We start from the raw sequence: 57,671 nt of genomic DNA, 5'->3' as shown, positions 1-57,671 counted from the left end.
GTCATGGCCGTTTACAAATTAGTATGCGAACACAGCCTGTGGGAAGGGACAAGGTGTCCTCGACGACGGGTCGGCACGGATCGGTGTCGTCGAGGGACACCGTTGCCCGTTCACAGCAGTCCCGCAGAGCCGCGGAAGAGGGAGAGCCCGATGTCAGCAGCCGAGGGTCCGCTCGTCGTCGGCGTGGACAGTTCCACCCAGTCCACGAAAGCGCTGGTCGTCGACGCATCCACCGGAGAGGTCGTGGCGAGCGGCCAGGCGCCGCACACCGTGTCGTCCGGTGCCGCCCGGGAGAGTGATCCGCGCCAGTGGTGGGACGCCCTGTGCGAGGCACTGCACCAGTGCGGTGACGCGGCGCACGAGGCGGCCGCGGTTTCGATCGGTGGCCAGCAGCACGGCCTGGTCACGCTGGACGAGCGGGGCGAGCCGGTACGTCCGGCCCTGCTGTGGAACGACATCCGCTCGGCGCCGCAGGCGCGCCGGCTCGTCGAGGAGCTGGGCGGGCCGAAGGCCTGGGCCGAGCGCACCGGCAGTGTGCCCGGCGCGTCGTTCACAGTGACGAAGTGGGCCTGGCTGGCCGAGCACGAGCCGGACGCGGTCCGGGCCACCCGGGCCGTACGGCTCCCCCACGACTACCTGACCGGGCACCTCACCGGCGAGGGCACCACGGACCGCGGCGACGCCTCGGGCACCGGCTGGTGGGCGTCCGGCACGGAGACGTACGACGAGGAGACCCTGGCGCACATCGGCCTCGATCCGGCGCTGCTGCCCCGTGTGGTGCGGCCCGGCGAGATGGCCGGCACCGTACGCGACAGCCACGACCTGCCGTTCTCCAAGGGCACCCTGGTGGCGCCGGGCACCGGCGACAACGCGGCCGCCGCTCTCGGCCTCGGTCTGCGTCCGGGCACCCCGGTGCTGAGCCTCGGCACGTCCGGGACGGTGTACGCCGTCTCCCGGCACCGCCCCACCGATCCGACCGGCACCGTGGCCGGTTTCGCCGACGCGCACAGCGACTGGCTGCCGCTGGCCTGCACCCTGAACTGCACGCTCGCCGTGGACCGCGTCGCCGCCCTGCTGGGCCTGGACCGAGAGGCCGTCGAACCCGGCACATCCGTCACCCTGCTGCCGTACCTGGACGGCGAGCGCACGCCGAACCTGCCGCACGCCTCGGGACTGCTGCACGGGCTGCGCCACGACACGACCGCCGGCCAGCTGCTGCAGGCGGCCTACGACGGCGCGGTCCACTCGCTGCTCCGCGCGCTCGACCTCGTCCTCGACGAGGATGCGGACCGCAGCACCCCGCTGCTGCTGATCGGCGGGGGCGCCCGCGGAACGGCCTGGCAGCAGACGGTACGGCGGCTTTCGGGGCGGCCCGTCCAGGTGCCCGAGGCACGGGAACTGGTCGCCCTCGGTGCCGCGGCACAGGCGGCGGGCCTGCTGACCGGCGAGGACCCGGCCGCGGTGGCCCGCCGCTGGAACACGGCCGCGGGACCGGTGCTGGAGGCTGTCGAACGGGACGAGCAGACGCTGAACCGGATCACCGGGGTACTCTCCGACGCGGCCCCACTGCTGGAGCGGGGGACGGAGTCCAGCTGAACCCGGCCGCGGACGGGAGGGACGGAGGGCCGGGCCCGCTCGGGGACGCGTGCCCTGACACCCCGGACCGGATTCGGCCGCCCACACGAGGATTGACGGAGGCATGACCGCACCGCTGCACGAGACCCGCCCGCCCGGGACCGGGCGCGCCCTGCCGGACACCCAGCAGGGCATGCGCCGGCGCAACCTGGCACGGGTCCTGCATGCCGTCAGGGCGGAGGGTCCGCTGTCGCGGGCGGCGGTCGCGTCGCACATCGGCCTGACACGGGCAGCGGTGTCGACTCTCGTGGACGAGCTGGTCCGTCAGGGTCTGCTGGAGGAACTGGGCCCCGGGCGGCCGGGCCGGGTGGGGCGGCCCGGATCGGCGCTCACGCTGAGCGGCCGCGGGCCCGCCGGTATCGGCGCGGAGGTCGGCGTCGACCACCTCGCCGTGTGCGCGGTCGATCTGCGCGGCGCGGTCCGCGCACGGGCGGTGCGGCACGTCGCGAACCGGGGCCGCACCCCCGAACCGGTGATCGAGGAGCTGACGGCCCTGGTCCGCCGGGTCGTGGCCGAGGCGGAGCCGGAGGGGCTGTGGCCCGCCGGGCTCGCGGTCGCCGTGCCGGGTCTGGTTGCCCGGGACGGCCGTACGGTCGTACGCGCGCCGAACCTCGGCTGGAACGACACTGACCTCGGCGCCCTGCTGCCCGAGGGACTGCCGCTGACCGTGGACAACGAGGCCAACTTCGGTGCTCTGGCCGAACTCTGGCTCGGCACCGGCACACCGCGCGACTTCCTGCACGTGTCGGCGGAGATCGGCATCGGTGCCGCGGTCATCGTGGACGGACGGTTGCTGCGCGGCACCCGGGGGTTCGCCGGCGAGCTGGGCCATGTGCCCGTCCGGCCCGACGGGCCTTCCTGCGGGTGCGGCGGACGGGGATGCCTGGAGCAGTACGCGGGCGAGGAAGCAGTGCTGCGCGCGGCCGGGCTCGAGACGGAAGAGGACGTGGTCGGGCTGCTCGCGCAGCGGGCCGAGGCGGGCGACGAGGCAGTACGGCGTGCCCTGCACGACGCCGGGACCGCACTCGGTATCGCCCTGACCGGGGCGGTGAATCTGCTCGATCCCGAGACGGTCCTGCTGGGCGGGGCTCTGGCAGGCCTCGCCCCGTGGCTGTTGCCTTCCCTGGAAGCCGAGTTGACCGGCCGTACGGCGGGGCCCGCCTGTCCGGTGGCGGTGTCCGGGCTGGGCCCGGAGGGTCCGCTGCTGGGTGCCGCGCACTCGGTCGTCCGGGCCGTCCTCGACGATCCTGCGTCGGTGGCGGAACGACCCTGAAGGGGCGGCGGGCCGACGGGCCGGCCCGCCCGGTCCGAGGCTCGGCATCAGTGCTCGCCCCCGCTCCCAGGTCCGGCCCTGTGCCCGGGGACCGGTCAGGTCCGCTCCCGGCTCCGGAACCGGGACCAGGACCGGGGCCGGGGCCGGGGCCGGGGGCCGGGGCGGGGTCCCCGAGGGTGTCCCGGTGAGTTTCCCCGCATGCGGCAACAAGTCCGTCGCTCGATCGAGTGACCGAGTTGCCCACAGCCCGCGCGTTGTCCACGGAAGCGTGGCACGCCCTTCTGCCCAACTCTCCCGGGCCGTACCGTGATTGAGGCGAGACGCGGTCGCTGTTCTTTCGCGGTGGAGCGCTCTCGGCACAAGAACGTGCGCACGTCGAGCAATGGCAGGCTGACACGTATCGGGGGATACACATGCACGGGGAGACGACCGGGACCCTACGGCGCGACGCCATCGGGCTGCGCGAGGTCCTGTTCCAGAGCATCACGGCGATGGCGCCGGCCGCCGCGGTTGCCGCGTCGATTCCGTCGGGCGCGGCCTTCGCGGGCGGCAGTCTGCCGCTGGCGGTCCTGGTCGCCCTGGTGGCGTGCCTGTTCACCGCCTCCTGCGCGGCCGACCTGGCACGTGAGTTACCCGCGGCCGGGTCGGTGGCCAGTGGCCGCCCGCGCGGGAGACGTACCGCGGCCTGCACCAGCGGCTTCGCGAGACCGCCCGGACACTGAGCCTGTGACGCCTCGCCACTGCCCGTGCATGTGACGCCTTCGCCCCCACGCACCGAAAAGGCACCCGACGATGGAACAGAACCGGTCCCGGCCAGGCCTCAGCAGGCGACGCATCCTTAAGGGCACGGCGCTCGCCGCCGTTCCTTACGCGCTGCTTCCCGACCCGCGTGCGGACGCGCAGGCGGCCGTCGACTACCCCTCGGGCGAGTGGCAGCGGGCGAGCACCGGCAACTTCACCTCCTCCGACCGCCCCTGGGCGTACACCATCGACCGGGTGATCATCCACGTCACACAGACGACCTACGCGACCACGCTGGCCGTCTTCAAGAACCCGAAGAAGAACGTGTCCGCGCACTACGTGGTCCGTTCGGCGGACGGGCATGTCGCCCAGTGCGTGCGGGAGACCGACATCGCCTAGCACGCGGGCAACTGGGACTACAACACCCGCAGCGTCGGCATCGAGCACGAGGGCTGGGTGGACCGTCCCGGCTACTTCACCGACGCCCTCTACGAACGGTCCGCGAAGCTGACGGCGGCCATCTGCGCCAAATACGGCATCCCCCGGGACAGGGAGCACATCATCGGCCACTACCAGGTGCCCGGCAGCGACCACACCGATCCGGGACCGAACTGGAACTGGCCCCGGTACATCAGACTGGTCAATTTCGTCTAGGCGGACGTCGAACCGGTTGTCCGCAGGAACACCGCGCGTGACGATGGTCCCAGCAGATTCACCGTCCGGGGAGGCCGAATTGACCGATCCGTGGGTGGCCCTCGAGCCGGGGGCCGACCCCGCCGAGCGGGTCCAGGTGCTGCGCCGGGCGCACGAGACGTTCGCCACGGCGGGCATGGTGCCCCAGCCTGTGCGGTCGGTGGTGGCGGAGTCGTGGCGGCGCAGTGCGCGGGCCGGTGTGGGGCCGGACGGCGCGGCGAGCGTGGAGCTGACCGACGGCGACCTCGGCGCCTACCGGGCCGAGCATCCGCTGGCCCGGGTGATGCCGCTGTTCCGGGAGTTGATGGGCACGTTCGCGGCGGACGGCGAGCATCTGCTTGCGGTGTGCGACGTGCACGGCAGGCTGCTGTGGGTGGAGGGACATCCGGCGACCCGGCGCAGAGCGGACGGGATGAACTTCGTGCCGGGGGCGCGCTGGTCGGAGACCGCGGTCGGCACCAACGCGCCCGGCACGGCGGTGGCCGTGGACCGACCCGTGCAGGTCTTCGCGGCGGAGCACTTCATCCGGCGGGTGCAGCCGTGGACGTGCGCGGCCGCGCCGGTGCACGATCCGCGCACCGGGCGGGTGCTCGGTGCCGTCGACATCACGGGCGGGGACCGGCTGGCGCACCCGCACAGCCTGGGTTTCGTGCAGGCGGTGGCGCGGGCCGCAGAGTCGCATCTGGCACTGCTGGCGCCGCCCCCGCGGACCGAGGGCACTCCGCTGCTGAGCGTGCTGGGCCGCGACGAGGCCGAGCTCCGCCTGGACGACGGGCGGCGGATCAGGCTCAGCCGCCGGCACAGCGAGATCCTCATCCTCCTCTCCCGACATCCCGAGGGCATGAGCGGCGACGAGCTGCAGTGTGCGCTGTACGCGGACGAATCGGTGACGCCGGTGACGTTGCGCGCCGAACTCGCCCGGTTGAGACGGTTGTTGGGGCCGGGGTTGCTGGCCTCGCGGCCGTACCGGCTGACGGCGGCGGTCGAGTCCGACGCCACCGTGGTGGAACGGCGGCTGGAGGCGGGCGCGCTCACGGCGGCGGTCGGGGGGTACCGGGGCCCGCTGCTGCCGGGTTCGCAGGCGCCCGCGGTCGTACGGCTGCGGCGGCGGCTCGCCGACTCCCTGCGGACGGCGCTGATCTCGCATCGCGACCCGGACCTGCTGACGGACTGGGCGCACGCGCCCTGGGGTGAGGCCGATCTGGAGGTGTGGCGGGCGCTCGCGGCAATGCGGCCGACGGCTCCGGTGCGCGCGCGGCTCGCGGCGCTGGAGGCCGAACTGTCCGTGCCCGCGGTGCCGGGCCGCCGGGCACCGGCCGGCCGGGGAGCCGTGCCGACGCGCGGCGCAACGTACGTGCAACGTCGGCCTGTCTAGCCTCGCGCCGAGAGCTGCCCAACGGCGGGCAGCGCTTCTCCGGGAGGCAGACCAGCATGACCCGTTACGCGGCGCCCGGCACCGAGGGCGCGATCGTCTCCTACCAGCCGCGCTACGACCACTTCATCGGCGGTGCGTACGTGCCGCCGGCCCGTGGGCAGTACTTCGAGAATCCGTCGCCGGTCAACGGGCAGCCGTTCACCGAGGTAGCGCGCGGCACCGCGGAGGACGTCGAGCGTGCGCTGGACGCGGCGCACGAGGCGGCGCCCGGGTGGGGGCGTACGTCGGTGACGGAGCGCTCCGACATCCTGCTGAAGATCGCCGACCGCATGGAGGCCAACCTCGAACCCCTCGCGGTCGCCGAGAGCTGGGAGAACGGCAAGCCGGTGCGCGAGACGCTGGCGGCCGACATTCCGCTGGCCATCGACCACTTCCGCTACTTCGCGGGCGCGATCCGCGCGCAGGAGGGGTCGCTGGGCGAGGTCGACGACGACACGGTGGCGTACCACTTCCACGAGCCGCTCGGGGTCGTCGCGCAGATCATCCCGTGGAACTTCCCGATCCTGATGGCGACCTGGAAGCTCGCGCCGGCGCTCGCCGCGGGCAACGCGGTCGTCCTCAAGCCGGCCGAGCAGACCCCGGCGTCCATCCACTACTGGATGAGCCTGGTCGCGGATCTGCTGCCGCCGGGCGTGTTGAACATCGTCAACGGCTTCGGGGTGGAGGCGGGAAAGCCGCTGGCCTCCAGTCCGCGGGTGGCCAAGGTGGCGTTCACCGGGGAGACCACGACCGGGCGGCTGATCATGCAGTACGCCTCGGAGAACATCAAGCCGGTCACGCTGGAACTGGGCGGCAAGTCGCCGAACATCTTCTTCGACGACGTGTGGGCGCAGGACGACGACTTCCGCGACAAGGCCCTCGAGGGCTTCACCATGTTCGCGCTCAACCAAGGCGAGGTGTGCACCTGCCCGTCCCGGGCGCTCGTCCAGCGCGGTCACTACGCCGAGTTCATCGAGGCGGCCGTCGAACGCACCCGGCAGATCAAGCCGGGGCACCCCCTGGACACCGACACGATGATCGGCGCCCAGGCCTCCAACGACCAGTTGGAGAAGATCCTCTCCTATCTGGACATCGGCCGGCAGGAGGGCGCGAAGGTCCTCACGGGCGGCGAACGCATCGAACACGACGGTGAGTTGAAGGGTGGCTACTACGTCCAGCCGACCATCTTCGAGGGCGACAACCGCATGCGGATCTTCCAGGAGGAGATCTTCGGCCCGGTCGTCTCGGTGACCTCGTTCGACGACTTCGACGACGCCATCAAGATCGCCAACGACACGCTGTACGGCCTCGGTGCCGGCGTGTGGACCCGCGACATCAACACCGCGTACCGCGCCGGCCGCGCCATCCAGGCGGGCCGGGTCTGGACCAACTGCTACCACGCCTATCCCGCCCACGCGGCGTTCGGCGGCTACAAGCAGTCCGGGATCGGGCGGGAGACGCACAAGATGATGCTGGACCACTACCAGCAGACGAAGAACATTCTTTGTTCTTACAGCCCTCGGAAACTTGGCTTCTTCTAGGGCGTGTATCGAACGTGGGCCTTGGGCCAAGGGCGACCAGATCGACGATCCGGGAGGTATACGGCGCGGCAGCCGGTTGCTGAGCCCCGTACGACTGCGGCCCCGCCTATCACAGCCCTCCACTCCGTCACCGGCTGTTCATACAGGCTCGAAAGACGGACCAGACACGGCCGGTGCCACGGAGCAGGGGCGGAAACCGGGATCGATAGGGACTCGGTACAGGAACTCCGTGGCGGACATCTCGTAACGGTTCCACTCCTGGGTGTCCACCTGCATGGCGAGGACCGGCCATGCGTCCACAGCGCCGTCGTCGTGACCTGCCAGAGGAATCTGTCGGCCGAACGCGTGATCCCCATGGGATCCGGCCACCGGTTCCGGGCTCGTGGACCCGGTAAGGCGCCCACGGGCCGACCGAATCGTCGTCGCTCTCCAGCAGGTCACGCCACCAAATCAGCAAGTACCCCGCGCGGGTCCAGCCGGCGTGGCCCGCTGAGCACCGCACCACCGCTCACCACGAACGCACCATATCGAGCGGGGAACAGCGGGGACTCACGGCGAAGGAACCAAGCCCGACGAGGGTTCGCCCCTGCCATACAGCAAGGTCGAATCCCCAACTAGCCTCCGAATGCCGCAGCTTGCCAAGCCGGGGTCCCCCCGAACGGCCGCCCCATGCACCGGTGCACAGGCGACACCGGCAACTACACGACTGCCACCACGGACATGCCGTCCACCCTGATCCGCGGGCGCCGGCGAGCGGCTCAGGAACGTGCCCGCTGCCCCTTGTCCCACTGTGCCCGCGACAGGGCGGTGGGCCGCGGGAGCAGGACGCCGTCCAGGTACAGGTCGACGTGCTCGTTGTAGAAGGCGACCATCCCCGCGATCGCGGCGCACGACACGGTCGGAAAATCGTACGCCCAGGCGAGATCGTCGTGCACGACGGCTCCGCGCACGAACGACCAGTACCCGCTGGTCCTGCCCTTGTACGGGCACGCCGTCACCGTGTCCGAGGGACGCAGCAGGGTCCAGTCGACGTAGGAACGCTCCACGTAGTAACGGGTCGGCAGGCCGGTTTCGAAGAGCTTCACCGAGGACGGCGCGTCCGCCAGGACCGTGCCGTCCACCTCCACGCGCACGCCGCTGGACGAGCGCAGCGCGTCCACCCGGGTGTACGGGCTCCGCGGGTGCACGAAGACCTGCTCTTCCTCCTCGTACCACGCGTCGACCGCGTCCCACCGGAAACGGGCGGTGCCGATGAGTGCCTCCGGGGCTCCCTCGCCCCAGACCCACGCCGCACCTTCACGGACCTCGGAACCGACCCGCAGCGAGTGCCGCCGCGCGGGGCCGGGGCCCAGCCGGCCGGCGCGGCCGTCGTCGCTGAGGACGCCCTCGGCCAGATCCCGCAGCGGAATGCTGTACTGCGGATAGCCGGGCCACTCCCACACGTACAACGCACGCCGGGTGTCGAACACGCACCGGCCACCGACCTGCGCACGGATTCGCCGCGGCACCGGCTCCACATGCCCGACCGGGACGACATGGCCCGGGTAGTCCACGCTTTCGTCCGCCATTCGCGATCACCTCAGTCCGCTCGGCCGCTTCGGCACGTCCAGCTTTTCCGGCAGACGCGCGAACGGCCACTTCTGCCGTCATCCGCCAAGCACAGTGCCGACTGAGGGACGACGACAGCGACGGCGCCATGCCCGACGCGCGCCGCGCCCTGGAGTACATCAAGGCCAGCACACCTTCGGGGGAAGGAAGAGAGAGGATCACGGCTCGTCAGGGTTCGCCGGCCTGTAGTACCGCGGGATCCAACGGCCCACCAGGTATCCGGTGGGCGAACACGATCGGGTGACCGACGCGTGACTGCATGCCCGCGTCCGAGCGTCCATGGCCACGGCCGACGCGCCAAGCGGGATCTCGGTGACCATCGCGATTCCACGGATCGGCCTGTCCGATACGGAAGGACGGGCGCGTGCCCAGCGCACGGGCCACGACGCCCCACTCGATGGCGGTGGGGGGCGGCGCCCATGAACGCCGGTGCGGCCGGCCCGAGGGCGACCGGATACAGTGCGCCAGACGGCAGCCTGGTCAGGGAGGGGAAGCGTGACCGACACCAGCAACACCCGGCCCGCCGAGGGTGAAGCGCAAGCTCCGGGGCGGAGCCGACTGCACCGCCTGATGCGCTACATCCCCCTGATCGCCCCCGTCCTGCTGTGGGCCGTGCCCTGCTGGGTGCTCCTGCACACCGGCCAGCACTGGCCGCTGCCCGTCACGCTGGTCGGCACCGCCCTGTTCGTCCTCGGCCTCATCGGCATGCCGCTCGCGATGACCCGCGGCCACGGCCGGCGTCAGCAGGACTGGGCGGCGGTCATGGGTGACACCCTGCTGGGCAGCAGCTGGGTTCTGTTCACCTGGTCCGTTCTGCTCGGCGTCCTCTTGCGGCTCGCCCTGACCGTGGTCGGCGTCGGCGAGAGCCAGGACCGGGCCCGTATCGTCACGTGGGCCGTCCTCGGCACAACCGCCGTCCTGCTCGCCTGGGGATACGCCGAGGCCCGCCGCGTACCACGCGTACGCCGACTCGACGTACAACTCCCGCGAATGGGTGCCGGGTTGGACGGACTCCGCGTCGTCCTCATCACCGACACCCACTACGGCCCCCTCGATCGCACTCACTGGTCGGCACGGGTGTGCGAGACGGTGAACACCCTGGAAGCCGACCTGGTCTGCCACACCGGCGACATCGCGGACGGCACGGCCGAACGCCGCCGCGCCCAGGCCGTCCCACTCGGCACCGTGCGGGCCACCAGGGCCCGTGTCTACGTCACCGGAAACCACGAGTACTACAGCGAGGCCCAGGGCTGGGTCGACCTGATGGACGAGCTGGGCTGGGAACCGCTGCGCAACCGCCATCTGCTCCTCGAACGCGGAGGCGACACCCTCGTGGTCGCCGGCGTCGACGACGTCACCGCCGAGTCCTCCGGCCTGGCCGGCCACCGCGCCCACCTCGCCGGAGCCCTAAGCGGCGCCGACCCCGACCTGCCCGTCCTGCTCCTGGCACACCAGCCCAAGTTCATCGACCGCGCGGCAGCCGAAGGCATCGACCTCCAACTCTCCGGCCACACCCACGGCGGCCAGATCTGGCCCTTCCACCACCTGGTCCGCATCGACCAGCCCGCCCTCGCCGGACTCAGCCACCACGGCACCCGCACCCTCCTCTACACCAGCCGCGGCACCGGCTTCTGGGGCCCGCCGTTCCGCGTCTTCGCCCCCAGCGAGATCACCCTGCTCGTGCTCCGCTCCCCACACCCGCCCACCTCGCCGTAGCACGGGACGGGCCAACACATCCGCTTGGAGCTGCCCACGAGGCCCGGTGCCTCCTGGCGCCACGGCGGCGGGCGGTCCGCCGTTCGGCGCGGGTTTTCATCGGGCACGGGGGTCGTGTCATTCCAGGAACCGAAACGGTCGCGGACCAGGACACCGCGAACGTCCGCCTTTGCCATCAATTTTCCCGGACACAGGAAGAGGACGCCTGACCAGGGCAGATGCCCGGCAGGCGCCCTTGTCGGACTCGCCTTGGGCCACGAGTCGACATTCGGCCCTGCGTCAGGCGACGTTGACCGCGCTCCAGGCGCCGGCCACGGTGGCGTACTCGGGGCTGGTGGCGCCGTAGAGGTCCTTTGCGGCGTTCAGCGTCGCGGTGCGGGCGCCCTTGTAGTCCGTGGTGGAGGTCATGTAGACGTTCAGCGCCCGGTACCAGATGGCGGAGGCCTTCTGGTTGCCGATGCCCGTGACGGTGGAGCCGTTGCAGGTGGGGCTGTTGTAGGAGACGCCGTTGATGGTCTTGGCGCCGCTGCCCTCGCTCGCGAGGTAGAACCAGTGGTTGCCGACGCCCGAGGAGTAGTGCACGTCGAGCCGACCGACCGACTTCGACCAGCAGTCGGCGGAGCGGCCGTCCAGGGACGGCTTGTCGAAGCGGCGCAGCCACGGCGGGGTGGACTGGTCGCTGAAGAGGTAGTCGGGGGTGTCGACCGGGTTGTTGGCGTACCACTCGACCATGGTGCCGAGGATGTCGCTGGTGGCCTCGTTCAGACCGCCGGACTCACCGCTGTAGCGCAGGTTGGCGGTGGCCGAGGTGACGCCGTGGGTCATCTCGTGACCCATGGTGTCGAGGTCGACCTGCTCGGGGTCGGTGGTGCCGTTGCCGTCGCCGGTCAGCATGCAGAAGCAGGTGTCCGACCACTGGGCGTTGTCCCAGTTGGTGCCGACGTGGACGAAGACGGTGGCGCCGCGGCCGTCGTTCTTGATGCCGTTGCGGCCGAAGGTCGCCTTGTAGTAGTCGAACGTCTTCGCTGTGTTGGCGTGCGCGTCGACGGCGGCGGTGGCGCGGTCGGTGGAGAACTTCGTGCCGTCGCCCCAGATGTCGTCGGCGTCGGTGAACAGGGTGCCGGAGGAGCTCTTCACCGACGAGGACGAGAGGTTGTGCGCGTCCTTGGTGATGTGGCCGCGTACCGGGTCGATCAGGGCGAAGGTGCCGTCGGCCTGCTGGGTGGTGTCGACGGTGACGTCACCGGTGTACTCGGAGTGGCCGGTGCCGGTCGCCTCACGCTCGGCGTCGTAGTTCTCGATCGCCGCGCCGGTGGTGGCGTCGGTGACGAAGACCTCGCCGTGCGGCTGGCCCTTGTCGCCCAGGCCCTGCACGGTGGTGCGCCAGGCCAGACGGGGGGTGCCGTCGGCGGCCCACACGATCAGCTGGGGGGAGGACTTGGCGTCGCGCACCAACCCGTGCGAGCGCCTCAGCGCGCCGGCCGAGGCGCCCTTGGCGTCGACCGCGGGAGTGACGGACTTGAGCGCCACCTTGTGGGCCCTGGCGCGGGTGGATCCCTTGAGCGAGCCGTCGGCCTTCTGGTGGACGACGAAGTCGCCGCCGACGACGGGGAGGCCGTGGTAGGTCCGTTCGAAGCGGACGTGCCGGGTGCCGTCGGCGTCGATCACGACGTCCTTGACGTGGAGTCTCTGGCCCGTGCCGAAACCGAAGGTGTCGGCGTTGCGGGTCACGTTCGACTTGGCCTGGGATATCGCCGTGTCGCGGACGGAGGTTCCGTGCTGCACCGCGTTGGTCTGCGAGTGCGCTGGTACGGCCATCGCACCCGTCGTGATGAGGCCGGCGGCGACCATCGCGGAAAGGGCGTGAAGAGGTCGGGGCATGACGGGGTGATTCCTTCGCTCGTCGTGGGGTGACGGCGTCCGTGGACGCTGACGCGAAGTGTGCACCTGATGACATGTTCCTGACGTGATCCCATCTGGGCTATAACCTCGGAGCTATAGGGCATGGGGAACCGCGGCTCGGCCGGTCACGTGCCGTCGCCGAGGGCGAACTCCTCGCCGCCGTCCTCCCACCAGGCCAGGTACTGCGGCCGCTGCCGAACCAGCGACAGATAGGCGGCCAGCAGACGCTCGCACGCGGCGTGGGCGAGCTCGGGCGGAACCGATTCCGTGTTCCAAGCCAGCAGAAGCCGCCGGTGGAACGGGACGTCCACGAGCGGCCGTTGCACGGTGCCCTGGGCGGAGACATCGGCGGTCGGCCATACGCCGCAGACGGCACGCCGGCCGGCGACCAGGATCTGCGCCACGGACAGGTCCGGGGTCACATGGGCGATGCGCGGTGTGAATCCCGCCGACTGGCACGTGAGATGGAGATACGCGTGCACACCGCTCTCGTCGGCCTCCGGCATGACCCATTCCTCGCCCGCCAGTTCATGGAGGCTGACCGTCTCCTGGCGCGCCAGCGGGTGGTCCTCGGCGAGCAGGACGAAGACCGGCTCGCGCAGCAGTGTGCGCGTCGCCACCGACTCGCCGACGGGAAGGGGGAAGCCCGGGAACTCGCCGAACACCGCGATGTCGCATTTCGACAGGCTCAGCGATCTCACCAGGGTGTGCACGGAACGGCGGGCATCGATGGTGAGCCGGCGTTCCGGGACGAGTTCGAAGAGGGCGGAGATCAGGAGGGACACCAGGGGGCCGGCGGTTCCGCCCGCCCTCAGCGGGGCGGCGACCTCTCTGTCCGTCTGAGCGGCCGATCGCGCGTGCTCGCGCATGCGGTCGAAGCCGACGACGAGGTCACGTGCGCAGCGCAGGACGTACTGACCGTTCTCGTTCGGCTTCACCCCGTCGGCGCCGCGGATGAAGAGCGGGCCGCCCAGCTCGTGTTCGATCCGCCTCAACTGAGCACTCGTGGCCGGTTGAGAGAGCTGCAGCCGTGCTGCGGCCTTGCGGATGCTGCCGGCCTCGGCGACGGTGAGCAGGACACGCAGATGCCGGAACTCAAGGTGCATGCTCATCCCCCGCGCAGGCGCGGGGGACCCATGCACCCCCTGACCAGCAGAACCAGTTGCCCCACGGCATGGTGAACCAGAATCTGCCCGGCCCGTGGGGGCGGCAACCACGGGACGGCAAAACCTACGTGCGAACGCGGCGGCGTTGCACCGGCATCACGGTCCCAGTCTGCATATATCGGCATGATTCGCCGGACTTCCCTTGTCCCTGACAGGCCATCGGGCCGGATGGAACCTGTAGGCGTCGGAGGGGCCGTGCCAGTGGTCGCGCCGGCCGCCGCAGCGCTCCGTCCGCGATCCCACGGCCCGATGTGCGTGGGAAACAGCGCACCCCGGATGCTGTCGGTCAAGTCCGGATGGGCGCCGGGTTCGATCAGGTTCAGCACCTCGTGGGTGTCGGCGGACAAGGCGGTTCCGGTGGGCCAGGAGCCGGAAAGACGCGGTGGTACGCCGGCACATGGCTGACCCGATTCCCGCCGGTCAAGGAGCGATCGGCCGCTGGACGTCGGTGTTCATCGTGAAATCCGGGCTCCCATCGGGCCAATCGTTGGCGCACCAGGGAGCCAGGCCCGCCGTCAGCCCGGCCGCGCGGTCCGAGGTCGCCCCTGTCGCGACCCCCGCGCCCCTTGACGCGGGCGCGGGGCACGGACGATCGCGCGGGCCAACGTCGTTTCGCCGGAGTCGGCCGGGCCACGATTCGCACCAGGACGCATAGAGATCCTTCGTGGGCGTCCGTGCGGGGCGTGCGGCCGCTCCACATTCGCCCCCAAGCAGTCCTCAGACACCGCCTCGGCAGGACCGTGCGCCGGTACGCCTGGGCTTTCTCGCCGACGTCGTCCTGGTCACCCGGTCCTCCTGGCCGGCGAAGTGAGGGCCATCCTCAGGCAGGCGCTCCATAGAGGATCACCTCCGCGATACCCGCGACGGTCTGCGCGCCCCCGCCGCTCACCTGGGTGACAGTGATGCGGATCAGGCGCACGTCCGGCGCTGCGAAGAGTTCGGGGAGGGTGTACTGGCCGCTTCTGGTCAGGCCGGAGAGTGCCGTGTCCCAGGTGCTGCCGTCTGTCGACGTCTGCAGGTCGAAGGTGTACCAGCTGCTGTCCTTGCCCCAGTGGATGCGCACTCCGGCGAGGTCGTGGGCTGCGGCAAGTTCGGCGGTGAGCGTCTGGGGGACCGCCGGGGAGGCGGCGTTCCAGCCGGTACCGAAGGTGATGTCGCCGTCGAAGGCCTTGTCGGGTCCGAAGCCGGTGGCGGCGCTGGACGCCGTGACCGTCTTGATCTGGTCGCGGGCGATCTTCGGCCCGGGGTCGGCCGGGGGCACACCGCCGCTGCCGCCGGGCGGGACCGCGCGGAACTCGCGGATCGAGGGCCACCAGTCACCGGCACCGAGGATGTCGACGCGTACGTGACGCGTCGTGACCTGTACATGATGGACGGCGGTGGTGACCGCCGTGACGTTGTCATGCGCGTCGACGGTCGTCGTCCACGTGGCGCCGTCGTCGGACGTCAGGATCCGGTACCGGTACGCGGTCTCGCCGGTCTCCCAGAGGATCTGGAACTGCTCGACCTCGACGGACGCCCCGAGGTCGACCTGCCACCAGGCCGGATCGGGGCCGTCCCCCACCCACTTGGACTCCGCCGCGTCGTCCACCGCGTCGGCCGGTGCGTGTCCTGACTGGGCGGTGGAGGCGGTCGCCATCTTGAACAGGGCCAGGTTCTGGGCGCCTTGGCTCTCCAGCGTGGAGATGTTCTTCCAGATGGGGTGGGTGCCGTCGGCCACATGCGTTCCGGTGTACGGCTCGGTCCGCACGGTGTACTCGCCACTGGTCAGGCCGGCCGAGGTCGCGGTGAGCCTGAGGGAGCCACTTGCGGTGCCGGTGGCGATCAGGGCGTAGCCGATGCCGCCCTGTGCCTTCTGCGTCTGGACCGCGATCCGCGGTATGTCCGCGCCGACCAGTGTGCCGGCTCCGGTCACCTCGATGTCGAGTGTGGCCGAGGAGTCGACGACGAGGGTGTCGTGGGCGTCAACAACCTTGATGTACACGGGAATCAGGTCGGACCCGTCTGCTACGGGCCGGATCCGGTCGAGCAGCCCGGCGATCGCGCGCAGACCCGCGGCCTCCATCGCCGACAGGGCACGTCCGCGCTTCTCACCGGCCAGGTCGATGAGCGCCTCCACCTTGCCGGGCTCGACCTCGTCCAGCAGCTTGCGGGCGGCCTTCTTCCCGTCCCGCGCGCTGTCACCCAGGGCGAGGGCCAGCAGGTCGGTGAGTGCGTCCCGGCCGCCCGCGTCGTCGGCGACGACCTTCAAATGGTGTGCAGCGCCAGGGGTGTCGACGCGGTGGGTCGCGACGAGCTCGTCGTCCAGGTAGCCCTCTGCGGTGAGCTCTCCGGCGGCGAACTCCGGCAGGACGAAGGTGTAGTACGGGCTGCCGCCCTTGGCCGCCACGTTCGGTGCAGACGCGGCGTTGCCCGCGCGGGTCTGCTCGCCGACGAGGCGGCCGTTCTGGTGGAGCCGGACCCGGTCGGTGTTGCTGAAGACCCGCACTTCCCTTGCGGAGTCGGCGGTGTGGGCGCTGGCGACGAAGACCATCGGGCCGCCGTGGTTCGGATTGGCTGCAGGCTGCATGGACCTGAGCCAGTGGTAGCAGTACTTGGGGTACCGGTCTATGTCGACGGCGCCGGACTTCTGGTAGGTGTCGTTGGTGCCATAGTCCTCGAAGACCCACAGGAAGTAGCCGCCGATCCGGCTGTTGGCGTCGAGTCCGCCCCAGTCCCAGTACCCGTCGCCGTTCAAGTAGCGCTGACGGGTGACGACTTGGTCCACCATCGCGCTCTCGCCGACGGCACGGTCGGTGCGGCTGGGGTCTTCCCAGTCGCCCCACTCGCGGGTGAGGAAGGGCACTTTGGGCGCGGGATCCGAGCCGTCGGTGTTGACGACCTTGTAGTCGACGTCGTACTCGCCGCCCCAGATCCCGTAGTCCGCCGAGGTGAACATCTGGTCGCCCGGCATCTCGGCGTGCGCGACGGTGTCGGCCTCTTTCGCCCACCACTGCGGGTACGCGGTCTCGTTGAGGGAGGTCTCCCAGAGGATCACCGAGGGCCGGTTGCGGTCGCGCCGGATCATCGTGGCGATGTCGCGGTAGGTGCGGGAGACGAAGGTCTGGTCGCCGTTCCAGTTCTGCCAGCCCGGCTCACAGGCCACGACGAGGAGGCCGAGTTCGTCGCAGGCGTCGAGGAAGGCCACATCGTGCGGGTAGTGCGCGGCCCGTACGGAGTTGAACCCGCCGAGCTTCAGGCGCAGCGCCTCGCGGTACTTCATCGAGGCCGGGGCGGCGTCGCCGATGTAGGCGTAGTTCTGGTGGCAGTTGGCGCCGCGCAGGTAGAGCCGCTCGCCGTTCAGGTAGAACCCGTCCGCCTTGAAGTCGATCCGTCGCACTCCGGTCCGCGTGGTGACCGTGTCGACGAGGCGGTCGCCGACGAAGACCTGGCTGACCAGCCGGTACAGATACGGGGAGTCGGGGTGCCACAGGTGCGGCCGGGCCACGCCCATCGACTGGGTGAACGCGTGCCCGTCCTTCCCGGAGATCGTCGCGGCGTCCGTGGCCCGGGCGACGGCCGTACCCTGGGCGTCGTACAGGACCGTGGTGAGTCGGATCCGGGCGGCGTCGGCCGCCTCGTTCACCACGTGCGTCCTGACCTGGGCCGTCGCCCGGAGTGTGGTCGCTTTCGGGTAGGAGACGAAGACGCCGCCCCCGGCGACCAGGTCCTCCTGCAGCGGGTCGGAGATGTGGACCGGGTCCGTCACCCGGAGCGTGACGCCCCGGTAGATGCCCCCGAAGGTGAGGAAGCCGAGCTGGGTTCGGGGTTTGCCGGGCGGGGTGAGTGGGTCGTCGAGGTTCGACACCCGCACGGCGAGGACGTTGTCGCCGTCGAAGTGGACCTTGTCGGTGATGTCCACGACGAAGCCCATGTAGCCGCCTTGGTGCTCGGCGACCTTCTCCCCGTTCACGTAGACGGAGCAGTCGGTCTGGACACCGTCGAACACCACGGTCAGCCGCCGTCCTTCGTGCTGCGGAGCCACCCGGAAGTACCGCCGGTACCAGCCGATCCCCGCGAATACGTCGTACGCCGAGGGATGTTTGCGCTCCAGCCGCATCGTGTGCGGCAGCGACACCGCGGCCCACTGCGCGTCGTCGAATCCGGGCTGCTGGGCACCGGAGACGTCCTCGCGCCAGAACGCCCAGCCCGTGTTGAAGTTCAACACCCGACGCGCGCCCTGCCCAGCGCCGTCGGGCACGGACACAGGCCCGGCCCCGCCGCCCGGCGCGGCGGCGGCCCGCCCGCCGGGTACCAGCGCGGCGCCGACACCGGCCAGGCCGGCGGTGAGCACGCCCCGGCGTCTCACACCATCCACATGGTCGTTCACAGGTCTGCTCCTTCGATGCGTGGGGGTCGGCAATGGGTGACGTGTGGTGCGACGACGGCCGGACCGCATGTGTCGTCGCCGTCGTCGCACCACAGCGATCAGGTCAGGCACGGGCGCCAGCGCACGCCGTGCACCTCTACGACAGGGTCCAGCGCTGATTCGCCGCCGTGCCGTCGCAGTCCTGGATCACCAGCTGCCTCGTCGTGTCGGACCCGGGCACCGCAAGGCACCGCCCGGACTGCTGCCCCTGAAGAGTGCCGTCGACCTGGGGCACCCACTGCTGGTTGCCGCCGCCGTTGCACGCCCACAGTTCGACCAGGGAACCGTTCTCGGTGCCACCGCCGGTGACGTCCAGGCACTTGCCAGCCGAACTGCCCAGCCGCAGCTGTCCGTTGCCCCACCACCACTGCTGCCCGGGACTGCCGTCGCAGTCACCGGCCAGGGCCCGGCTGCCGTCGGCGTCGGCGCCGTTCTCCGCTTCGAGGCAGGCTCCCGCCAGGCCGGAGGTGACGGCGCCGAGGTGCTGCGGCGACGGTGCGCCCGGGGTGAGGACGAAGTTGTCGAACTGCTGGGTCTGATAACCCGTCACCCCGAGCCCGGCCTGGCCGCTGCTGAGCGAGTAGTCGGTCACACTGCCGAGCTCCTTGCCGTCGACGGAGGCGGTCAGCTTCGTGTCCTGCAGGGTGAAGGCGACGGTGTGCCACTTCTTCAGTCCGAGGGTGTCGGTCCGTCCCCCGGTGAGCCGGGTGAACTTCCACGTGGTGTCGCTCTTGTCGATCGACCAGGTGCCCTTGTCGCTCACGCGGAGGTGGTACGCGTTCAGGCCGTTGTTGTTGCGGCCCTGCTGACCTACCCGGCCGAGGAGTTCCACCGTGCCCTTCTCACTGAACAGGACGTCAGCGGTGACGGTGTAGTTGGTCCAGGACCCGTCGCCCGTGATCGAGTACGGGGCGTTGTAGGGCTCGTCGGTCCACCGGATCGGGCTGGTCGGCGCCATCTGCCGCAGACAGGTGCCGGAGCGGCCTCCGGCGCACGCCGTGGTTTCGAAGGCGCCGTTCATGTCGGTGAAGTACCGGGGGCTCTTCGATGCGGCGCGCTTGTCGAAGTCGTCGGAGTACGGCAGTTGCAGAGCGGTCTTCTCCGGGGACGTCGCGGTGCCCTTGCCCTGGCCGGTGGTCGTCGTGAGGGTGTAGACGTGGCCGGGCTTGAGGGTCAGCGTGTACGAGCCGTCCGAGGGCGTGATGTCCGCGCCCTGCACGAAGTCGTCGTCCGTACCGGCCGAGGCGACGTCGGTGGACCAGACATGAACCGTTCCGGTCGACAGCCCGCCCCGGACGGTGAGGTTGACGGTCTGCTCCGCGGTGGCGTCCATCGTCTCGATCACGGTGGAGTAGTCGGAGCCGTCGGGCGACTTCAGGGACACGTAGCTGCCGTTGGAACGGTCTGCGCCCAGATAGCCGCTCGCCGAGTCGATGTAGCTCCAGCCGGGCCGGGTGAACTGGGCGGTCTGTGCGGTCACCCAGGTCGTCGCGCCGATGTGGTACGCGCCGGACCAGGGCTGGTTGGCGATCGACATGCCGTCCGTGGAGAAGGAGAGGTTCGGGTAGAGCGCGGCGATCACCGGCCAGTTGACGAACGCCGTCATCCTGCCGTCGATGTAGTCGCGGTTGATCGCGCGGGCCACGGCCTTGGCTCCGCCGTCGGTGTCGAGGGACCCGTTCTCGCTGGCCCACAGTGGCTTGCCCATGGACTGGGCCACGTCGCTGGAGGGGCATGAGGTGAAGGCGCTCTGGTAGCCGCAGGGGTAGTGCGAGCCGATGACATCGACGACGTCCTTGAACTCACTGTCCTTGGCCATCGCGTCGGCGACGTCCCAGCCGAAGCTCTCGGCCGCGACGACCTTGGTGCGGTAACCCTTCGCCACGAGCGTCGACTTGAGCTTCTTGAACCAGTCGGCGTCCCAGCCCCGCTCGTTCCAGCCGCCCACGTAGTCGATGGTCAGTCCATGCTGCTTGGCGCAACCGAACCAGGACATCAGGTAATCGATCATGTCCCGCGACCAGAAGTTCCCGTTGCCGATCCATCCCGGCGCTCCCCAGGACAGCGCCTGCAGCTTGATGCCGGGATTGCGGGCCTTGGCCTGTTCGGCGAGCCACCACTCGTAGCCGCTGTCGCAGTCCATCTTGTCGCGGGTGTGCATATGGCTGGGTTCGGCGCCGTCGGTGGAGTTGGTGTCGCCGCCCACTTCCAGCTTCAGGAACTGCAGGGACGCGCCGTAGCCGGGCTTGAAGAGGTAGTCGAGGATCCGGCTGCGCTGGGGCTCCGGGTAGTCGATCAGGAGCCGTGAATTTCCGCCGCCGCCGCTGATCGCGCCGATGCCGTCGAAGGTGCGGCCGGGCTGGGTGCCGTCGACGGTGACGGCCGTACTGGTGGCCGCATGGGCACGCGGTGCGCCCCAGGCGGTCGCGGCGCCGAAGAGCAGTGCAAAGAGCGCGGCGAACAGCACCGGTCTCCACTTGCTTGTCCAGGTCATGTCGACTCCGAGGTGGAAGGGGAGTGCGTGATCGTTCCGACAGACACCGACTGCGATGTTCGGTTGTGGTGGATTACTGGAGGCACGGACGACACATCCGCACCCGCGTCAAGCCACGAATCATCGGAGCTCGACCCCGTCGAGTTCACTCCCTGCGACTCAGGTGAGGCCATGGACGAATGTCGAACGGCCTTGGACTTCTGTCCACCGCGTCGCCAACTCACCAAAAAGCAAGGGCACTTGAGAAAGCGCTTACCGTTGAGGTAGCCGACCGGCCGGACGGCCGCAAGGCGAAACGAAATCGACCCATCCGCCCTCCCGCGCCGCCCGCGCGCCGACAAAGCCGCACCAGAACCCCTGACGCCCGACCACCCGGGCGGCCCTCGTGGGTGCTACTGTTGGATCATGTTTCCTTCTGAGTGAAGGGTGGACCCTCGACGGCGCGATCACCCTTCCCTCCGCCTTCAGGAGCCGTCACGAGACTCCCGCCAGCCCTCGCCTCCGCCCACGGCCTCGGGCGCCGCACCATCGTGCGCGGACTGTCGTAGCAGAAGCAGACGAAGAACCTCCTGGTGCCGTACCCGCCGAAGAACCCGGGCTTCTTCCAGGCACAGAAAAGGGCGCCTGAACAGGCAAGATGTCCGTCAGGCGCCCTTCGCAGCGCACGGCTGAGCGGTAAGTCGAGATGCGCCCTTACTTCCGATGGCTGGAATGGCGAAAGCGGCCGAATTGGCGGGTGCGGCACACCTGATGCTCGTGGACGGGATCTCGTACCTGGACCCCGAGCCGGCTGTGTTCGAGGCCATGCCGGAGGGGTGGACCCGCTGTTCTGCGAGTACCTCACCGACCCTCGCTACGGCTGGATGTCTGTCTGCCAGGAGCGCCTCGGTGAGGTGCCGGTCCAGATCCCGCATGAGGGGAACACCGTTACCCATGTCAGTGAGGATTTCTCAACGAAGTGATCTCGTGAGGTGACTCGGCCCGGGGATCCCGCGAGCCGCGATGAGTCCCGCGGCGTCCGGCGGTCGTACTGTCGAACCCGTTACCGAGGAGGACTTCTGATGCGCAGCGTGACCTATTCGATGAACGTCTCACTTGACGGCTACATCGTCGGGCCGGACGGCGACTTCGACTGGACGGCGCCCGACGAGGAGGTCTTTCGCTCCTGGATCGACGAGATTCGAAACGTCGACGTCCACCTGTTGGGACGACGGCTGTACGAGACGATGCTGTACTGGGAAACCGCCGACCAGGATCCATCGCTCGACGACTCCATGCTCGAGTGGGCCGCGCTCTGGAAGCCGCTCCCCAAGGTGGTGTTCTCCACCACGCTGTCGGCGGTGCAGGGCCATGCCCGCCTGGCTTCGGGCGGCCTGGCAGAGGAGATCGAGCGGTTGCGAGCCGAGCCGGGCGAGGGCGACATCGCGATCGGCGGCGCGACTCTCGCCGCCGAGGCCGCCGCGTCGGGTCTGATCGACGAGTACCGGGCCAGGGTCTATCCGGTGCTGGTCGGCGGTGGCATTCCGTTCTTTCCCCAGCGCGAGCGCCGGGTGGATCTCGAACTCGTCGAGACCCGCACCTTCAGCTCGAGAGTCGTCTGCCTCCGCTACCGCGTGGCGCGTTAGCACCGAGCAACTGGTGACGTCGCCGATCACCGTGCGTACCGAGTCGCCGAGTTCGGCCCTGAGTTTGCCGAGCTTCTCCTCCGACCGGTCGAGGGCGACGACGCTCGCGCCCTCGGCGGTGAAGCGGTCGACGATGACGCGGCCGAGCCCGGAGCCGGCCCCGGTGACCACCACGGACGCGTTGTCGGGTCGAGCCATGGTCATCCCCCCCTTCACGAGGTGGTTCGAAGGGAGAGCGACGAACACGACGCCGCCGACGCTCGACACCGGATGGGTGGCCAAGGGCACGGTGGCCGGCGGCGAAGGGACAGAAACAGAAGAAGCGCGGGATGAACGTGCGGGTCGAGGGGCAGCGCGCTGTCAACGTCCCGGGCCAGGAACCGCGTTCAGATGTCACCCGATCGTGCAGCAGACCCTTTTTTTGCGAAGCTGTTTTTGGCACTGCTCGTATGTCTCCGTACGCCAAGATGATAGATCTGGCTTCGGGGACGCTACGAAACAGGGGGCTCGCGTTGGATCGCCTGGCAGGAGCGGAACTGGAAGTCGGCCTGGCCCAGTTCGTGCTTGACGGGTTCATCATCTTGCCCGATCCGGCCGCGCAGCCCGTGCAGGTGGACGATCCCCGCCATGTCGGCGGGCGGCAGTGGGCCGTTCTTGCGGGGCACGACCGCCGTCGGCACGGCGGCGGCGTCATCCCGCGACGCCTGACGCTGCGCACGGCAGGCACGAAGGTCAAGGTCACTACCGCGGGTCGACCGGAAGCGGTGGGCGTGTGACCGGCCGGCCGGCGCACGCGGCGCTGCCCCCGTCGCTGCGCGTGTGGCTCGGGCCGATCGCGGCCCTAGCCGTGCTGGTGGTCGTCGCGCTCGGAGTCCTGTACGCCGGCCACAGCGAGCCCGGCAGGGTGGACAGGTGGATCATCCGGCCGACGGCGGACAGTGTGCGGCCGCCGTGGCGGCACGCCGCTCTGGCCATGGACTTCCTGGGGGAGCCCACCGGAGCGGCCACGCTGGTCGCGGCCATCGTCACGGCCTGCCTTCTGCTGCGGCGTCCTCGCACAGCGGTGCTCGTCGTTGCCGGGGCCGGCGTGACCGTGGGCACGACGACACTGCTCAAGTCCCTGGTGGGACGCACCATCCACGGCGGGCACCTGTCCTACCCGAGCGGGCACACCGCCTTCGCCACCGCGCTCGCCCTCGTGGTGGCGCTGCTCGCGACCGGCCGGCTCGGCCTCGGAAGGACGGCCGGCACGTCACTCGTGCTCGCCGCGGCCCTGGTTGCCGGCGCCGCGATGGGGTGGGCGCAGGTCGCTCTGGGCGCGCACTACCCGACCGACGTCCTCGGCGGCTGGTGCACCGCGCTGGCGGTTGTTCCCGCGACCGCGTGGCTGGTCGACCGGATCGCCGACCGGATCAACGATCGGATCGACGACCGGAGGGCCGACGTCGGTCGGCGGGTACGACGCTGACGTCGCGTCACGTACGTCGCGTCACCTCACGTCACGCCAAGCGGCGGAACACGGGCTTCACCGGTCGCCCGGCCAGCCAAGGGGTGGGGTCGCCGGCGTCCAGCGCCTTTCGGTACACCGCACATGCCTGGGCCACCACGTCGACGGTGCGGTCGATGTCGGCGTCGTCAAGTGCGCTGCTCACCACGAACGACGGGGCCAGCACTCCGCCCGCGAGGAGGCGGCGCAGGAACAGGGTGCGGTACTCCTGCGACGGCTGCCGGTTCTCGTCGAGGGTGGCGAAGACCAGGTTGCTGGCCCGGCCCCGGACGACGACGTGATCGCCGACGCCCATGTCGGCCGCGGCATTCCGGACACCGGCGGCCAGCCGCTCGCCGAGGGCGTGCAGCCGCGCGGTGATGCCCTCCTCGACGTAGGTGGCCTGCACGGCCATCGCGGCTGCCAGGGAGTGCGTCTCCGCACCGTGCGTGGTGGACAGAAGGAACACCCGGTCGCCGGGGTGACGCAGCCCGCCCCGCTCCATCAGCTCGCGGCGCCCGGCCAGCGCGGAGACGGCGCATCCGTTGCCCAGCGCCTTGCCGAACGTGGAGAGGTCGGGGACGACGCCGTACAGACCCTGGGCGCCCGCCTCTGACCAGCGGAAGCCGGTGATCATCTCGTCGAAGATCAGTACGCTGCCGTGCCGGTCGGCCAGCTCGCGCAGGCCGGCGAGGTAGCCGGGCGGTGGCTCGGTGTGGCCGGCGGGTTCGAGGATCAGGCAGGCGACCTCGTCCTGGTACCGGGTGAGCAGCTCCTCCGTGGCGGCCAGGTCCCCGTACGGGAACGCCACGGTGAGCTCGGTGGTCGCCGCAGGAACACCGGCGGACATCGGAGTGGTGCCGATGAACCAGTCGTCGACGGAGAAGAACGGATGGTCGCCGCAGACGGCCACCCGCGGACGCCCGGTGACGGCGCGGGCGAGGCGCACCGCGGCGGTGGTGACGTCGGAGCCGTTCTTCGCGAACTTCACCATTTCCGCGGTCGGCACCGTGGCCAGGAAGCGTTCCGCGGCCTCGACCTCCACGATGGACGGCCGGACGAAGTTGCCGCCGCGGTCGAGTTCCCGCCGCACCGCCTCGATCACGCGTGGATGGGCGTGGCCGAGGCTGACCGACCGCAGGCCGGAGCCGTACTCGATGTAGCGGTTGCCGTCGATGTCCCACACATGGGCACCGCGTCCGTGGCTGATGACCGGGGCCAGGTTGTCGGGGTACTGGTCGTCGCCCTTGGCGTAGGTGTGCGCGCCTCCAGGGATCACGGCGTGCAGCCGCTCGTTCGCCCTCCGCGACCGGGGCAGGAGGAACTCCTCGGCCCCTTCGGTGTGTTCGGTGTCCAACGCCGACCTCACTTCTCGCATTGCTGCAGGGCCTCGGCGAGGCTCGGCGCCTCCCGGTCCCGCTGGGACATCGATGTGACCGGCAGCGGCCAGGGAATGTCGAGCTCCGGGTCGTCGAAGGCGATCGTCACGTCCTCGGCGGGATCGTGCGGGCGGTCGATCCGGTACGAGGTGTCGGCGGTTTCGGTCAGCGCCTGGAAGCCGTGCGCGCACCCCGCCGGGATGTACAGGGTCACCTGCGTCTCGCCGGACAGCTCGAAGGAGGCCACGTTGCGGTACGTCGGCGAGTCCGTCCGCAGGTCCACGACGACGTCGAAGATCCTCCCGTACGAGCACCGCACCAGCTTGGCCTCGCCGGCGCCGGAGCGCAGGTGCAGGCCGCGCAGGACGCCGCGGACCGAGCGGGACACGCTGTCCTGGACGAAGGTGTTCGGGTCGAGCCCCACCGAGCGGACCACGTCGGCGTCGAAGGTGCGGCAGAAGAAGCCGCGCTCGTCGGCGTACGGCGTCGGCTCGAACAGGTACGCGCCGGCGATCGCCGGGACTTCGGTCGCCTTCATGGAGCCTCCTGCATGGCGTGGGCGTGGTCGGTCGCCGGGAACAGAGCCGCGGTCAGGGCGGTGAACTGGTGCTCGAGTTGCCGGCGGGCGGTCAGGTTCTTCTCGGTGAGGGTCTGCCGCAGCTCGGCCGATCGCTGCTCCAGCGCCCGGAACTGGTCGAGCAGCCGGTCGGCGTCCACCTCGCGAGCCGGGTGACAGTAAGCGCCAAGCCCCATCCGGGCCATGAGCGCCTCGCTCTTCGCCGCGTAGCTGAGTGCGAGCGTCGGAGTGCCGGCCTTCAGCGCGCAGATCAGGTTGTGGTACCGGATCGCCACCACGGTGTCGGCAGCCGCCGTCTCCTTCATCAGGTCGGCGAGTGAGGACGTCTCGGCAGCGGTGACCAGCGGCGAGTCCACCGCGTCGAGGATCGCGGCGACCACCGGCGCGTCGACCTTGTCGCCGGTGAGCAGCCGGACCGGCCTTCCGTCGTCGACCAGTGCGCGGACGAAGCGAGTTGTCCCGTCGAGGTAGCGCCGGTGGATCTCCTCGGCCCGGGCGCGGTCGTCGTTTCCGCCGTGGAAGGCCATGACGCCGACGCAGACCGGGCCGGGCGACCCCGAGGGCGTGCTCGCCCGTGGCGTCGGCAGGGAGAACGCGAGGTCCGGGTAGACCTCGTCGCGCGCGGTGTCCACGCCCATCGCCCGCATCGCGTCGCGGGACTGGGTGTCCCGGTACGAGCGGTACGTGGCCAGCCGCGCCGACCAGCGCACCAGGGTTCGGGTCGGCCGGTTGCCGATCGCGGCGGCACCGACGCTGACCAGCGCGACCCGGGTGCGAAACAGCCGGCCGGACGCGCAGAGCAGGAACAGCGCGTACGGGAAGCCCCACGGCCGCAGCGGCAGCGTGGCCTCAAGGACGCCCATGCCCGGCACGATCACCACGTCGTGTCGGCGCACCCAGGCAGCGGTGCGGACGGCGTCCACAAGTTTGCCCAGACCCTTGGCCGCGATCGCGCCCGCACGTGACGCGGTCCGGTACTCCCCGCGGTACCAGTGCAGCCGTGTCGCGGGGATCCCGAACCGGGCTGCCACGGCCTCGGGTCCGCCGCACAGCGCGTCCACGACCGCCTCCGGGTGCTCGGCGCGGAGGTACCCGAGCACGGCCTCGAGCGATCCGTCGTTGCCGAGGTTGCCCGAGCCGAGCAGGCCGAACACCCCGACCCGCACGGGGGCCTTGTCCGCGGACGTCATGCCTGCCTCCCCTCACGGCCGGCGACGAGGGCGTCGACGGAGACGGTGAGCGGGCCCGGGTCGACCGGGACGCGGTCCTCGACCCGCTCGCCGGCGCCAGGCCGGGCCCGGCTGGTCATCCATGCGGCCAGGTGGCGGTAGCACGCGCGCCGGTCGGACGGGGACAACGGCGCCCGCCGGATCGCCGCGACGAAGCCCCAGACGTACTCGGCGAGCAGCCGCGGTGTCGGGTGCAGCGGGCCTGCCCGTCGCGGGTCCAGGTTGACGCACCGGGAGCGCTTGGAAGGGTTCGCCCGCTCGGCGCGGGTGGGATGGTCGCGACGGAAGTACAGCAGTTCCGGCACCTGGTGGAAGGGACCGTGCAGGCCGATCTCGGTGACGAACGTGCGGTCCGCGTGATGGTAGCTGTCGAGCGGCTTGACCCGGCGCAGCACGTCGGCCCGCATCACCCCGTAGAAGTCGTCGCCACCGGGCTCGAACAGCATGCTTCGGAAGCGCTCCGGAGGGTGCGGTGAGCCGGTGGCGAGCCCGTACTCGTACGGGACCTTCACCTGGCCGTCGCCGTCGATGACCGCCTGGTCGGCGTGCGCGAGGATCACGTCCGGCCGCTCGTCCAGCGCCTGAACGCAGCGCCGCAGCAGGTCCCGGGCGTACAGGTCGTCGTGCGAGGCCCACTTGAACAGCTCGCCGCGACACTCGGTGAACACGTGGTTGTGGTTCGGCGCGGCGCCGATGTTCCGGGGCAGCCGGAGGTAGCGGATGCGCGAGTCCCGCGCGGCGTACCGGCGGCAGATGTCCCCGGTCCCGTCGGTCGAGGCGTTGTCGGAGATGACCAGCTCGAAGTCCTCGTAGGTCTGCCCGAGCAGGGCGTCGAGCGACTCGGCCAGGTACTCCTCGCCGTTGTAGACGGGCAGGCCGATGCTCAGCCTGGGTTGGGCGGTCATGAGGTCCTCACTTCGGGGATGGGATTCTGGTGGCGCTCGCGCAGGGCGGACCGCAGTTGCAGCCACCACAGGGCCGAGCCGCTGACGGTCGCGGCGGCGACACCCCAGGCCGAGCCGACGGTGCCGGCGGCTGCCGCCCCGCCGAGCCCGCCGCTGACGTAGCAGGTGGAGGCGAACAGCTGACAGCGCAGGCTGCGCCGGGCCGCGCCGAGCGCACGCAGACCGGCCGCCGCGCCGGTGCCGAGGCCGGCGCCCGCGACGCCGAGGGTGATCGGCACGATGAGCTGTGAAGCGGAGTGCCAGACGCTGCCGAGCACCAACTCGCCGAGCCGGCCCGGCATCAGGAGCAGCGCCGTGCCCCAGACCAGCGCACCGGCGGCCTGTCCCCCGCCCAGCAGGAGGCAGAACGTGCCGAGCCGGTGCGGGGCCCGCCGCAGCACCCGTGCCGCCTCCGGGACGGTGACCAGCGAAAGACCCATCAGCACCGCGAGGAACGGGCCGAGCAGGAGCTCGGCGCCCCGCACCGCACCCACCGCGCCGACCCCGACGATCGCGCCGAGTCCGTAGGCCCGCAGCTGACTCGCGCCACTGAGGCTGACGTTCTCGACCAGGTACCGGTAGCCGAGGTCGCGCTGCTCGCGAAGCCACCCGCGCGCCTCGGTCATCCGGGACCGGATGCCGGACTGGAGGTAGCCGTACCCCGCCGCCACCGTGGCGGACGCACCCCAGGCGAGCACGAACGCGGCCACGCTGCCCACACGGGCCGCCACCACCATGGCCGGGACGAGTGCGACGCCCCACACGACGTCGTTGACGAACGCCTTCCGCCCGGCGCCGGCGGCGAAGAACGAGAACCGCCAGGCGTCCTGCAGCAGCAGCCCCGGCAGCGTGACGCCGAGGGCGGCGAACGCGGGCCCCACGCGGCCGCCGAGGCCGAGCCCGGCCACCAGACACACCGCGCCGATGCCGGCACCGACGCCGAGTGCGGTACCCGTCGACCGGGCGACCGCCCCGCGCCAGGACGCCTCCGGCACGCCGCTGAAGCGCACCACGAGCGGATCGGTGGCAAGGCCGCGGGAGACGTTGAGCACCACGCCGTACGTCACCCAGGCGAGGCTGAACACGCCGAACGCGGTCACTCCCAGTGAGCGGGCCACGTAGATGCCCACCACGAAGTTGCTCACGCTGGAGGCCGCCTGGTCGGCCAGTCCCCAGGACAGCCGGCCGACGAGGGCCCGCCTGGCGGACCGCCGGGCATGCCGGGCCGGGCCTGCCCGTGCCGTCGTCTTCTCCCCCTCGATGGTCATCGGCGTCACGCCTTGATCAGTTCGGCGCCGCACAGGGCGTCGGCCGCGTCGGCGACGGCGCTGAACGGCAGCCCGGACCGCTCGGTGACGTCCAGCAGACTGTGCTCGCCGTCGGAGAGGCTCAGCACCCAGAGCATGGCCATCTGGGCCTGCTTCGCGTCGCTGCGGCCGCCGAGCGAGTCGTACAACCCACGCCGTCCCAGCTGTGGTTCGCCGTAGGGGCTGAGGTTGAGGTACCGCCGGTTGCGGTCGAGCACGGCGAATGCCTCGCGGCAGACGGCGAGCGTGTCCGCCATCGCCTCCGGGCGGACGAAATCCACGTTGTCCGCCGAGGTGTGGTACTCGGGGTAGCCGGCGTACGGGGTCCGGCTGAGCGAGCCCACGCCGAGATCGAACCCGGGCGAGCAGAACTGCCGCTCGTCGTAGCCGTACGGAGTGAACTCGGCGATACGGTGCGGGCGTTCGGACGCGAGCAGCACGTGCCGCATCACCCGGTCGATCTCCGCGTCGCCGCGCCTGCTCTGCTTGTACGTCAGTCGGCCCGGGTCCCCGGCGCAGGCCAGCACGAGGCCGTGCTTGACCCGGTCGATCCGCTCCGCGTTGCGGGCCAGCCAGGTGATCGCCCCGATGGTGCCGGGCGCGTAGATGAACCGGTAGGTGTAGTAGGGCGTCTGCTCCGCCAGTGACCGGGCCAGGAACGTCGCCACCGCGATGCCGGCCAGGTTGTCGTTGGCCAGCGACGGGTGGCAGACGTGGCAGGAGACGATCACCTCGTCGGGGACGTGCCCGGGGACCACGTGCTCGGCGTAGGTGAGGTGGCCGTCCGCGAGTGTGGAGTCGATGCGCACCTCGTACTCGCCGTCCGGCAGCGCGTCCAGGGTCTCCTGGGCCAGGCAGAACCCCCATTCCGGCTTGTAGTAGCTGGTGCGGTAGGGCACCCAGGCCGGGTGGTCCGGCAGGGTGTGCAGGTGCGCGCGAAGCTCGGCCAGCGGCATGGTCGCCGAGACGGGCACGCTGTAGCCGAGCACGTGCAGGCTGGACGCGGCGAAGTCGACGACCCGGCGGCCGGCGGTGTCGGCGATGTACGCGTCCTTGATGTTCCACTCCTGCGGCACCGTCCAGTCGAGCACCTGGGTCCCGGTCGGCACCTCGTGCATCTGCAGCGGGACGTACTCGCCGACGATCTTCAGGGTGGCGCGCACACCGTCGCCGGTGATGCTCCGGCACAGCGGGTACAGCCGCTCCACCAGCGCGTGCATCTCTTCGCCGGCGTCGGTCACCGGCGCCACCGCAGGGTGTCGTCGACGGCGCCGGCGTCGGACGCCGCGCGCAGCACGGCAAGACGGGTGAAGCGTTGCTCGAAGTCCTCCCGGGTCAGCCCGTGTTTCCGGTAGGCGTCGGCGAGTTCGAGGGCGCCCTGCTTCACCGTCCACTCGCAGTCGAAGCCGGGCACCGCGGCGCGGAACCGGGAGAAGTCCACCCTGTACGACCGCGGATCGGCACCCGTCTCCCCCGTGATCACCACCTTCGAGCCGGTCACCGCCTCGGCGACCTGCTCGGCGATCTCGGCGACCGTGACGTTGTTGATCTCGCTGCCGATGTTGAACGCCCGGTCGTGCACCGCTTCGCGCGGCGCGGTCAGCGCGGCCGTGAAGGCCCGTGCGATGTCGGCGGCGTGCACCAGCGGGCGCCAGGGGGTGCCGTCGGAGAGCACCAGCACCTCGCCGGACAGGAGCGCGTGGCCCACCAGGTTGTTCAGCACGATGTCGGCGCGCAGCCGGGGTGAATAGCCGAAGGCTGTGGCGTTGCGCATGTACACCGGACTGAAGTCGCCGTCGGAGAGCGCGTGCAGGTCGTCCTCCACCCGCACTTTGGACTCCGCGTACGGTGTCACCGGCCGCAGCGGGGCGTCCTCGGCCACCAGGTCGTCACCGCCGGCGGCACCGTAGACCGAGCACGTCGACGCGTACAGGAAGCGCCGCACTCCGGCGTCGCGAGCCAGCCGGGCCAGCCGCACGGACGCGTGGTGGTTGATGTCGTAGGTGAGCTCCGGCGCCAGCGAGCCCAGCGGGTCGTTGGACAGCGCGGCCAGGTGGATCACGGCGTCCACCCCGGCCACGTGGTCGGCCGTGATGTCGCGCAGGTCCACCCGCGGCCCCGGCGGGTCCGCGGGTGTCGGGCCAAGGACGCAGTCGGCGAACAGGCCGGCGTCGAGACCGACGACCTCGTGCCCGGCGGCCGCGAGGACCGGGGCCATCACGGTGCCCAGGTAGCCCTGGTGCCCGGTCAGCAGTACGCGCAAGGTTCAATCCCCCAGGTCGAGAGTGAGTTTGGTGACGGCGAACGCCTCGGCGTAGCGCGCCTGGCATTCGATGCCGCGGATTCGGGCGAGGCCGAGGAAGGCCTCGCGGTCGTACCAGGGCCGGTGCCGTTGCGAGGGGTAGTGCTCCTGCAGCAGCCGCACCTTCTGTTCGGCGATCTTTGGCGACAGCGGCTGGTAGGCCGCCGGACGGCCGAGATCGCCGTCCCACTTGACGATCTCGTAGCCGAGCACGAGGTGGTCGCGGAACGCGGTGGGTATCAGCTTCGCCAGGCCGCGGTGATCCTGGTGCGCGTCGTCGGTGCGCGGGGCCAGCACGAGGTCCGGCTCCGTCCCCGCGCGCAGTTCCTCGACCGCGGCCTTGGCCTCGTCCCAGTGCGCGGGCAGCCGCCCGTCCGGCAACTTGTGCACGGTGAGGCGCAGTTCGGCGCCCGGGCAGAAGGCGGCGAGCGCGGCCTGCTCCTCCTGCTCCCGCTCGCCGCCACCACCGGAGAGCACCAGCGCGTCGACGCGGATGCCCGGCCGCGCGAGGCACATCGTCAGCAGCGTGCCACCGGCGCCGATGGTGATGTCGTCGCAGTGCGCACCCACCGCGACGATCCGGTCCAGGCTCCCGGCCCCGAGCCGGATCACGCGGTCCCCACAGCGACGCCGTCCCGTTCCCACACGGCCCACGGGCGCTCGCCCCGGGCGTAGCCGGCGTCGAGCGCGGCCCGCTCCTTCACGGTGTCGGTCGGCTTCCAGAAGCCGCGGTGCTGATGCGCCACCAACCGTCCGCGTTTGGCCAGTTGGGCGCATCCGTCGGCGACCAGGTCCCCGTTCTCCGGGATGTGGTCGAAGACCTCCTGGCGGAGCACGAAGTAGCCGCCGTTCTCCCACAGCGGCAGTTCGCTCACCGCGGTGATACCGCCCACCAGGCCGTCCTCGCCCAGGTCCACGCAGTGGAACGAGGACTGCGGCGGCACCACCATCATCGACGCACCGGCGTCGCGCCGGGCGAACCGGTCGATCATCTCCGGCAGCGGGGCATCGGTGAGCACGTCGGCGTAGTTGGCGAGGAACATCTCGTCGCCGTCCAGGTGGTGCCGCACCCGGCGCAGCCGTTCCCCGATCGGTGACTCGATGCCGGTCTGCGCGAACGTGATCGTCCAGTCGGCGATGTCGGTGGACAGCAGCTCGGTCCGCCCGCCCCGCAGCACGAAGTCGTTGGACGTCGTCTCCTCGTAGTTGAGGAAGAAGTCCTTGATGTGGTGCGCCCCGTACCCGAGGCACAGGATGAACTCCGTGTGCCCGAAGTGCGCGTAGTAGCGCATGACGTGCCAGATCAGCGGCCGGGGGCCGACCATCGCCATCGGCTTGGGCACGTCGTCCGCGGCGCCGCTGCGCATCCGCATCCCGTAACCGCCGCAGAACAGAACGACCTTCATGACTCGACCTCGACAATGCTCAGTTCCGGGATGGGAAAGACAAGGCGGCCGCCCCAGTCGTGCACGAAGGACAGCTGCTCGACCAGTTCGGCCCGCAGGTTCCACGGGAGGACGAGGACGTAGTCCGGTTTGTCGGCGGCTATCTGCTCGGGCGGCAGGATCGGGATGCGGGTGCCCGGGGTGAACCGGCCGTGCTTGTAGGGATTGCGGTCGACCGTGTACGCAAGCAGGTCGGGGCGGATGCCGCAGTGGTTGAGCAGGGTGTTGCCCTTGCCCGGGGCGCCGTAGCCGACGACCGTCTCGCCGCGCTCGGCCGCCTCGATGAGGAACCGCAGGAGGTCCCGGCGCACCTTGGCCACCCGAGCCGAGAACTCGGCGTAACCCGACAGCTCCTGCAGTCCGGCGGCCTTCTCCCGGGCCAGCACGTCGGCCACCCTTCCCCAAGCTCTCGACTCCTCCCCCAGCCTTCGGCCGGGAGGGGCCCCCAGAGCAGGGGATACCCCATCGGCCGGCTCGCCGGCCGCCTCGGCCGGCCGGGCCCACAAACGGATCGAGCCGCCGTGCGTGGGCAGCAACTCGACGTCCACGAGCGCGAGTCCGCCGCTGGCCAGCGCCCGGATCGCGGACGCGACCGTGTAGTACTGGAAGTGCTCGTGATAGATCGTGTCGTACTGGTTCTCCTCGATCAGGGTCAGCAGGTGCTGCACCTCGATGGAGACCCAGCCGTCGTCGGCGACCAGGGCACGCAGCCCCCGGGTGAACCCGACCACGTCGGGGATGTGCGCGTACACGTTGTTGGCCACGACCAGGTCCGCCGGGCCGTGCTCGGCGCGGACGGCCGAGCCGGTGTCCGGGGACAGGAACTCCGTGAGTGTGGGCACACCGGCGTCCCGCGCCGCGGCACCGACGTTCACCGACGGTTCGATGCCGAGGCAGCGGATCCCCCGGTCCACCACGTGCTTCAGCAGGTACCCGTCGTTGCTCGCGACCTCGACCACGAACGCGTCGGCGCCGAGACCCACCCGCCGCACGGCGTCGGTGACGAATGTGCGCGCGTGCTCCACCCAGGAGGTCGAGTAGGAGGAGAAGTACGCGTACTGCGTGAACGTCTCCTCCGGCGTGATCAGCGGAGGGATCTGCGCGAGCCAGCAGTCGGTGCAGACCCGCAGGTGCAGCGGGTACGCCGGCTCCGGCTGGTCCAGTTGGTCCGCGGCGAGAAAGCTCTCACACGGTGGCGTCGCCCCAAGATCGACGACGCTCGCCATCGCTTCCGAGCCGCAGAGTCGGCATCGTGTCATCAACTGCCCCCATCCCGCTCACGCGGGCGCACCCGTCGCGAGCCAGTTCTCTCGTCCCCTACTGGCGGCGGGCCGTCCCCGCCGCCTGACCGACCCGCGATCGCGGTGCGGTACCCCTCCACCAGGCGCTCCAGCCCGACGGCCGGGCTGAAACCCTGCTCGTAACGGTGCCTGGCCGCCCGGCCCATCTCCTGGTTGCGTGCCGGGTCGGCCGTGATCCGGCGCAGGCACGAGGCGAGCGAGGCGGGATCGCCCGGCCGGTGCAGCAGTCCGGTCACCCCGTCCTCGACGATTTCGACGAAGGCGCCGTGACCGGCGGCGACCGCCGGGACCCCCGCCGCCATCGCCTCCGCGATCACCAGGCCGAACGTCTCCAGGGCCATCGAGGGAGCCACTACGGCGACCGATCGCGCGAGGGCCTGCCGGCACTCCGCCGCGTCGTACAGGCCGACGTACCGCACGTCGTCCCGGCCCCCCGCCCAGGCGGTCACCTCGTGCTCCAGCTGCCCCGCGCCGGCGACCACGAGCGGCACGCCCACACCGCCGTCCGCGGCGATCTCGTCCCACGCGGCCATGAGCAGCCGCATGCCCTTGGCCTCCTCGAGCCGGCCGAGATAGAGCAGTTGCTCGCCGGCGCCCGCGCGGCAGGCACCCGGGTCGGGCACGAAGTTGTGCTTCACCGCAAGCCGCTCGGACGGCATGCCGGCCCGCACCAGGACGTCGCGCTGCGTCGCGGAGACACAGAAGAACCGCTCCACGCCGGACCACCACCGCCGCCGGTTGACCGACAGGCTGACCGCGAGCGGCACCGTCGCCAGCCGGGAGCCCCGGTAGCAGCCGTGCCGGACGGCGGGCAGCGCCGCCGCCGACCCGACGCACTCGGTGCACGTCCGGCCGTCCCGCTTCAGCGTGCCGGGCGGGCAGACCTGGGTGTAGTTGTGCAGTGTGGCGACGGCGGGCACGCCGGCGTCGGCGCAGGCGGCCAGCACCGCGGGCGACAGGAGCGGGAAGACGTTGTGGACGTGCACCACGTCCGGCCGCTCGGTGCGAAGCCGGGCGGCGAGCTCTGTGCGGACCGCGGGGTTCCACGGCACCAGCAGCGGCACCGCGGCCTTGCCCGGCAGGGACCGGGCGGCGATGTCGTCGCTGCGCCGCTCGAACACCCCGACCCGGTGGCCGGCCGCGCGCAGCAGTCCCACCTCCCGGTCGACGACCATGTTCTCCCCGCTCGGCTGCGCCGAGGAGTAGCGGTTGTGCACTACGAGGACGTGCATGCTTCAGGCCACCTCCCGGTCCCGGATCCAGCCCGGGACACGTCGTCGGGGGACTTCGGGCGTCGAGGGGGGCGTCGTCAGGGGCGTGGCCGCGGCAGGTGCCACCAGCAGCGAGGCGGCCAGGGCCAGATGCAGCAGATACGCCGAGGCGTCGCCCAGCCCGACCTCGGTGTACGACGAGATCGCGACGTAGCTGATCAGGAAGATCGCGCAGGCCCTCGGCAGCGACGGTGGCCGCAGCAACGCGACGGCGCCCAGCACGATGATGATCGCCGCCACGAGGGTGACGCCGATCAGACCCTGCTCGTTGTAAACGGCCAGCCAGCTGTTGTCGATCGGCAGCCCGTCGAACGACTTGTCGCCCAGGCCCGTGCCCAACAGCTTCTCCGCGGTCGTCCGGGGCGCTGCCAGCAGGGCATCCCAGACCTTGGCCCGACCGGTGAAGCTGGCGAAGTTCTCCTGGCTCTGTCCACGCAGGAACCACGCGTGCAGCGCGGAGCCGAACCCCACCCCGGCCACCGTGGCGCACAGCACGGCCCAGGCGAAGAACCGGCGGGCGGCGGCGCTGGTCAGGACGAGCGAGCCGATGGCCAGCAGCAACCCGATGAGCAGGCCGACCGTGGCCGTCCGGGTATGGCTCAGCGCGAGCAGGACGAGTGACGGCACGATGATCACCGCCGCGCTCGCCCTGTCGGTCCGGCGGCCCAGGAGGAGCAGCACGGTGAGCCCGATGATCACTGCGGCGTACTGTCCGATCTGCGGCGGGGTGAGCGGCCACAACGCGCCGACCAGCCGCCCCCCGTAGAGCTCGGGCATGGCCGCGCCCGGCGAGATGACCAGGCCGGCGGCTGCCGTCCCGAGCGCCGCGAAGTACATCCGGATGTGGTATCGGACGAACGTCAGGTTGCCGTCCCACCAGCGGCTCAGCAGCCACAGCGTGCCGCTGAAGAGAGCCAGCCTGGCGCAGCGGAACAGCGAGCCGAACCCGGACTCCAGGTGCACGCTGGCGATCACGCTCGGCACCAGCAGCAGGGTGAGCAGGAACAAGAAGGCGCTGGCCCGGATGCGCAGCCGGGGATTGAGTGCGAGCGCCAGCGTGAACGCGGCGGCCAGCGCGCCCATGGTGACCAACTGGATGAGGGAGCGGGGCAGCGGGACGATGGTCTTCGCCCCGGCGGAGCCGAGCACGTTGAGGCCCAGCAGTGCCCAGGCGATCCCGACGGTCCGCGGTGTGCGGGCCGTGCGCGTCAGATCCCCTTCCATCTCAACCACCCGCCCGTGGGCCGAAGGTGCTGCCCGCGTCCTGCCGGTACGGCATGGCCTTCCACTGCCGGGAGTCGAGCACCCGGCCCGGGTCGTGGACCACGAACTTCCATGGCCCGACGTAGACGTTGTCGTGCCAGCGGTTGTGCTGCGTGCGGGTGATCGCCTCGGCCACCCGCCCGCCCTTGTACGGCGACCAGTCCGGAGAGGTGCCGTCGTCGGCCAGCACCGCCATTCGGTCGCACCTCGCCGTGCAACCGACGACGGACTTGTCCAGCACGAAGCGGTTGTCGTGGATGTCCACCCGCTGGGTCTTCCACCGGCAGTCGGCGTAGAGCGGTGCGGTGGCGATCGCCGGCTGTGTGCAGCGGTGGGTGTCCCGTACCAGCAATGTGCAGTAGTCGGAGGAGGTGTTGACCGGGCTGTTGCAGAACCGGTCGGCGCTTTCCCACAGGGTGATCCCGTTCCAGTTGTTCTCCAGCACGTTCCGGTAGATCTCGATCTTGTCCGTGCGGGCTTTGACCCGTGGTTCGCCGCCGGCTTCGGACACGTAGACGGTCGCGAACGGGAAGTCGTCGCCGCTGTCGGCCGAACCGCGGCCCTCGACCCAGTTGTTGCGCCGGATCGTGTTCCCCCGGATGACCGCGTTGTAGCTGGTCTCGAAGATCAGCGCGGCACCGTCGTTGGCCTCGATGACGTTGTCCTCGATGAGGAAGTCGTTGTCGTTCGTGTCCGCCCACAACCCGGCTCCGCGGTTGTCGTGCACCCAGTTGCCGCGTATGTCCGCGCCGTTGACGGCCCAGAACTTGGCGCCCGCGGTGCAGCCGCAGCCCGGCTGCCGCCGCTCCCAGTCGTCGGTGTTGTTGCCCACGATCTCGTTGCCCTCGACCACCAGGCCGCGGATGGAGTCGCCTGCCTTGTACCCGTTGATGCCGTACTGTCCGTTGTCGCGCAGGCAGCTGGCGCGGACCCGCTGGCGGGCACCGGCCATCATCCCGGCGCCGGAGTTGTACTGGATCTTCGCGTGCTCGATCACCCACCCGTCGGCCGAGTCGTGGTTGACCACGCCCTCGTCGTGCGGCGCCACGAAACCCTGCACGGTCAGATAGCGGATGGTGACATCGCCGGCGGTGCCGCCGAACGCGTACTGGTTCTTCTTCCGGCCGTCGAGCACCGCGCCGGGCGCGCCGAGGTAGCTGTCCCCCTCCTTGGGGAGGACCTGGTCGTAGCGGCCCGGCTCGAGCCTGTGCGTGCCCGGTCGAAGCCAGAACGTGGTGTTCGGGGGGCTGCTCAGGGTCTTCGCAGCCAGGTCACCGATCACCGCGGGGTCGACCGTCACCGCGCCCGCCGGCGCCTTCGCCGGCCCGGCCGCGGGCCTGGCACACACCCGGGCCACGGACGTGGCCGGCGCGGCGGTCGGCTTCTGCCGCACGCCCGGCGTGCTCGCACAGCCGGTCGCCGACGCCACGGCCAGCGCCAGCGCCAGCGCCAGCGGTGCCGTCGGCAACGCCCAGTGCCGCGACTTGATTCCCAAGCGTCCTTCCCCCCTAGCCGCGGAACCTGAGTGCGGTGATGAACCCCTGCGTGCCATCGGCGAAGCCGGTGCCGACCAGCGTGGTGGCGGGTTCCTTGCGTCCGAAACCGGCGGAGTACCAGCCCAGCGGCGGGTCGCACTCGCCGCGATGCGCCCGCCAGGACAGCTGCCCGGGCAGCTCGAGTACGGCGGAGCGGTCCTCGCCGTCCCGGGTCCAGGTGAGCACTGCCCGGTTCCCCACCAGGTCCGCGACGATCGCCGGGCCGAGGTGGAACGCCAGGTGCACCTCGGCCCGGTGGGGGCCGCGCACCTCGTCGACCACCCTCAGCTCCTGGCTCTCGGCCGTCAGCTCCACCCGGCGGCGGTGCACGGAGCGCTCGTAGCCGTCGTGCTCGGCGCACCAGCGGGCCGTCCCCCCGTCAAAGGCGCCGGATGTGTCCGCGACCAGGACGCGGCTGCGGGCATGCCGGGTCCACAGGAACGGGCCGCCGGAGACGGACTGGTCGGCGCCGTCCAACTGAAGGGTGTTGTGGCCCAGGGTCGAACGGAAGTACTGCCGCCACTCGGGCTGCCCGTGGTAGCAGAACGTCCCCGGGTCGGCGAGCACGTCGACCCCGTCGTGCCGGACCTCCACGGACAGCGCGTCCGCGTGGGCGTGCGCGGCGATGGACAGGAAGCCGTGCGGGCCGCCGTCGCAGCGGCACCAGATCTCCCCGGGACTCGTTGCCGGACCACGCAGGATGGTCATGCCCGCGTCGGCGAAATGGGCCGGCCGGCTTGCCGGGCGGGACACTGCCGGTGCGGTTCCATCTTTCGAGCAGGGCTGGATGAGCGCGGCCAGCAGCGGGGTGCGCACATCGGTGCCGGTCACCGCCGGCCACCAGGCGAGCCGGCCGAACACGGCGTCCCCGGTGGCCAGTAGCGAGGCCCAGCGGTCGGTGCCCGCGCCGTCCACGACCAGGCCGTGCCCGTCGTCCGCGTCCCCCTGACGCGGCGGCCGCAGCCGGCTGTCCACGACGGCCGCGAGCGCGTCGGTCATCCGCAGCAGCACCAGCCGGACCGACGCGGGGACCGGCACGCCTGCGGCATCCGCCTCGGCCACCGCGGCCAGGCCGAGCTCCAGCACCAGTCCGTGGTACTCGGTGGCCAGCTCGCGGTTGAGGCCGGAGTGGAAGGTGTTGCTGCGCAGATGCCGCTCCAGCGACCGCAGCGCGCCGGCTCGCAGGCGCGCCGAGGAGGGGAACCACCCGAACGCGCAGGCCGCGGCGAACTGTCCGGCGGCCTCGGCGACGACGTGGTTGTTCGCCGAAGATCCCCGGCTGGGGAAGGCGGCCAGCCAGCGCTGGTGGTGCCAGATCTGGTTCAGCGCCACCGGGTTGCCCTCGAACAGAGCGCCCGCGCCCGGCCAGCCGTCGAGCAGCCGGCGGATCCACACCCAGGACAGCAGCCGGATGCCCAGCTCGATGCCGCTGATCCAGTGCACGCCGCGCAGCGGCGGGTTGGCCTCCCACCACGACCGCAGGTGCTCGGCCACTCGCTCGGCGTACCGCTCGTTCCCGGTGATCGCGTAGGCGGCGGCGAGCACGGTGAGGTACTGATGCCGGGACGGCTCCCAGATCTGCTTGATGTCCCCGACCGCGTCCTCGTTCCGGTACGGCACGTCGAAGGCGTAGCCCTGCGGAGCCCGGCGCCCGGTCTTCGGGTCGTGCCACCAGTCCGGGTCGGCGAGGTCGTCGCGGACCACCCCGAAGTACTCGGCGTGCCCGTCCATCAGCCGGTCCGCCTCGGCGACGAGACGTTTCGCGGCGTCCGGGGGTATCGCGGCGATCGTCCCGGCGGGCAGTACCGCGGTGAACCGGGTGCCGGTCACGCTCGGGCAGTCCGGCAGCGCCGACCGCCACCGCCGCCTGCGCACGGCGTCGCCCACCCGGCCGCCGACCTCCCGCGGTCCCATCCGGGAAAGGCGCCGCAGGTACCAGCCCGGATTCCCCGAGCTCACAGTCATCGCGCCCTCGCCAACGTCACCGGCGCACCGCCGGCCAGAGAGGCCTGCACGCCGAGGGTGGCCGACGTGGTGGCGACCAGCGACTCCAGCGGCACCGGCATCGAACCGCCGGTCCGCACGGCCTTGACGAACGCGGCCAGTTCGGCGGACTGGCCCTTGTCGCGGGCCTTGGGCAGCCGTGAACTGACCCACCGCTTGCGGCCGTGGACCGAGGCACGGACGAAGTCGTCGAGCCGCAGCACCTTGCCGTCCGCGACCAGGTCCAGCGTCTCCTTGGGGAAGCCGGGCGCGCCGGTGGTGACGTAGCTGATGGTGGCGGTGGACCCGTCCGGGTAGCGCAGCACGACCTGCAGGTCCTCGTTGCCGGACGTGGCGACCGCGTACACCGACACCGGATCGGCCGCGAGCAGCCAGCTCGCCGTGTCGACGAAGTGCCCGCCCTCGCCGGCGAACCGCGAGCCCTCGGTGCCCTGTTGGAGGTACCAGCTGCCGTGCTGCAGCCGGCCCGCGTTGACCAGGTAGCGCAGGCTCGCCGGACCGGTCCGGGCGCCGAACCGCTTCCGGGCCTCCTGCAGCAGCGGCGCGAACCGGCGGTTGAAGCCCACCTGCAGCCGGTCGTTGCCGGACTCCTCCACCGCCGCGAGCACGCCGGCCAGTTCGTCCTCGGTGAGGGCCAGCGGCTTCTCCACGAACACCGTCTTGCCGGCCAGCAGCGCCCTGCGGGTCAGTTCGGCGTGCGAGCTGTGCCGGGTGACCACGAACACCGCGTCGATGGACTTGTCACCGAGCACGGCGTCGAGATCGGTGGTCGCCTCGGCGAAGCCGAACTTCCGCTGCGCGTTGGCCGCGGACAGCGCCGTCGTGGTGACGACTGTCGACAGCTCGACGCCGTCGCGCTGTGCCAGGTGTGGCAGCAGCATCGACGTCGCGTAGTTTCCGGCGCCGACGAACGCCAGCCGCACCGGCGTCTTGACGGCACGGGCCGGACTCCGCTTCACGTTCACCGTGGGCACGGCCACCGCCGGGGCCTCCGCTTCCCCCGCGCGTTCGGGGTACCGGAACAGCACGGCCACGGCCTTCAGGTCGCCGTCCTTCAGGCCCCGGTACGTCTCGACCGCGTCGTCGAAGTCGGCGATGTGGGAGACCAGGGGCTCCACGTCGACGCTGCCGCGGGCGACGAGATCGAGGAAGCACGCCAGGTTGCGGCGCTCGGTCCAGCGCACGTAGCCGATCGGGTAGTCCCGCCCCTCGAGCTCGTACTCCGGGTCGTAGCGCCCGGGGCCGTAACTGCGGGAGAAGCGGACGTCGAGCTCCTTCTCGTAGTACGCGTTCCACGGCAGGTCCAGGCGGCACTTGCCGATGTCGACGACCCGGCCGCGGTCCCGGCAGAGGCGGGCGGCCAGCTCGACGGGCTGGTTGCTGCCGCCGCCGGCGGCCAGGTACACCTGGTCGACGCCGTGCCCGCCGGTGAGTTCGGCGACGGCGGTCTCCACGGCAGCGGACGCGGGATCGCCGCAGGCCGCCGCGCCCAGGCGCTCGGCGAGCTCGCAGCGCGCCGGGTCGGGGTCGGCCCCGACGACGCGGGCCCCCGAGGCGACAAGGAGCTGCACCACCAGCTGGCCGATCAGTCCGAGGCCGATGACCAGCGCCACCTCGCCGAGCTGCGGCTCCCCTTGGCGGACGCCCTGCATCGCGATCGACCCGACGGTGCCGAAGGCCGCGTGCCGCGGCGCGAGGCCGTCCGGCACCGGGGCGTAGAGGTTCTTCGGCACCCAGTTCAGCTCGGCGTGCAGCGCGTGCTCGTTGCCGGCGCAGGCCACGAGATCGCCGACCTTCACGTCGTCGATCCCGGTGCCGACCTGCTCGACCACCCCGCACAGCGAGTAGCCCAGCGGTGTGTAGGAGTCCAGCTTGCCCATCACCTTGCGGTAGGTGGCGGGCACCCCGTTGGTGGCCACGCTCTGCATGACCTTGGCCACCTGGTCCGGCCGGGAGCGGGCCTTGCCCACCATGGACATGCCGGCCTCGGAGACCTTCATGAGCTCGGTCCCGGTGGATATCAGCGAGTAGGCGGTGCGTACCAGCACACCGCCCGGCTTGCACCCCGGCACCGGCACGTCGAGCAGCGCCAGCTCGCCGCTCTTGTAGTTCTGCACAACCTGTTTCACCGAAGTCCCCTTGTTTCTACGCCGTCTTCTACGCCGCCGGGCGAGCGCTCCGGCCGGCCCCGGAGGTCGCGTCGCGATACCAGTACTCGAGGGTCAGCACATGCCACAGATGCTTGGAGAAGTCCCGCTGCCCGGCGGCGTCCTCGGCGACCATGCGCGCCAGCGCGTCGCGGCGCAGCAGCCCGGAACGGACGAGCTCGCCGTCGTTCACCACCTCGCGCACCAGCGGTGCCAGATCCCGGCTCATCCAGGCGCGCAGCGGGGCGCTGAACAGACCCTTGGGCCGGTACACGATCTCCCGGGGCAGGACCGAGGCGGCCGCCTCCTTGAGGACGGCCTTGCCCTGCCGTCCGACGATCTTGCGATCACCGGGCACGGCGAACGCCGCCTTGACCACCTCGACGTCCACGTACGGCACCCGCACCTCGGTCGACGCGGCCATGCTCGACCGGTCCGTGTAGGTGAGGTTCAGGCCCGGCAGGAACATCCGGGCGTCGCCCAGGCACATGCGGTTGACGAAGTCGTCGAGGTCGTTGTCCCGGTAGACGTCCGCATGCTCGGTCAGCACTTCCTCGACCGCCGGGGCCAGATCCGGATCGACCAGGGCGAGCAGCTCGTCCTGGTCGTACATGGTGTAGCTGCGCCGGAACGCGGTCTCCTCCGGCAGCTCGGCGAAGGAGAGGAACCGCTTCGCGAAGCGCACCGACCGGTACCCCCGGCGGCTCGTTGCGACCGGCAGCCGGTCCACGGCCGCGGACAGGCCGCGCCGCAGGGGCCGCGGGACGCGCTGGTAGCGAAGCGCGAGCAGGTTGGCCAGGTGCTTGCGGTAACCGGCGAACAATTCGTCGGCACCCATCCCCGAGAGCATCACCTTGACCCCGGCCTCCCGGGCGGCCGAGCAGATCAGGAACGTGTTGATCGCTGCGGGATCGCCGATCGGCTCGTCCAGGTGGTACGTCATCTGCGGCAGCAGGTCGAGCACGTTCGGAGCGATCTCGATCTCATGCAGGTCGACGCCGAACCGCTCGGCCACCTGCCGGGCATAGCGCAGGTCGTCCGGCATCGCCTCGAACCTGGCGTCCTCGGCGCGGAACCCGATCGTGTAAGCGGAGATCCCGGGTCGGTCGCGGGCCGCCAGCGCGGTCAGATAGCTGGAGTCGAGACCGCCGGAGAGGAAGGTCGCCACGGGTACGTCGGAGAGCAGATGGCGCCGGGTCGACTCCTCGACGACGGCGGCGACATCCGGCTGCTCGCCGTCCCGGGCCCGCTCCCGGGCCTCGACGGCGACGTCCCGAAGGTGCCAGTACCGGCCGCGCTCCACCCGGCCGTCGGGCCGGCACCGCAGCCAGCTTCCCGGCGGCAGCTTCTCGGCCTCACGGAACGCGCACCGTGAGTCCGGCACCCAGTAGTACAGCAGCGAGGCCACCAGCGCCGCATGGTCCACCTCCAGCGACCCGCCGGTCGCGGCGGCGAGCGCCTTGAGCTCGGAGGCGAACACCAGCCCCTCGCCGCGCCGGAGCAGGAACAGCGGCTTGATGCCCAACTGGTCGCGGGCGAGGACCAGTTCACCGGTTCGCTCGTCGAAGATCCCGAACGCGAACATGCCGCGCAGCCGGGGCAGGCAGTCCGTGCCCCAGCGCCGCCAGGCCTCCAGCAGCACCTCGGTGTCGGAGGTACCACGGAAGCGCACCCCGGCGGCCGCCAGCTCGGCGCGCAGTTCGGGCGCGTTGTACAGCTCGCCGTTGTACGTCAGGACGAGGCCGCCCGAGACCATCGGCTGGGCGCCGGTCTCGGACAGGTCGATGATGGCCAGCCTGCGGTGCCCGAGGTGCACTTCGCCGTCGCCGGCGGGGTGGCTGTACCGGCCGGCCCCGTCCGGACCGCGGTGGGCGAGGGTATCGGTGAGCCGGTCGGTCACGGCCTTCCCGTCCGGCCATCGGTAAGTGCCTGCGATGCCACACATGTCCTACCGCGCCTCCTGGTCGCTGTCCGGAACCCGCGCCGACCACATCGGCAGCCGCTCCGCCCGCCGCCGGCCCGTCCCGGTCTGCCGGGCCAGCCGCTCGTTCTGGCCGCGCAGGGCGGTGTGCAGCCCGTCCCACAGCGTGCCGTCGGTCCGGTCCCGCGGATCGGGGTCGATCAGCACCACACCGATCACCGGAATGCGCTGGTCCGCGAGCTGCCGCGCCACGGTGTGCAGCCAAGCGGCGCTGCCGTGCCCGGCACGCACGACGAGCACGGTCTGAGTGCCGAGGTACTGCAGGTCGGTCCACGCCGTGCCGGGCGCCACCGAGCCGACGCCGAGCCGGCGCTCCTGATGCGACACGGCCGAGGCTCGCTCGCCGCTGACCACGGTCGGGTCTCCTGGCTTCGGGCGGCGTCCCCCGAGCCGCAGGCCGGGCAGGCCATCGATGACGACCACCGGCCCATCCGCCGCCAGTGCCCCGGCGAGGTCCAGGACGATCACGCTCGTGCTGCGCGCGCAGCCCAGTTCCAGCAGCGACACCGGTTCCGCGGAGCCGCGCACGGTGCGGGCCAGGGAGGCGGTGAGCCGTTCGCGTGCCGCCCGGATCCGTCGGCGCTGCCACAGCCTGCCCGACCGGCGGGGCAGCTCCGCGATGACCGAGGCGCCGAGGTTCGCCGCGATGTCCCGGCGGAGCACGGGGCGGTCCGCCACCACCGTGCTGACCGCGGCCACCGCGAGCCCGAGGACGAGCCCGAGGACGAGCCCGATCGCGGCGTCGGTGGCAGCGGTCCTGGGCAGGGAGTGCCGTACCGCGCGCGGGGCGTCCACGATCTGTGTGCCGGCGATGAGTTGGGGCGTCCCGATGCGCGCCTCCGCGGCGCGCTCGTCGAAATCGGCGATCCGTGACGTGAGTTCGGCCCGGCGGGAGAAGAGCGACTCCAGCTCCGACGCTTTCGGCCCGCTCTGCGCCGATCCGCCTCCGATCGCCTTGTTGACCTGGTCGAGTTCGTTCCGCAGCCGGTCACGCTGGTCGAGCAGGGCCTTGGCCTGGGCGTTCGCGGCTTGCTGTATCCGCCTCACATGGTCCGCGACGAACGCGTCGGCCAGCGCCTTGGCGCGGGCCACCGCTTCCGCGTCGCTGTCACCTGTCACCGTGATCTGCAGCAGGTTGTTGGTCAGGCCGACACCCCCGTAGTCCCGCATGAAGTCCTCTGGTTTTTCCGGGGACTTGAGGGAGTGCAGAGCGTTGTCGGCGATCCGCGTGGTCTGCAGCAGCGCGGCGTCGGTACGGATCAGCGTTCCGGGGTCGTCCGGCTGGTCCTCCTGATGCGCGACCAGCACCTTGGTCACCGCGGTCGGCGGTGGCGGCAGCAGAACCGCGACCGCAGCGCCGAAGAGCAGCCCCAGCAGCGCCATGGAGCACCAGAGGCGGCGCCGCCTGCGCACCGCCACCACCAGCGCCTGGAGGTCCAGCAGCGGAGCGGCGGCCGACGACTCCGAAGTCGTACTCGTCGTCACCCTGAAGTTCCCTTCGCGTCGTGGCCAACCGCGACCACCGGCATGGCGACATCCCGGGGACGGCCGGCAGACCGCGCCGGACGGGCCCGGACCGGTCCGGCGAGGACGATGCCGACGACCTCGTGCCTGGCGTCCGCACACGCCTCGGCGATGCCGGCGAGCTCCCCTGCGGTCCAGCTGCCCGCGCTGAGCACGACCAGGGCACCGAACTCGTTGTCACGGTCCGGCACCAGCGGCTGGGACACCGAAACCCCCACCACCCGCAGCATGAGGTCGCCCCTGCTCGAAGAGCCGGGGGAAGGATCGCTCTCGGCCTCGGCGACGAGCTGCCTGGCGGCCCGGCGGGCGATCTCGTCGCCGTCCGGGACGACGACCAGCAGTCGCCGGGGGGACGGCAGTTGGTCCCTCAGGCGGGCGCACACCCGTCGGTAGCGGATCTGCCTGCCGGCCTCGTCGACGGACGTCCTCGGGGTCGGTGTGTCCCACCGGATGTCGACGCCCAGCACCCGGCGGATCCGGGCCCGTGGGCCACGCCCTTCCGGCCGGTGTGTGTGCCGTTCACCGGGTACGTGGACGGTGCCCAGCAGCGCCGAGCCCAGCGCCGCGGCGATCTCCGGTTCGGTGCGCAGCCGGCGACTCATCCGTGCGGCGGTGAGATGGCCGATGACCGCGAGCAGGAAGAACAGCAGCGCCCCGGCGATGACGAGCTGATTCCTCGTCGGTGGTGCCTCGCCGGTCGGCCGGGCCGCCGCCCCCATGACGACCATGTTGGCCTTGCGGGCGGCCGGGTCGGCCTGGTCCAGCTTGGTGATGGCCTCCTGGAGCGAGGTGCGCAGCTTCTCGAGCTCGGTGCGGGACTGCACGCTCTCCACGGTCTGCCCCGGATCGGCCGCATCGGTCAGCTCGGTGATGCGGCGGCTGGTCTGCGCCACCGTCTTCCGCAGTGTCTCGAGCTGCGTCGCAGCCTCGGGGTCGGTGTTGTTGTCCACGACCTGCGCGGCGAACGTGACGAACTGCCGGGCCACCTGGTCGGAGAGTTGCTGTGCGCGCTCCGGGGTGTCGGCCGTGCCCGAGATCTTGATGATGTTCCCGTCGGCGGCCTTGGCGCTCACCCGGTCCCGCAGCTCGCCGCCGCTGACCCCGGGCCAGCGGAGCGCGGCGGCCGCGCGGTCGACCACCACCGAACTGGTCGCGATCTCCTGCTGAGTCAGCAGCTCGCGCTCCTCCCACGCCCCCGGCAGCAGTACCGATGCCGACGTCGTATAACGCGGCGGGAACAGCAAAGAGGTGCCGTATCCGACGAGCGCGCCCACCACGGTGAGGACGGCGAGAAGCCGCCAGCGCCGGCGGAGTATCCGCCCGATCGTGGACAGGCGGATCGTGTCATCGCTCAACGGTCCGGCCCCGTCCCCGTCCGGACCGGGTCGCCCGCCGCCCCGGAGTGTGGTCGCGGCAGGCCGCGGCGTAGGCGGCGAGCAGCGACGCCTGCGAGTTCTGCCAGGAAAGCTGGCCGCCGATCCGCTCCTGGCCGATCTTGCCCATCCGGGCCCGCTTCTCCGGATCGTCCAGCAACAGCGCGATGAGTCCGGCGAATTCGGTCTCGTCGTTGGCGGGCGCGTAGACGGCGGCGTCACCGGCGGAGACGCGCGCCTCCCGGAGGTCGAAGGAGACGATGGGCCGGCCCATCGCCATGTACTCCAGGACCTTGTTCATGGTCGACACGTCGTTGAGCGGATTGCGCGGGTCGGGGGAAAGGCACACGTCCGCGGTGGACAGGTAGCGCACCAGGTCGGCGTCCGGGATGCGCCCGGTGAACTGCACCTGCTCCAGGAGCCCGAGCCGCCGGGACAGTTCCACCATCGCGTCGAAGGCGTCGCCTGCGCCGACGAACACCGCGTGCCAGTCGGTCCGCCCGAGCTCGTCGCGCAGCTTCGCGAGGGCCCGCAAGGCGTAGTCGACGCCGTCCTGAGGGCCCATGACGCCGAGGTAGCACAGCAGGTGAGGCTTGCCGCGCTTCAACTCCTGCTCGGGCGGCACCGGTTGGAACCGGTCGACGGCGGGCGCGCTGCGCACCACGAAGACGTCCTCCGGCCGCTTGCCGCCACGGCGCAGCGCGACGTCCCGGTAGCTCTCGTTCGTCGCGAGCACGATGTCCGCGGTTCGGTAGGTCCGCCGTTCCAGCGCGCACACGGCGCGGTAGAGCAGGTCCTCGCCGCGGTCGAACCGGGAGAGGTACAGCTCGGGTACGAGGTCGTGCTGGTCGAAGACGAACCGCGCGCCGCGTCGCTTCAGCCACAGTGCCGGCAGGAACAGCAGGTCGGGCGGGTTGCAGGCGTGGACCACGTCGACCGGGCCGACCGTGCGGGCCAGCCGGACCGTGTGCCACAACGCCGATCCGTACTCCCGCAGATAGCCGGCCGGTCCGCCGGTGGCCGCGCGCAACGGGTAGCGGTGGATCCGCACCCCGTCGATCTCCGCCTCCAGCTCCGTGTCCCGCTTCTCCCCCCGGGGACAGATGACGTGCACCTCCCAGCCCGCGTCGCGCAGCGTCGTGCACTCCTGCCACACCCGCCGGTCGAACGGCACCGACAGGTTCTCCACAAGGATCAGTGCGCGCCGGTCCGGCCGGTCGCCACTGGTTGCATCACCAAGCAAGGCCCATGTACCCCGGTTCGGTCCGGCGCTCGTCGGCGTCGGGAAGGCGGATGAGGTCGACGATCACCGGTCCGTCGCCATGGGGCAGCGCCGAGAGCACGGCGGGCTCTCTGGTCCCGACCAGGCACACCTCGGCGTGGTCGAGCACCTCGTCGACGGACTCCGCGAGCAGCTGCGTGAGGTGCGGCAGCCGTGTCTCGATGTACTCGCGGTTCGCGCCGATCAGCCGGGAGAGGGTCACGTTGGCGTCGTAGATCCGCAGGTCGTAACCCTTGCCGAAGAGCCGCTCCGCCAGCTCGACCAGCGGGCTCTCGCGCAGGTCGTCGGTGCCGGGTTTGAAGGACAGCCCGAACAGGCCCACCCGGCGTTTGCCGGTGCGTTCGACCAGGTCCACCGCGCGCTGCAGATGTGCGGCGTTGGAGGTCAGCACGTGGGCGAGAATGGGCACGGAGACGTCGGCCCGCTGCGCCGCGTGGACCAGGCTGCGCAGGTCCTTGGGCAGGCAGGAGCCACCGAAGGCGAAGCCGGGTCGCAGGTAGGCGGGGCTGATGTTCAGCTTTCGGTCGGCCAGGAACACGTCGATCACCTGGTGCGAGTCCACCCCGAGCGCCTGGCAGACCGCGCCCAGCTCGTTCGCGAAGCCGATCTTGAGGCCGTGGAACGCGTTGTCCGCGTACTTGATCGCCTCGGCCGTCGGGACCGGCACCCGGAACACCTCGCCGGGCAGGCCGTCGTACAGCGCCGCCACCACGTCGCCGCTCGACGCGTCGAGCTCGCCGATGACGGTCTTGGGCGGGTCGAAGAAGTCCCGCACGCTCGTGCCCTCGCGCAGGAACTCCGGGTTCACCGCGACCCCGAAGTCCACCCCGGTCGTGCCGCCGACGTGCTTCTCCAGGATCGGCAGCAGCAGGTTCAGACAGGTGCCCGGGAGCATGGTGCTGCGGAACACGACGGTGTGCCGGCCCCCCTGCTCGGCCTTCTCGGCCAGTGCGGCGCCGATCTGCTCGGTGACCCGCTCCAGGTACGTGGTGCACAGGCTGCCGTTGGGTTCCGACGGCGTGCCCACGCAGACCAGCGACACCTCGCTGCCCATGATCGCCTCGCGGACGTCCCCGGTGGCGCGCAACGCTCCTCTCCGCACGACCTCGGCGGTGAGCTCGCCGATCCGCTCCTCGACCACCGGGGCCAAGCCGCCGTTGACCAGATCGACCTTCGCCTGGTTCACGTCCACCCCGATGACCTCATGGCCCATGCTGGCCAGGCACGCGGCCGACACGCAGCCCACGTAGCCGAGACCGAAGACGCTCACTCTCATGACTCGTCCCTCCCCCCAGGCAGGCCCCTGCGGCCTGCGATCCGTACACCGGCCTGACGACGCCCCCCGCGCATCAGTAGGCCCCCTGTCCGTGGAGCACCGCACGCAGCGTCTTCCACAAGATCACTGTGTCGAGGGCGAGCGACCAGTCCTCCACGTACCGCAGGTCCAGTCGGACGGCCTCCTCCCACGGCAGGTCGCTGCGTCCACTGATCTGCCACAGGCCGGTGAGCCCCGGCTTGACCAACAGCCGCCGCCGGATGTCCGGGCCGTACGCGGCGGACTCCTCCGGTAGCGGAGGCCGTGGACCGACGAGCGACATCGATCCGCTGAGCACGTTGAAGAGCTGCGGGAGCTCGTCGACCGAGTACCGGCGCAGCACCGTTCCCACCCGGGTCACCCGCGGATCCCGGCGGAGCTTGAACAGCAGGCCGGCGCCCTCGTTGCGGTCGGCCAGCGCGGCACGTGCCCGGTCGGCCCCGGCGACCATGGTGCGGAACTTGAGAATGGTGAACTCGCGGCCGTCCTTGCCGACCCTGCGCTGGCGGTAGAACGCCCCGCCCCGACTGTCCACCAGCACGAGCAGCCCGACGAGCACCATCAGCGGCGCGAACAGCAACAACAGGATCGCCGCGCCCATCCGGTCGACGACCTCTTTGACCGCCCGGCGCCCGCCGGTGAAGGTCGGCATGCTGACCCGCAGCAGCGGGATCCCGAGCACCGCGTCGACGTGCAGCCGCGGGCCGGCCACCTCCATCAGCACAGGGGCCACGACCATCTCGGCATCGCTGCCTTCGAGGTTCCAGGCCAGCCGCTGCAGCCGGTCCGACGACCAGTGCGGGTCCGGTGTGACCGCGAGGACACGGTAGCCGTCGCGGCGGATGTGGCCCGCGACGTCCGCCAGTCGGCCGACGACCGGCACACCGTCCAGTTGGTCACCGACGAGCCCGAGGCCGTCCGTCGTGCACACCGCGTCCACCCGCCAGCCGAGGTGCGGGAACTTGCGGGTTCGGGTGATCAGGTCGCGCACGGTGGCCGCGCTCCCCGCAGCGAGCACCGATCTCAGGCACCGTCCCTCCTTCCGCTGTTTGTGCAGCCAGAGGCGGAGCAGATACCGCGCGGTCATGGTGATGAGCGCGATCGCCGGGATCGCGACGAAGATCCAGAGCTTGATGTTGCGCGAGGTGAGGGCGATCCCGCCGAGCGCCAGTACGACAGTCGCCGTGAACAGCGCGCGTCCGAGCCGGCGGAATTCCTCGGCGCCCTGGCCGAGCACGGCCGGCGCCCACGACCGGCTCACCGCAAGCGATCCCAGCACCAGCAGCTCCGTGCCGAAGGCCAGAATCCCCCACTTCTCGTGCCAGTTGGCCGCGTCCCGGGCCCCGAAGAAGTTGCCGATCGCCGCCACCACCAAGGCGGTGGCCACGGTGTCGCTGGTGATCACGGTACGTCGGTACCGCTGCTCCCAGTCGTTCACCGGACGGCTGATCGCCCCGATTCCCAGACGCTCGCGCGCCGAAGGAATAGGGCGGACTAGTCCCCCCTGCTGCACAGAAACCCCCCGGTTCCCAGTGGTACATGGTCGCCTGATGCTGTTCGCCCGGGGAGGCCCCCGCCCCCCGCGCAGCACTGTTCCTCCCCACGGGAGGCCCCCGCCCCCCGCGCATCACATCTCGGCTGTCTCAGCGCTACTTGAGCAATCCATCTGGACGGCAGCGGACCCCCACGCCCTGCCGAACACTCGAGTTACGCGGGATCCCGTCGAAACCCTGGGTGTGCTCCCCGCACACCCAAGCCCCTCTCGGGCCCCGAAAACTGGTCACCCCCAGGTCCGGCACCGGAAACGCTGCCGTTGACTGCCGATGGCACCGGACCTATAGATCATCATTTGTCGCCCCGTGTCCCAGCATGTGAAGCACGGTCAATCTAGACCATCGAGGCCCGCCTGAAGAGGGGGATGTGTGGAATTTGTGCTCATCATTTGAAGCTGGTTCCATGGGGCGACGACTGTCCACAGGCGCCTTGATGACGAAGACATCCCTGTGACCTGCGACGACAGGAGTTCTCCGGGCCACCGGCACCGACCCCGAGGAGTCCCGGCGCTGTCAGCCGGGCCGCACTCAGGGCGTGCCCGACGACCTCGACCGGGTCGTCGCCGCCGACACCACGGTCGCGCGCGCACCGGCACGCCGGCCTCAGCCGTGACCCGCCGGTGGTCTCGCCGCGGGAGCCGCGCATGCGGGCAACGACAGAGGCGGGGCCTTCATCGACCGGGCTCATCGCGGGTTTCGATTCACCCACCAGTGCCGTATCGGCTGACAAGGCGCCCAATGCCGTGTTGCGGCCGTCGAGCGCCCACCGACGGAACCGAGAGTTTCCAGCACGGGAACAGCGGCCTGCCGACTCCAATCGGGCAAGACTTTCCCGTAGATGGCCGGCTCCACTGATCCAGCCACGATGATGACGGGGGCAACTGCTGCGACGGTCGTAGCAAACGGCTCGGGCATCTGCATGACTTCACCATCTCAGATGATCGGCGAGTGTCACAGAAGGAGATCCGTGTCGCCGCCTGGCGCGCCGACTCCCTTGGCCGCCAAGGCAGTTGGCTGCCGAGTACCCCTCATCGACGCGCGCGAAACAGTATTGCCCGCCAGCCGCACAACCCGATTCAACATGGCTGCCTCACGGCCGTTGCCCACCACCAGGGCGCTTTCCGCTGGAGCCCTGTCCCATTGAAGCCGGCGGACTCTCACTGGGGGCGGGCGCTTTCTTGAAATGCAGCGGCGGAGAATGCGTGGCTATGCTGGTTCTAGCTTCATCGGGGGCTTGAACCAGGGCGCAGGCTGCGCCGGCCGCCCCACTGCTCGACGCACCGCGGCGCTCTTCAGGCTCGTGCGCCCGTCACCATGCGCTTCTCGGACTTCCCAGGGAGTATTCCCATGGCTGCTCAGACCGCCTCGATCGTTCTTGAGGCAGAGGCTCAGGAGCTCGCCGACGCTACCTCGCAGCATCCTTTCCTGTACGAGCTGGATCCGACCGCGGCGCGCAAGGTCCTCGACGACCTCCAGGCCGCGCCGGTCGACAAGCTGCCGGTCGACGAGGAATGGGTCACCGTACCGGCCGCGGTGGGCAATGTTCGGGTACGCATCGTCAAACCGCAGGGCGTCACCGGAACGCTGCCCGTCGTGTTGTACATGCATGGCGGTGGCTGGGTCCTCGGCAACGCCGGCACGCACGATCGCCTGGTGCGCGAGTTGGCGGTCGGCGCCCGTACGGCAGTGGCCTTCGTGGAGTACACGCCGTCACCCGAGGCCCACTACCCCGTGGCCATCGAGCAGGGCTACGCCACCGCGCAGTGGATCGTCCGCGAGGGAGCTTCCAAGGGACTGGATGCACAGCGCATGGCAGTGGCCGGGGAATCGGTCGGCGGAAACATGACCGCTGCACTCGCCCTCATGGCCAAGGAACGCGGTGACGTCAAGTTCGTACAGCAGTCGATGTACTACCCGGTCACGGACGCGGCCATGAACACCGGTTCCTACGACCAGTTCGCCACCGGCTACTACCTGAGCCGCAAGCTGATGGAGTGGTTCTGGGACGCCTACACGACCGACCCGAACCAGCGCGCGGAGATCACCGCGTCTCCCAACCGCGCTACCATCGAGCAGCTCTCCAACCTGCCGCCGGCCCTGCTGATCGTCGACGAGGCCGACGTGCTGCGCGACGAGGGGGAGGCGTACGCCGCCAAGCTCCGGGCAGCCGGCGTTCCGGTAACCACGGTGCGCTACGACGGCACGGTCCACGACTTCATGATGCTCAACTCACTGAGCCAGTCCAAAGCCGCCCGCGGAGCCATCGACCAGGCCACGGAGTTCCTGCGCAACGCCCTCGGAACCGGCCAGGCCTAAGGATCGTGACGTCCGGGTCGGCCGGTGCGGGCCGACCCGGACGTCCTCAGCCCGCTAGACCTTCGTGGCGAAGGCTCCGGACATCACGCGATAACCCTCGTCGGTCAGGTGACCGTCGGGGCCCTGGGGAGCCGGTGTGCACAGGAAGGTGTACTGGCAGATACGGAGCACGTTCAGGGGCACGTCACCGAGGTCCGGGACCGGCACCGGGGACGTGTCGAAGGTGTCGAACGCGGTCGCCACATCGGCGACCTGGATCTTCTGAGGTGCGAAGACATCGGACACCACATTGTTGAACTCCGCGGTGCCGGTCAGCGAGTCCTGGGCGAGCTGCTGCCCTTCGGGCCCGTTGAACCAGAAGGCGAGGTACGGGTCCTGGGCATTGGCGCCGACGATCCGCACGTTCGGACCGGCGGCGGCGCGCAGTCGCGCCGCGATCTTGGTGAGGTTGGTCCGGAGCGTGGACAGGGCCGCGACGCGACACGCCTCGTCGATGCCGGCCGCGGACGCGCAGCCGACGATGTCGTTGCCGCCGATGTTGATGGTCACCAGGCGGACGTTGCCGGAGTGCTCCTTCAAGAACTTCTCCGCCGCCGCCAGCTGGGACTTCCCCTGGTCGTACTGGCAGATACCACCGTTGATGAAGGTGGCCGAGGTCTCATAGGAGCATCCGAGCTTCACCAGTCTGAGGCCCGGATCGGTGCTGTTCACCAAGGTCTGGTGCAAGACGTCGGCGTACCCGTTCGACGTGGGACGGATCTCGCCGGTGGATGCGTCGGGCTGCACGCCGAGTGCGAGCGAGTCGCCCACGGAGAGGTAGTACGACGGACCGTAGCTGCTTGTCGCCGCAGCCGCGGTACCGGTGGAGACGGTTGCGCCTCCGATGAGCAGCGCCATGGCCGATGCGGCCGTGACCGTGACGCGTCCTATGAGTCGTTGCAGCACAGAGGACTCCGTTCTGAAGAGGGGGCCCGCAGCGCTTGCGGGCACGGTGTCGACCGCGGAAGCCGCGGTGGTCCTGTATTCGTATGGCACGGAGAAACGCCGGAACCGGTTCACGAAAGAGTGAACCGGGGATGCGCGACAGCCGCGCCTACCTTCAGCCTCATGTATTCGGCTGTGAAGTGGAACTGATGCCCTGACAGCAGAAGGGTGTCTCTCACCTGCGATGATCTGGACTGTCCAGATCAAGAAGATCGGTACCATCCAAGTCCGAGCGCCGATGGCGCCCTACCACCCCATGTCCTTGGCCGTCTTCCTGGGCCGCGGCGAGGTCAGCGGCGCGCGAAGCGCCGGAGCTCATGGCGCACGCCTGCGTGCTCACCTTTCGGTGGCGCGGGTCGGTGAACATCACGGACGGCGCGTCAGGAAGACGAACTCTCTTCCTGGGCGGTCGGGCGCATCGCGGACTTCCTCCACCACGTAACCGTGCTGGACCAGGTCCCTCTCGACTTCTTCCCGCTCCCGGAAGCGCAGCGTCGAGTCCGACGTCAGCACCTGTCCGTCGGCCGCGAACGCGTAGGTCCAGCGGAACGTCACCAGAGGCCAGGTCACCTCGATCAACTCGACCCAGCTCCCGACGGAGCCGACGCCTGGGATCTCCGTCACGCGGTAGGAGTTTTCGCGGGTCCACTCTTCCCAGGCGCGTCTGGCGGGGTCGCGGGTCTCGAAGACCAGATGTCCGCCAGGCCGCAGTGCTTCGTAGGCTCCCCGCAGGGTCTTCTGCCACGTCTGCGGGTCGGCGATGGCCTGGGCGACGTTCGCCGTCATCGTCGCGAGGTCGACCTGCATCGGCGGGAGGTCTGTCGCGTCACCGCGGATCCAGCGCACTCGCTCGCTGCCCTGTTTGGCCCGAGCGACGTCGATGGACGCCATCGCGGGATCGACGCCTACGACCTCGATCCCGCGGTCAGCCAGGAGAAGTGCGAACACTCCTGTGCCGCAGCCGATGTCCAGCACGCGGCGTGTCCCGAAGTCTTCCGCGATCCGGAGGTACGCAGAGAGATCGCTGCGATCGGGGTCGAGCGGATCGTAGATCGCGGCGAGCCGTGGATGAGCGAAGCAGTCGTCAGCCATGGGGCCGACCGTACGCAGAAGCGGGCCCGAGCAACCAGTGAGATTCGCTTGTGTGCGTTGCTCTGCCTTCTCTGGTGATCCGATCGCCGCGCAGTGCGCCGCCCGCCGGTCACCGCTCGGGCCGTCCGCCTACCCGGCCCCCGGTTCCCGCTCCCGCGCCGGCGTGCGCGGCAGGCGGATTCGCCTCAGTCGGGCAGTCCCCAGAAGGATCCGTGCAGGCCGACCTCGGCAAAGTAGGCAGTGGCGGAGGCTGGGGCCTGACGGGTGTAGCCCGGCTCCAGGCGCCCGGTGTACCAGTGAGGACCAGGCCCATCTCACCCGGTGGTTCACCCGCACCTACGGTGTCACCCCCGCCGCCTACCGCTCGGCGCTGCACAGCGAAAGCCGGCGGTAGCAGAGCGCGACTCGAAGGGGCTGGTCACACGGTCAACGCCGGCTGCCGCACGGCGCGGCTTCTCCCCAATGGAACACTTCCCCAGGCGGGACGTCGTCCAGTTGCAGATCGGCACCATCGCCTCCGGCGGCGGCGCAATCCACTGCTCCACCCACGACCAGTCCGGCAGGCCCGCCGCCTGACCGTGTCCGGGCAGCCCCTGTCCGAGCGCCGTGCCACCCGTTCACCCACGCACGAGCGGGGCTCGGCGAACTACCGGTAGCCGCCGGTACGGCCCGGTAGGAGCGTGCTCACCGCGCGTTCCACCTCCACGATGCGGTCGGCGAGACCGGCTGTCTCGGCTTCCGGCCGGTTGCGGAGCAGCAGCTCGATCTGGGCGAGCCGTTCGGTGATCTCCGCGAGCCGGTCCGTGTCCGAGGGCCGGCCGCACATCGCCAACTGGCGGTTCTTCCGGTAGAGATCGAGAAAGATGTTGATCTTGGTGCGCAGCACCCATGGGTCGATGGGCTTGGTGATGAAGTCGGCGGCGCCGATCGCGTAGCCCCGGTAGGCGTAGTCGGCGCCCGGCTCGGTGCCCGTCACCAGGATGACGGGCACGTCCTTGGTCTGGTCGAGGCGTTTGATGTTGGCGGTGGTCTCGAAGCCGTCCATGTCGGGCATGCGGACGTCGAGCAGGACGACCGCGAAGTCCTGCCGCAGCATCGCCTTCAGCGCTTCCTCCCCGGAACGTGCGCGGACCAGGTGCTGGTGGAGCGGGCCGAGTACGGCCTCGAACGCGATGAGGTTCTCCTCCATGTCGTCCACGATCAGGATGCTGCACCGGTCCGCCGGGGCTGTGCTCATCGCGCGTCCCCGGGTGGATCGTCGGTGCCGTCCCTCGCGCCGAACGGTTCGCCGGTGGCCTCGGGGTCCCGCGTCGGCCCCGGGGGGCCGTTCCGCGGGTCGAGCAGATCGCAGATGATCGACAGCAGGCGGTCTACGTTCACCGGCTTGGGCACGTAGTCGGAGGCGCCGCTGTCTATCGCCTTCTCGCGGTCTCCGGGCATCGCTTTGGCGGTGAGGGCGATGATCGGCAGGTGCGCGAGACGGGGGGTGCTCCGGATGATGCGGGTGGTCTCGTACCCGTCCATCTCCGGCATCATGATGTCCATCAGGACCAGGGACACGTCGGGGGACCGTTCGAGGACCTCAAGGCCCTCCCGGCCGTTCTCCGCGTACTTCACGGTGATGCCGACACGGCCCAGTACCTGCGTGAGGGCGAAGACGTTGCGGATGTCGTCGTCGATGATGAGGATGCGGCGGCCTGCCAGTACGCGGCCGGGGCGCCCGCTGAGCCATTCCTTGAGCCGAGTCGTCTCCGGCCAGGTGTCCTCTCGACCGGCTGCGGCCGCCGCCGGTCCCATGCCCATCAGGTCGTCCGGAGTCAGGCGGTCCGCATCCAGGATGTCGGC

General features: G+C 70.6%; 40 protein-coding genes and 3 pseudogenes (1 of these 43 cut by a window edge). 12 read left to right on the top strand and 31 right to left on the bottom strand.

What is annotated here, in order from left to right; all coding sequences use genetic code 11:
- Positions 1 to 150: 150 nt before the first annotated feature.
- The 6 genes and pseudogenes from xylB (at position 151) to exaC (ending at position 7,297) form a co-directional block, all read left to right on the top strand.
- On the top strand, positions 151 to 1,596 hold the full coding sequence (xylB, locus tag ACWD5D_RS22975) for a xylulokinase (protein WP_451374600.1): 1,446 nt from the start codon (positions 151 to 153) through the stop codon (positions 1,594 to 1,596).
- 103 nt (positions 1,597 to 1,699) lie between these two features.
- Entirely contained in the window at positions 1,700 to 2,908 is a 1,209-nt protein-coding gene (locus tag ACWD5D_RS22970) for an ROK family protein (RefSeq protein ID WP_451374599.1), read from the top strand.
- A 413-nt stretch (positions 2,909 to 3,321) separates the two neighbouring features.
- On the top strand, positions 3,322 to 3,630 hold the full coding sequence (locus tag ACWD5D_RS22965; RefSeq protein WP_451374598.1) for a hypothetical protein: 309 nt from the start codon (positions 3,322 to 3,324) through the stop codon (positions 3,628 to 3,630).
- Between the two features lie 70 nt (positions 3,631 to 3,700).
- A pseudogene (locus tag ACWD5D_RS22960) lies at positions 3,701 to 4,303 on the top strand (N-acetylmuramoyl-L-alanine amidase).
- 79 nt (positions 4,304 to 4,382) lie between these two features.
- Positions 4,383 to 5,717, top strand: coding sequence for a GAF domain-containing protein (locus ACWD5D_RS22955; protein WP_451374597.1), 1,335 nt, complete (start codon positions 4,383 to 4,385; stop codon positions 5,715 to 5,717).
- A 56-nt stretch (positions 5,718 to 5,773) separates the two neighbouring features.
- Complete coding sequence (gene exaC / locus ACWD5D_RS22950) at positions 5,774 to 7,297, top strand: acetaldehyde dehydrogenase ExaC (RefSeq protein WP_451374596.1); 1,524 nt, start codon at positions 5,774 to 5,776, stop codon at positions 7,295 to 7,297.
- A gap of 758 nt (positions 7,298 to 8,055) precedes the next feature.
- Here the strand turns inward: exaC and ACWD5D_RS22945 are convergent.
- Positions 8,056 to 8,865, bottom strand: a complete 810-nt coding sequence (locus tag ACWD5D_RS22945; RefSeq protein WP_451374595.1) for a DUF427 domain-containing protein — start codon at positions 8,863 to 8,865, stop codon at positions 8,056 to 8,058.
- Between the two features lie 535 nt (positions 8,866 to 9,400).
- On the opposite strand from ACWD5D_RS22945, the gene ACWD5D_RS22940 reads away from it, so the two are divergent.
- Positions 9,401 to 10,621 (top strand): metallophosphoesterase, encoded by a 1,221-nt coding sequence (locus tag ACWD5D_RS22940; protein ID WP_451374594.1) that lies wholly within the window; start codon positions 9,401 to 9,403, stop codon positions 10,619 to 10,621.
- Positions 10,622 to 10,900: 279 nt separating this feature from the next.
- Here ACWD5D_RS22940 and ACWD5D_RS22935 read toward each other — a convergent pair whose 3' ends face one another.
- From ACWD5D_RS22935 to ACWD5D_RS22920, 4 genes are all read right to left on the bottom strand, one after another.
- Positions 10,901 to 12,502, bottom strand: coding sequence for a M4 family metallopeptidase (locus tag ACWD5D_RS22935; protein WP_451374593.1), 1,602 nt, complete (start codon positions 12,500 to 12,502; stop codon positions 10,901 to 10,903).
- Between the two features lie 146 nt (positions 12,503 to 12,648).
- Positions 12,649 to 13,629, bottom strand: a complete 981-nt coding sequence (locus ACWD5D_RS22930; protein WP_451374592.1) for a LysR family transcriptional regulator — start codon at positions 13,627 to 13,629, stop codon at positions 12,649 to 12,651.
- A gap of 880 nt (positions 13,630 to 14,509) precedes the next feature.
- Positions 14,510 to 18,058: a discoidin domain-containing protein gene (locus tag ACWD5D_RS22925; RefSeq protein ID WP_451374591.1), complete on the bottom strand. Its 3,549-nt coding sequence runs from the start codon at positions 18,056 to 18,058 to the stop codon at positions 14,510 to 14,512.
- Between the two features lie 136 nt (positions 18,059 to 18,194).
- Positions 18,195 to 20,591 carry a ricin-type beta-trefoil lectin domain protein gene (locus ACWD5D_RS22920; RefSeq protein WP_451374590.1) on the bottom strand — a complete coding sequence of 799 codons (2,397 nt, stop codon included), beginning with the start codon at positions 20,589 to 20,591 and terminating at the stop codon, positions 18,195 to 18,197.
- 1,061 nt (positions 20,592 to 21,652) lie between these two features.
- Here ACWD5D_RS22920 and ACWD5D_RS22915 point away from each other — a divergent pair.
- On the top strand, positions 21,653 to 22,216 hold the full coding sequence (locus tag ACWD5D_RS22915) for a dihydrofolate reductase family protein (RefSeq protein ID WP_451374589.1): 564 nt from the start codon (positions 21,653 to 21,655) through the stop codon (positions 22,214 to 22,216).
- Between the two features lie 12 nt (positions 22,217 to 22,228).
- On the opposite strand, the pseudogene ACWD5D_RS22910 reads toward ACWD5D_RS22915, so the two are convergent.
- Positions 22,229 to 22,414: pseudogene (locus ACWD5D_RS22910) on the bottom strand (SDR family NAD(P)-dependent oxidoreductase); the annotation flags it as partial.
- A gap of 314 nt (positions 22,415 to 22,728) precedes the next feature.
- Between ACWD5D_RS22910 and ACWD5D_RS22905 the strand changes: the two are divergent.
- Both ACWD5D_RS22905 and ACWD5D_RS22900 read left to right on the top strand, forming a co-directional pair.
- The gene (locus ACWD5D_RS22905; RefSeq protein ID WP_451374588.1) at positions 22,729 to 22,992 is read left to right on the top strand and encodes a hypothetical protein; all 264 of its coding nucleotides are present in this window, start codon (positions 22,729 to 22,731) and stop codon (positions 22,990 to 22,992) included.
- On the top strand, positions 22,989 to 23,684 hold the full coding sequence (locus tag ACWD5D_RS22900; protein ID WP_451374587.1) for a phosphatase PAP2 family protein: 696 nt from the start codon (positions 22,989 to 22,991) through the stop codon (positions 23,682 to 23,684). Before ACWD5D_RS22905 ends, ACWD5D_RS22900 begins: the two co-directional genes overlap by 4 nt.
- A 31-nt stretch (positions 23,685 to 23,715) precedes the next feature.
- On the opposite strand, the gene ACWD5D_RS22895 is transcribed toward ACWD5D_RS22900, so the two are convergent.
- The 21 genes and pseudogenes from ACWD5D_RS22895 to ACWD5D_RS22795 form a co-directional block, all read right to left on the bottom strand.
- Complete coding sequence (locus ACWD5D_RS22895; protein WP_451374586.1) at positions 23,716 to 25,080, bottom strand: glutamate-1-semialdehyde 2,1-aminomutase; 1,365 nt, start codon at positions 25,078 to 25,080, stop codon at positions 23,716 to 23,718.
- Complete coding sequence (gene rfbC, locus ACWD5D_RS22890) at positions 25,068 to 25,619, bottom strand: dTDP-4-dehydrorhamnose 3,5-epimerase (RefSeq protein ID WP_451374585.1); 552 nt, start codon at positions 25,617 to 25,619, stop codon at positions 25,068 to 25,070. The genes ACWD5D_RS22895 and rfbC overlap by 13 nt, the downstream gene beginning before the upstream one ends.
- Positions 25,616 to 26,848 carry a polysaccharide pyruvyl transferase family protein gene (locus tag ACWD5D_RS22885; RefSeq protein ID WP_451374584.1) on the bottom strand — a complete coding sequence of 411 codons (1,233 nt, stop codon included), beginning with the start codon at positions 26,846 to 26,848 and terminating at the stop codon, positions 25,616 to 25,618. Before ACWD5D_RS22885 ends, rfbC begins: the two co-directional genes overlap by 4 nt.
- Positions 26,845 to 27,792, bottom strand: coding sequence for a glycosyltransferase family 2 protein (locus tag ACWD5D_RS22880; protein ID WP_451374583.1), 948 nt, complete (start codon positions 27,790 to 27,792; stop codon positions 26,845 to 26,847). The genes ACWD5D_RS22885 and ACWD5D_RS22880 overlap by 4 nt, the downstream gene beginning before the upstream one ends.
- On the bottom strand, positions 27,789 to 29,099 hold the full coding sequence (locus tag ACWD5D_RS22875; protein WP_451374582.1) for a hypothetical protein: 1,311 nt from the start codon (positions 29,097 to 29,099) through the stop codon (positions 27,789 to 27,791). The genes ACWD5D_RS22880 and ACWD5D_RS22875 overlap by 4 nt, the downstream gene beginning before the upstream one ends.
- 5 nt (positions 29,100 to 29,104) lie before the next feature.
- Positions 29,105 to 30,388, bottom strand: coding sequence for a DUF4910 domain-containing protein (locus tag ACWD5D_RS22870; protein WP_451374581.1), 1,284 nt, complete (start codon positions 30,386 to 30,388; stop codon positions 29,105 to 29,107).
- Positions 30,376 to 31,401, bottom strand: coding sequence for an NAD-dependent epimerase/dehydratase family protein (locus ACWD5D_RS22865; protein WP_451374580.1), 1,026 nt, complete (start codon positions 31,399 to 31,401; stop codon positions 30,376 to 30,378). Before ACWD5D_RS22865 ends, ACWD5D_RS22870 begins: the two co-directional genes overlap by 13 nt.
- A gap of 3 nt (positions 31,402 to 31,404) precedes the next feature.
- Positions 31,405 to 32,052 carry a PIG-L deacetylase family protein gene (locus ACWD5D_RS22860; RefSeq protein WP_451374579.1) on the bottom strand — a complete coding sequence of 216 codons (648 nt, stop codon included), beginning with the start codon at positions 32,050 to 32,052 and terminating at the stop codon, positions 31,405 to 31,407.
- The gene (locus ACWD5D_RS22855) at positions 32,049 to 32,846 is read right to left on the bottom strand and encodes a glucose-1-phosphate cytidylyltransferase (RefSeq protein WP_451374578.1); all 798 of its coding nucleotides are present in this window, start codon (positions 32,844 to 32,846) and stop codon (positions 32,049 to 32,051) included. Before ACWD5D_RS22855 ends, ACWD5D_RS22860 begins: the two co-directional genes overlap by 4 nt.
- Positions 32,843 to 34,144, bottom strand: a complete 1,302-nt coding sequence (locus ACWD5D_RS22850) for a class I SAM-dependent methyltransferase (RefSeq protein ID WP_451374577.1) — start codon at positions 34,142 to 34,144, stop codon at positions 32,843 to 32,845. Before ACWD5D_RS22850 ends, ACWD5D_RS22855 begins: the two co-directional genes overlap by 4 nt.
- Complete coding sequence (locus tag ACWD5D_RS22845) at positions 34,144 to 35,418, bottom strand: glycosyltransferase (protein ID WP_451374576.1); 1,275 nt, start codon at positions 35,416 to 35,418, stop codon at positions 34,144 to 34,146. Before ACWD5D_RS22845 ends, ACWD5D_RS22850 begins: the two co-directional genes overlap by 1 nt.
- A gap of 3 nt (positions 35,419 to 35,421) precedes the next feature.
- Entirely contained in the window at positions 35,422 to 36,681 is a 1,260-nt protein-coding gene (locus tag ACWD5D_RS22840; protein WP_451374575.1) for an O-antigen ligase domain-containing protein, read from the bottom strand.
- A 1-nt stretch (position 36,682) separates the two neighbouring features.
- Positions 36,683 to 38,215, bottom strand: a complete 1,533-nt coding sequence (locus tag ACWD5D_RS22835) for a right-handed parallel beta-helix repeat-containing protein (protein WP_451374574.1) — start codon at positions 38,213 to 38,215, stop codon at positions 36,683 to 36,685.
- A 13-nt stretch (positions 38,216 to 38,228) separates the two neighbouring features.
- On the bottom strand, positions 38,229 to 40,220 hold the full coding sequence (locus ACWD5D_RS22830) for an alginate lyase family protein (protein ID WP_451374573.1): 1,992 nt from the start codon (positions 40,218 to 40,220) through the stop codon (positions 38,229 to 38,231).
- Positions 40,217 to 42,388: a bi-domain-containing oxidoreductase gene (locus tag ACWD5D_RS22825; protein WP_451374572.1), complete on the bottom strand. Its 2,172-nt coding sequence runs from the start codon at positions 42,386 to 42,388 to the stop codon at positions 40,217 to 40,219. The genes ACWD5D_RS22830 and ACWD5D_RS22825 overlap by 4 nt, the downstream gene beginning before the upstream one ends.
- A 28-nt stretch (positions 42,389 to 42,416) precedes the next feature.
- Entirely contained in the window at positions 42,417 to 44,351 is a 1,935-nt protein-coding gene (gene asnB / locus ACWD5D_RS22820) for an asparagine synthase (glutamine-hydrolyzing) (RefSeq protein ID WP_451374571.1), read from the bottom strand.
- Between the two features lie 3 nt (positions 44,352 to 44,354).
- Entirely contained in the window at positions 44,355 to 45,872 is a 1,518-nt protein-coding gene (locus ACWD5D_RS22815; protein ID WP_451374570.1) for a Wzz/FepE/Etk N-terminal domain-containing protein, read from the bottom strand.
- Entirely contained in the window at positions 45,869 to 47,266 is a 1,398-nt protein-coding gene (locus ACWD5D_RS22810; RefSeq protein WP_451374569.1) for a Wzz/FepE/Etk N-terminal domain-containing protein, read from the bottom strand. Before ACWD5D_RS22810 ends, ACWD5D_RS22815 begins: the two co-directional genes overlap by 4 nt.
- A pseudogene (locus tag ACWD5D_RS22805) lies at positions 47,263 to 48,527 on the bottom strand (glycosyltransferase family 4 protein). Before ACWD5D_RS22805 ends, ACWD5D_RS22810 begins: the two are co-directional and overlap by 4 nt.
- A complete protein-coding gene (locus tag ACWD5D_RS22800; RefSeq protein ID WP_451374568.1) occupies positions 48,517 to 49,842 on the bottom strand; it encodes a nucleotide sugar dehydrogenase in 1,326 nt (441 codons plus the stop codon). The pseudogene ACWD5D_RS22805 and the gene ACWD5D_RS22800 overlap by 11 nt, the downstream one beginning before the upstream one ends.
- A gap of 73 nt (positions 49,843 to 49,915) precedes the next feature.
- Positions 49,916 to 51,394, bottom strand: coding sequence for a sugar transferase (locus tag ACWD5D_RS22795; protein WP_451374567.1), 1,479 nt, complete (start codon positions 51,392 to 51,394; stop codon positions 49,916 to 49,918).
- A gap of 1,387 nt (positions 51,395 to 52,781) precedes the next feature.
- On the opposite strand from ACWD5D_RS22795, the gene ACWD5D_RS22790 reads away from it, so the two are divergent.
- Positions 52,782 to 53,750 carry an alpha/beta hydrolase gene (locus ACWD5D_RS22790; protein ID WP_451374566.1) on the top strand — a complete coding sequence of 323 codons (969 nt, stop codon included), beginning with the start codon at positions 52,782 to 52,784 and terminating at the stop codon, positions 53,748 to 53,750.
- Positions 53,751 to 53,804: 54 nt separating this feature from the next.
- Here ACWD5D_RS22790 and ACWD5D_RS22785 read toward each other — a convergent pair whose 3' ends face one another.
- Both ACWD5D_RS22785 and ACWD5D_RS22780 read right to left on the bottom strand, forming a co-directional pair.
- Positions 53,805 to 54,695 (bottom strand): SGNH/GDSL hydrolase family protein, encoded by an 891-nt coding sequence (locus tag ACWD5D_RS22785; protein ID WP_451374565.1) that lies wholly within the window; start codon positions 54,693 to 54,695, stop codon positions 53,805 to 53,807.
- Positions 54,696 to 55,100: 405 nt separating this feature from the next.
- On the bottom strand, positions 55,101 to 55,826 hold the full coding sequence (locus tag ACWD5D_RS22780) for a class I SAM-dependent methyltransferase (protein ID WP_451374564.1): 726 nt from the start codon (positions 55,824 to 55,826) through the stop codon (positions 55,101 to 55,103).
- 462 nt (positions 55,827 to 56,288) lie between these two features.
- Between ACWD5D_RS22780 and ACWD5D_RS22775 the strand changes: the two genes are divergently transcribed.
- A complete protein-coding gene (locus ACWD5D_RS22775) occupies positions 56,289 to 56,402 on the top strand; it encodes an agmatine deiminase family protein (protein ID WP_451374563.1) in 114 nt (37 codons plus the stop codon).
- Positions 56,403 to 56,472: 70 nt separating this feature from the next.
- On the opposite strand, the gene ACWD5D_RS22770 is transcribed toward ACWD5D_RS22775, so the two are convergent.
- Both ACWD5D_RS22770 and ACWD5D_RS22765 read right to left on the bottom strand, forming a co-directional pair.
- Positions 56,473 to 57,063: a response regulator gene (locus ACWD5D_RS22770; protein WP_451374562.1), complete on the bottom strand. Its 591-nt coding sequence runs from the start codon at positions 57,061 to 57,063 to the stop codon at positions 56,473 to 56,475.
- Positions 57,060 to 57,671 carry the final stretch of a HAMP domain-containing protein gene (locus tag ACWD5D_RS22765; RefSeq protein ID WP_451374670.1) on the bottom strand. 3,612 nt of this gene lie beyond the right edge of the window, so the window shows 612 of its 4,224 coding nt (coding positions 3,613–4,224); its start codon lies beyond the right edge, outside the window — the gene reads right to left on this strand; it ends in the stop codon at positions 57,060 to 57,062. The genes ACWD5D_RS22770 and ACWD5D_RS22765 overlap by 4 nt, the downstream gene beginning before the upstream one ends.

It is taken from the genome of Streptomyces sp. NPDC002520, from assembly GCF_053595235.1.
Note: the sequence above shows the minus strand (reverse complement) of the source record. Positions and strands in the feature narration are given on the sequence as shown.

Coding starts and splice junctions, on each gene's coding strand:
- xylB (WP_451374600.1), top strand. CDS start 151: ATGTCAGCAGCCGAGGGTCCGCTCGTCGTCGGCGTGGACAGTTCCACC.
- ACWD5D_RS22970 (WP_451374599.1), top strand. CDS start 1,700: ATGACCGCACCGCTGCACGAGACCCGCCCGCCCGGGACCGGGCGCGCC.
- ACWD5D_RS22965 (WP_451374598.1), top strand. CDS start 3,322: ATGCACGGGGAGACGACCGGGACCCTACGGCGCGACGCCATCGGGCTG.
- exaC (WP_451374596.1), top strand. CDS start 5,774: ATGACCCGTTACGCGGCGCCCGGCACCGAGGGCGCGATCGTCTCCTAC.
- ACWD5D_RS22945 (WP_451374595.1), bottom strand. CDS start 8,865: ATGGCGGACGAAAGCGTGGACTACCCGGGCCATGTCGTCCCGGTCGGG.
- ACWD5D_RS22935 (WP_451374593.1), bottom strand. CDS start 12,502: ATGCCCCGACCTCTTCACGCCCTTTCCGCGATGGTCGCCGCCGGCCTC.
- ACWD5D_RS22930 (WP_451374592.1), bottom strand. CDS start 13,629: ATGCACCTTGAGTTCCGGCATCTGCGTGTCCTGCTCACCGTCGCCGAG.
- ACWD5D_RS22920 (WP_451374590.1), bottom strand. CDS start 20,591: ATGACCTGGACAAGCAAGTGGAGACCGGTGCTGTTCGCCGCGCTCTTT.
- ACWD5D_RS22915 (WP_451374589.1), top strand. CDS start 21,653: ATGCGCAGCGTGACCTATTCGATGAACGTCTCACTTGACGGCTACATC.
- ACWD5D_RS22895 (WP_451374586.1), bottom strand. CDS start 25,080: ATGCGAGAAGTGAGGTCGGCGTTGGACACCGAACACACCGAAGGGGCC.
- rfbC (WP_451374585.1), bottom strand. CDS start 25,619: ATGAAGGCGACCGAAGTCCCGGCGATCGCCGGCGCGTACCTGTTCGAG.
- ACWD5D_RS22885 (WP_451374584.1), bottom strand. CDS start 26,848: ATGACGTCCGCGGACAAGGCCCCCGTGCGGGTCGGGGTGTTCGGCCTG.
- ACWD5D_RS22880 (WP_451374583.1), bottom strand. CDS start 27,792: ATGACCGCCCAACCCAGGCTGAGCATCGGCCTGCCCGTCTACAACGGC.
- ACWD5D_RS22875 (WP_451374582.1), bottom strand. CDS start 29,099: ATGACCATCGAGGGGGAGAAGACGACGGCACGGGCAGGCCCGGCCCGG.
- ACWD5D_RS22855 (WP_451374578.1), bottom strand. CDS start 32,846: ATGAAGGTCGTTCTGTTCTGCGGCGGTTACGGGATGCGGATGCGCAGC.
- ACWD5D_RS22850 (WP_451374577.1), bottom strand. CDS start 34,144: ATGACACGATGCCGACTCTGCGGCTCGGAAGCGATGGCGAGCGTCGTC.
- ACWD5D_RS22845 (WP_451374576.1), bottom strand. CDS start 35,418: ATGCACGTCCTCGTAGTGCACAACCGCTACTCCTCGGCGCAGCCGAGC.
- ACWD5D_RS22840 (WP_451374575.1), bottom strand. CDS start 36,681: ATGGAAGGGGATCTGACGCGCACGGCCCGCACACCGCGGACCGTCGGG.
- ACWD5D_RS22830 (WP_451374573.1), bottom strand. CDS start 40,220: ATGACTGTGAGCTCGGGGAATCCGGGCTGGTACCTGCGGCGCCTTTCC.
- asnB (WP_451374571.1), bottom strand. CDS start 44,351: ATGTGTGGCATCGCAGGCACTTACCGATGGCCGGACGGGAAGGCCGTG.
- ACWD5D_RS22800 (WP_451374568.1), bottom strand. CDS start 49,842: ATGAGAGTGAGCGTCTTCGGTCTCGGCTACGTGGGCTGCGTGTCGGCC.
- ACWD5D_RS22790 (WP_451374566.1), top strand. CDS start 52,782: ATGGCTGCTCAGACCGCCTCGATCGTTCTTGAGGCAGAGGCTCAGGAG.
- ACWD5D_RS22780 (WP_451374564.1), bottom strand. CDS start 55,826: ATGGCTGACGACTGCTTCGCTCATCCACGGCTCGCCGCGATCTACGAT.
- ACWD5D_RS22775 (WP_451374563.1), top strand. CDS start 56,289: ATGGAACACTTCCCCAGGCGGGACGTCGTCCAGTTGCAGATCGGCACC.
- ACWD5D_RS22770 (WP_451374562.1), bottom strand. CDS start 57,063: ATGAGCACAGCCCCGGCGGACCGGTGCAGCATCCTGATCGTGGACGAC.